The 55,681-nt window shown below is 72.3% G+C and carries 61 protein-coding genes and 1 pseudogene (1 of these 62 cut by a window edge); 36 read left to right on the top strand and 26 right to left on the bottom strand.

The window, feature by feature from the left end:
* The 6 genes from B0I31_RS27625 to B0I31_RS27600 all read right to left on the bottom strand — a co-directional run.
* A protein-coding gene (locus B0I31_RS27625; RefSeq protein ID WP_106618315.1) for a sodium/solute symporter crosses the window boundary here: on the bottom strand, positions 1 to 90 show its 5' portion. 1,632 nt of this gene lie to the left of the window's left edge; only the first 90 of its 1,722 coding nucleotides appear in the window; its start codon is at positions 88 to 90; its stop codon lies beyond the left edge, outside the window.
* Positions 87 to 473 (bottom strand): DUF485 domain-containing protein, encoded by a 387-nt coding sequence (locus tag B0I31_RS27620; RefSeq protein WP_106618314.1) that lies wholly within the window; start codon positions 471 to 473, stop codon positions 87 to 89. The genes B0I31_RS27625 and B0I31_RS27620 overlap by 4 nt, the downstream gene beginning before the upstream one ends.
* On the bottom strand, positions 470 to 1,309 hold the full coding sequence (locus B0I31_RS27615; RefSeq protein WP_181320439.1) for a LytR/AlgR family response regulator transcription factor: 840 nt from the start codon (positions 1,307 to 1,309) through the stop codon (positions 470 to 472). The genes B0I31_RS27620 and B0I31_RS27615 overlap by 4 nt, the downstream gene beginning before the upstream one ends.
* Before the next feature lie 36 nt (positions 1,310 to 1,345).
* A complete protein-coding gene (locus tag B0I31_RS27610; protein WP_106618313.1) occupies positions 1,346 to 1,654 on the bottom strand; it encodes a hypothetical protein in 309 nt (102 codons plus the stop codon).
* A 158-nt stretch (positions 1,655 to 1,812) separates the two neighbouring features.
* Positions 1,813 to 4,734, bottom strand: coding sequence for an AfsR/SARP family transcriptional regulator (locus B0I31_RS27605; protein WP_245950481.1), 2,922 nt, complete (start codon positions 4,732 to 4,734; stop codon positions 1,813 to 1,815).
* A gap of 100 nt (positions 4,735 to 4,834) precedes the next feature.
* On the bottom strand, positions 4,835 to 7,318 hold the full coding sequence (locus B0I31_RS27600) for a DEAD/DEAH box helicase (protein WP_106618521.1): 2,484 nt from the start codon (positions 7,316 to 7,318) through the stop codon (positions 4,835 to 4,837).
* 15 nt (positions 7,319 to 7,333) lie between these two features.
* On the opposite strand from B0I31_RS27600, the gene B0I31_RS40110 reads away from it, so the two are divergent.
* The 5 genes and pseudogenes from B0I31_RS40110 to B0I31_RS41275 all read left to right on the top strand — a co-directional run bounded on the left by B0I31_RS40110 (position 7,334) and on the right by B0I31_RS41275 (position 10,136).
* Complete coding sequence (locus tag B0I31_RS40110) at positions 7,334 to 7,642, top strand: hypothetical protein (RefSeq protein ID WP_146173967.1); 309 nt, start codon at positions 7,334 to 7,336, stop codon at positions 7,640 to 7,642.
* Positions 7,643 to 7,702: 60 nt separating this feature from the next.
* Positions 7,703 to 8,392 carry an energy-coupling factor ABC transporter permease gene (locus B0I31_RS27595; protein ID WP_106618520.1) on the top strand — a complete coding sequence of 230 codons (690 nt, stop codon included), beginning with the start codon at positions 7,703 to 7,705 and terminating at the stop codon, positions 8,390 to 8,392.
* Complete coding sequence (locus tag B0I31_RS27590) at positions 8,389 to 8,709, top strand: PDGLE domain-containing protein (protein ID WP_106618311.1); 321 nt, start codon at positions 8,389 to 8,391, stop codon at positions 8,707 to 8,709. Before B0I31_RS27595 ends, B0I31_RS27590 begins: the two co-directional genes overlap by 4 nt.
* A pseudogene (locus B0I31_RS41280) lies at positions 8,706 to 9,296 on the top strand (energy-coupling factor transporter transmembrane component T family protein); the annotation flags it as partial. The gene B0I31_RS27590 and the pseudogene B0I31_RS41280, both read left to right, overlap by 4 nt.
* Before the next feature lie 63 nt (positions 9,297 to 9,359).
* A complete protein-coding gene (locus tag B0I31_RS41275; RefSeq protein ID WP_219910839.1) occupies positions 9,360 to 10,136 on the top strand; it encodes an energy-coupling factor ABC transporter ATP-binding protein in 777 nt (258 codons plus the stop codon).
* Between the two features lie 23 nt (positions 10,137 to 10,159).
* Here the strand turns inward: B0I31_RS41275 and B0I31_RS27580 are convergent, their stop codons facing one another.
* From B0I31_RS27580 to B0I31_RS27565, 4 genes are all read right to left on the bottom strand, one after another.
* Positions 10,160 to 11,293, bottom strand: a complete 1,134-nt coding sequence (locus B0I31_RS27580) for a lytic polysaccharide monooxygenase (protein ID WP_245950480.1) — start codon at positions 11,291 to 11,293, stop codon at positions 10,160 to 10,162.
* A gap of 141 nt (positions 11,294 to 11,434) precedes the next feature.
* Entirely contained in the window at positions 11,435 to 12,727 is a 1,293-nt protein-coding gene (locus B0I31_RS27575; RefSeq protein WP_106618309.1) for an MFS transporter, read from the bottom strand.
* Positions 12,728 to 12,840: 113 nt separating this feature from the next.
* Positions 12,841 to 13,260, bottom strand: coding sequence for an SRPBCC family protein (locus B0I31_RS27570; RefSeq protein ID WP_073893400.1), 420 nt, complete (start codon positions 13,258 to 13,260; stop codon positions 12,841 to 12,843).
* A gap of 30 nt (positions 13,261 to 13,290) precedes the next feature.
* Positions 13,291 to 13,866 (bottom strand): nucleoside/nucleotide kinase family protein, encoded by a 576-nt coding sequence (locus B0I31_RS27565; protein WP_245950479.1) that lies wholly within the window; start codon positions 13,864 to 13,866, stop codon positions 13,291 to 13,293.
* A 156-nt stretch (positions 13,867 to 14,022) separates the two neighbouring features.
* Here B0I31_RS27565 and B0I31_RS27560 point away from each other — a divergent pair, with 156 nt between their 5' ends.
* The 5 genes from B0I31_RS27560 to B0I31_RS27540 are packed head-to-tail and all read left to right on the top strand — an operon-like array spanning position 14,023 to position 17,149.
* On the top strand, positions 14,023 to 14,487 hold the full coding sequence (locus B0I31_RS27560; RefSeq protein ID WP_106618307.1) for a hypothetical protein: 465 nt from the start codon (positions 14,023 to 14,025) through the stop codon (positions 14,485 to 14,487).
* Positions 14,484 to 15,689: a PPE domain-containing protein gene (locus B0I31_RS42685; protein ID WP_106618306.1), complete on the top strand. Its 1,206-nt coding sequence runs from the start codon at positions 14,484 to 14,486 to the stop codon at positions 15,687 to 15,689. The genes B0I31_RS27560 and B0I31_RS42685 overlap by 4 nt, the downstream gene beginning before the upstream one ends.
* A complete protein-coding gene (locus B0I31_RS27550; RefSeq protein WP_106618305.1) occupies positions 15,686 to 15,952 on the top strand; it encodes a hypothetical protein in 267 nt (88 codons plus the stop codon). The genes B0I31_RS42685 and B0I31_RS27550 overlap by 4 nt, the downstream gene beginning before the upstream one ends.
* Positions 15,945 to 16,583 carry a hypothetical protein gene (locus B0I31_RS27545; protein WP_106618304.1) on the top strand — a complete coding sequence of 213 codons (639 nt, stop codon included), beginning with the start codon at positions 15,945 to 15,947 and terminating at the stop codon, positions 16,581 to 16,583. Before B0I31_RS27550 ends, B0I31_RS27545 begins: the two co-directional genes overlap by 8 nt.
* Before the next feature lie 11 nt (positions 16,584 to 16,594).
* Positions 16,595 to 17,149, top strand: a complete 555-nt coding sequence (locus B0I31_RS27540) for a hypothetical protein (RefSeq protein WP_106618303.1) — start codon at positions 16,595 to 16,597, stop codon at positions 17,147 to 17,149.
* Here the strand turns inward: B0I31_RS27540 and B0I31_RS27535 are convergent.
* The gene (locus tag B0I31_RS27535; protein WP_106618302.1) at positions 17,076 to 17,852 is read right to left on the bottom strand and encodes a helix-turn-helix transcriptional regulator; all 777 of its coding nucleotides are present in this window, start codon (positions 17,850 to 17,852) and stop codon (positions 17,076 to 17,078) included. The genes B0I31_RS27540 and B0I31_RS27535 overlap by 74 nt on opposite strands.
* Positions 17,853 to 17,906: 54 nt before the next feature.
* Here B0I31_RS27535 and B0I31_RS27530 point away from each other — a divergent pair, with 54 nt between their 5' ends.
* Entirely contained in the window at positions 17,907 to 18,674 is a 768-nt protein-coding gene (locus tag B0I31_RS27530) for an ESX secretion-associated protein EspG (RefSeq protein WP_106618301.1), read from the top strand.
* A gap of 110 nt (positions 18,675 to 18,784) precedes the next feature.
* Here the strand turns inward: B0I31_RS27530 and B0I31_RS27525 are convergent, their stop codons facing one another.
* From B0I31_RS27525 to B0I31_RS27510, 4 genes are read right to left on the bottom strand one after another with little or no spacing between them, the layout of a single operon-like run.
* The gene (locus tag B0I31_RS27525) at positions 18,785 to 19,039 is read right to left on the bottom strand and encodes a hypothetical protein (protein WP_106618300.1); all 255 of its coding nucleotides are present in this window, start codon (positions 19,037 to 19,039) and stop codon (positions 18,785 to 18,787) included.
* Positions 19,027 to 19,302: a YbaB/EbfC family DNA-binding protein gene (locus tag B0I31_RS27520; protein ID WP_245950478.1), complete on the bottom strand. Its 276-nt coding sequence runs from the start codon at positions 19,300 to 19,302 to the stop codon at positions 19,027 to 19,029. Before B0I31_RS27520 ends, B0I31_RS27525 begins: the two co-directional genes overlap by 13 nt.
* A complete protein-coding gene (locus B0I31_RS27515) occupies positions 19,299 to 20,318 on the bottom strand; it encodes a CHAP domain-containing protein (RefSeq protein WP_106618299.1) in 1,020 nt (339 codons plus the stop codon). The genes B0I31_RS27520 and B0I31_RS27515 overlap by 4 nt, the downstream gene beginning before the upstream one ends.
* Complete coding sequence (locus tag B0I31_RS27510) at positions 20,318 to 21,085, bottom strand: transglycosylase SLT domain-containing protein (protein ID WP_106618298.1); 768 nt, start codon at positions 21,083 to 21,085, stop codon at positions 20,318 to 20,320. The genes B0I31_RS27515 and B0I31_RS27510 overlap by 1 nt, the downstream gene beginning before the upstream one ends.
* Before the next feature lie 168 nt (positions 21,086 to 21,253).
* On the opposite strand from B0I31_RS27510, the gene B0I31_RS27505 reads away from it, so the two are divergent.
* Both B0I31_RS27505 and B0I31_RS27500 read left to right on the top strand, forming a co-directional pair.
* A complete protein-coding gene (locus tag B0I31_RS27505; protein ID WP_106618297.1) occupies positions 21,254 to 22,600 on the top strand; it encodes a replication-associated recombination protein A in 1,347 nt (448 codons plus the stop codon).
* 40 nt (positions 22,601 to 22,640) lie between these two features.
* Positions 22,641 to 23,369: an SAM-dependent methyltransferase gene (locus B0I31_RS27500; protein WP_106618296.1), complete on the top strand. Its 729-nt coding sequence runs from the start codon at positions 22,641 to 22,643 to the stop codon at positions 23,367 to 23,369.
* A gap of 51 nt (positions 23,370 to 23,420) precedes the next feature.
* Here the strand turns inward: B0I31_RS27500 and B0I31_RS27495 are convergent, their stop codons facing one another.
* From B0I31_RS27495 to B0I31_RS27475, 5 genes are read right to left on the bottom strand one after another with little or no spacing between them, the layout of a single operon-like run.
* Positions 23,421 to 25,166 carry an IucA/IucC family protein gene (locus tag B0I31_RS27495; protein ID WP_245950477.1) on the bottom strand — a complete coding sequence of 582 codons (1,746 nt, stop codon included), beginning with the start codon at positions 25,164 to 25,166 and terminating at the stop codon, positions 23,421 to 23,423.
* Positions 25,159 to 26,475, bottom strand: coding sequence for a lysine N(6)-hydroxylase/L-ornithine N(5)-oxygenase family protein (locus tag B0I31_RS27490; protein WP_106618294.1), 1,317 nt, complete (start codon positions 26,473 to 26,475; stop codon positions 25,159 to 25,161). Before B0I31_RS27490 ends, B0I31_RS27495 begins: the two co-directional genes overlap by 8 nt.
* Positions 26,472 to 27,050, bottom strand: a complete 579-nt coding sequence (locus B0I31_RS27485) for a GNAT family N-acetyltransferase (RefSeq protein WP_106618517.1) — start codon at positions 27,048 to 27,050, stop codon at positions 26,472 to 26,474. The genes B0I31_RS27490 and B0I31_RS27485 overlap by 4 nt, the downstream gene beginning before the upstream one ends.
* A complete protein-coding gene (locus B0I31_RS27480; RefSeq protein ID WP_106618293.1) occupies positions 27,047 to 28,720 on the bottom strand; it encodes an IucA/IucC family protein in 1,674 nt (557 codons plus the stop codon). Before B0I31_RS27480 ends, B0I31_RS27485 begins: the two co-directional genes overlap by 4 nt.
* Positions 28,717 to 30,117, bottom strand: a complete 1,401-nt coding sequence (locus tag B0I31_RS27475) for a pyridoxal phosphate-dependent decarboxylase family protein (protein WP_245950476.1) — start codon at positions 30,115 to 30,117, stop codon at positions 28,717 to 28,719. Before B0I31_RS27475 ends, B0I31_RS27480 begins: the two co-directional genes overlap by 4 nt.
* Positions 30,118 to 30,386: 269 nt before the next feature.
* Here B0I31_RS27475 and B0I31_RS27470 point away from each other — a divergent pair, with 269 nt between their 5' ends.
* From B0I31_RS27470 to B0I31_RS27445, 6 genes are read left to right on the top strand one after another with little or no spacing between them, the layout of a single operon-like run.
* Complete coding sequence (locus B0I31_RS27470) at positions 30,387 to 30,782, top strand: DUF948 domain-containing protein (protein WP_106618291.1); 396 nt, start codon at positions 30,387 to 30,389, stop codon at positions 30,780 to 30,782.
* Positions 30,779 to 31,048 carry a hypothetical protein gene (locus B0I31_RS27465; protein WP_106618290.1) on the top strand — a complete coding sequence of 90 codons (270 nt, stop codon included), beginning with the start codon at positions 30,779 to 30,781 and terminating at the stop codon, positions 31,046 to 31,048. Before B0I31_RS27470 ends, B0I31_RS27465 begins: the two co-directional genes overlap by 4 nt.
* Before the next feature lie 56 nt (positions 31,049 to 31,104).
* Complete coding sequence (alaS, locus tag B0I31_RS27460; RefSeq protein ID WP_106618289.1) at positions 31,105 to 33,777, top strand: alanine--tRNA ligase; 2,673 nt, start codon at positions 31,105 to 31,107, stop codon at positions 33,775 to 33,777.
* Positions 33,764 to 34,276: a Holliday junction resolvase RuvX gene (ruvX, locus tag B0I31_RS27455; protein ID WP_073893433.1), complete on the top strand. Its 513-nt coding sequence runs from the start codon at positions 33,764 to 33,766 to the stop codon at positions 34,274 to 34,276. Before alaS ends, ruvX begins: the two co-directional genes overlap by 14 nt.
* Positions 34,273 to 35,493: an endolytic transglycosylase MltG gene (gene mltG / locus B0I31_RS27450; RefSeq protein ID WP_106618288.1), complete on the top strand. Its 1,221-nt coding sequence runs from the start codon at positions 34,273 to 34,275 to the stop codon at positions 35,491 to 35,493. Before ruvX ends, mltG begins: the two co-directional genes overlap by 4 nt.
* Before the next feature lie 2 nt (positions 35,494 to 35,495).
* A complete protein-coding gene (locus tag B0I31_RS27445; RefSeq protein ID WP_245950475.1) occupies positions 35,496 to 36,335 on the top strand; it encodes a shikimate dehydrogenase in 840 nt (279 codons plus the stop codon).
* 128 nt (positions 36,336 to 36,463) lie between these two features.
* On the opposite strand, the gene B0I31_RS27440 is transcribed toward B0I31_RS27445, so the two are convergent.
* The 3 genes from B0I31_RS27440 to B0I31_RS27430 are packed head-to-tail and all read right to left on the bottom strand — an operon-like array spanning position 36,464 to position 38,847.
* Positions 36,464 to 36,733, bottom strand: a complete 270-nt coding sequence (locus B0I31_RS27440) for an HPr family phosphocarrier protein (RefSeq protein ID WP_106618286.1) — start codon at positions 36,731 to 36,733, stop codon at positions 36,464 to 36,466.
* A 30-nt stretch (positions 36,734 to 36,763) separates the two neighbouring features.
* Positions 36,764 to 38,080 (bottom strand): PTS transporter subunit EIIC, encoded by a 1,317-nt coding sequence (locus B0I31_RS27435; RefSeq protein WP_106618285.1) that lies wholly within the window; start codon positions 38,078 to 38,080, stop codon positions 36,764 to 36,766.
* Positions 38,077 to 38,847 carry a GntR family transcriptional regulator gene (locus B0I31_RS27430; protein ID WP_106618284.1) on the bottom strand — a complete coding sequence of 257 codons (771 nt, stop codon included), beginning with the start codon at positions 38,845 to 38,847 and terminating at the stop codon, positions 38,077 to 38,079. The genes B0I31_RS27435 and B0I31_RS27430 overlap by 4 nt, the downstream gene beginning before the upstream one ends.
* Before the next feature lie 165 nt (positions 38,848 to 39,012).
* Between B0I31_RS27430 and B0I31_RS27425 the strand changes: the two genes are divergently transcribed.
* From B0I31_RS27425 to B0I31_RS27415, 3 genes are all read left to right on the top strand, one after another.
* Positions 39,013 to 39,249 carry a PTS sugar transporter subunit IIB gene (locus B0I31_RS27425; RefSeq protein ID WP_073893440.1) on the top strand — a complete coding sequence of 79 codons (237 nt, stop codon included), beginning with the start codon at positions 39,013 to 39,015 and terminating at the stop codon, positions 39,247 to 39,249.
* Positions 39,246 to 39,698, top strand: coding sequence for a PTS sugar transporter subunit IIA (locus B0I31_RS27420; protein WP_073893442.1), 453 nt, complete (start codon positions 39,246 to 39,248; stop codon positions 39,696 to 39,698). The genes B0I31_RS27425 and B0I31_RS27420 overlap by 4 nt, the downstream gene beginning before the upstream one ends.
* A gap of 125 nt (positions 39,699 to 39,823) precedes the next feature.
* Positions 39,824 to 40,381: a prepilin peptidase gene (locus tag B0I31_RS27415; RefSeq protein WP_106618283.1), complete on the top strand. Its 558-nt coding sequence runs from the start codon at positions 39,824 to 39,826 to the stop codon at positions 40,379 to 40,381.
* An 18-nt stretch (positions 40,382 to 40,399) separates the two neighbouring features.
* On the opposite strand, the gene B0I31_RS41270 is transcribed toward B0I31_RS27415, so the two are convergent.
* On the bottom strand, positions 40,400 to 40,996 hold the full coding sequence (locus tag B0I31_RS41270; protein WP_219910826.1) for a TetR/AcrR family transcriptional regulator: 597 nt from the start codon (positions 40,994 to 40,996) through the stop codon (positions 40,400 to 40,402).
* 200 nt (positions 40,997 to 41,196) lie between these two features.
* Here B0I31_RS41270 and aroC point away from each other — a divergent pair, with 200 nt between their 5' ends.
* From aroC to B0I31_RS27385, 5 genes are read left to right on the top strand one after another with little or no spacing between them, the layout of a single operon-like run.
* A complete protein-coding gene (gene aroC / locus B0I31_RS27405) occupies positions 41,197 to 42,396 on the top strand; it encodes a chorismate synthase (protein WP_106618282.1) in 1,200 nt (399 codons plus the stop codon).
* Positions 42,393 to 42,911, top strand: a complete 519-nt coding sequence (locus B0I31_RS27400; protein ID WP_106618281.1) for a shikimate kinase — start codon at positions 42,393 to 42,395, stop codon at positions 42,909 to 42,911. The genes aroC and B0I31_RS27400 overlap by 4 nt, the downstream gene beginning before the upstream one ends.
* Before the next feature lie 5 nt (positions 42,912 to 42,916).
* On the top strand, positions 42,917 to 43,948 hold the full coding sequence (locus B0I31_RS27395; protein ID WP_181320433.1) for a DNA glycosylase AlkZ-like family protein: 1,032 nt from the start codon (positions 42,917 to 42,919) through the stop codon (positions 43,946 to 43,948).
* Positions 43,949 to 43,967: 19 nt separating this feature from the next.
* Positions 43,968 to 45,074, top strand: a complete 1,107-nt coding sequence (aroB, locus tag B0I31_RS27390) for a 3-dehydroquinate synthase (RefSeq protein WP_106618515.1) — start codon at positions 43,968 to 43,970, stop codon at positions 45,072 to 45,074.
* On the top strand, positions 45,071 to 45,469 hold the full coding sequence (locus tag B0I31_RS27385) for a VOC family protein (RefSeq protein ID WP_106618280.1): 399 nt from the start codon (positions 45,071 to 45,073) through the stop codon (positions 45,467 to 45,469). Before aroB ends, B0I31_RS27385 begins: the two co-directional genes overlap by 4 nt.
* On the opposite strand, the gene B0I31_RS27380 is transcribed toward B0I31_RS27385, so the two are convergent.
* Positions 45,466 to 45,867, bottom strand: a complete 402-nt coding sequence (locus B0I31_RS27380; RefSeq protein ID WP_106618279.1) for a hypothetical protein — start codon at positions 45,865 to 45,867, stop codon at positions 45,466 to 45,468. The genes B0I31_RS27385 and B0I31_RS27380 overlap by 4 nt on opposite strands.
* 137 nt (positions 45,868 to 46,004) lie before the next feature.
* Here B0I31_RS27380 and B0I31_RS27375 point away from each other — a divergent pair, with 137 nt between their 5' ends.
* From B0I31_RS27375 to nusB, 3 genes are all read left to right on the top strand, one after another.
* Entirely contained in the window at positions 46,005 to 47,090 is a 1,086-nt protein-coding gene (locus tag B0I31_RS27375) for a M24 family metallopeptidase (protein ID WP_106618278.1), read from the top strand.
* A 61-nt stretch (positions 47,091 to 47,151) separates the two neighbouring features.
* Complete coding sequence (gene efp, locus B0I31_RS27370) at positions 47,152 to 47,715, top strand: elongation factor P (protein ID WP_106618277.1); 564 nt, start codon at positions 47,152 to 47,154, stop codon at positions 47,713 to 47,715.
* Between the two features lies 1 nt (position 47,716).
* Positions 47,717 to 48,136, top strand: a complete 420-nt coding sequence (gene nusB, locus B0I31_RS27365) for a transcription antitermination factor NusB (RefSeq protein WP_073893458.1) — start codon at positions 47,717 to 47,719, stop codon at positions 48,134 to 48,136.
* Positions 48,137 to 48,791: 655 nt separating this feature from the next.
* Here the strand turns inward: nusB and bldD are convergent.
* Positions 48,792 to 49,280 carry a transcriptional regulator BldD gene (gene bldD / locus B0I31_RS27360; protein WP_015103676.1) on the bottom strand — a complete coding sequence of 163 codons (489 nt, stop codon included), beginning with the start codon at positions 49,278 to 49,280 and terminating at the stop codon, positions 48,792 to 48,794.
* A 258-nt stretch (positions 49,281 to 49,538) separates the two neighbouring features.
* Here bldD and pyrR point away from each other — a divergent pair, with 258 nt between their 5' ends.
* From pyrR to carB, 6 genes are all read left to right on the top strand, one after another.
* Complete coding sequence (pyrR, locus tag B0I31_RS27355; protein ID WP_106618276.1) at positions 49,539 to 50,111, top strand: bifunctional pyr operon transcriptional regulator/uracil phosphoribosyltransferase PyrR; 573 nt, start codon at positions 49,539 to 49,541, stop codon at positions 50,109 to 50,111.
* Complete coding sequence (locus tag B0I31_RS27350) at positions 50,108 to 51,040, top strand: aspartate carbamoyltransferase catalytic subunit (protein ID WP_106618275.1); 933 nt, start codon at positions 50,108 to 50,110, stop codon at positions 51,038 to 51,040. The genes pyrR and B0I31_RS27350 overlap by 4 nt, the downstream gene beginning before the upstream one ends.
* The gene (locus tag B0I31_RS27345) at positions 51,037 to 52,320 is read left to right on the top strand and encodes a dihydroorotase (RefSeq protein WP_106618274.1); all 1,284 of its coding nucleotides are present in this window, start codon (positions 51,037 to 51,039) and stop codon (positions 52,318 to 52,320) included. Before B0I31_RS27350 ends, B0I31_RS27345 begins: the two co-directional genes overlap by 4 nt.
* Positions 52,317 to 52,802, top strand: a complete 486-nt coding sequence (locus tag B0I31_RS27340) for a PH-like domain-containing protein (protein ID WP_106618273.1) — start codon at positions 52,317 to 52,319, stop codon at positions 52,800 to 52,802. The genes B0I31_RS27345 and B0I31_RS27340 overlap by 4 nt, the downstream gene beginning before the upstream one ends.
* On the top strand, positions 52,799 to 53,911 hold the full coding sequence (gene carA, locus B0I31_RS27335; RefSeq protein WP_106618272.1) for a glutamine-hydrolyzing carbamoyl-phosphate synthase small subunit: 1,113 nt from the start codon (positions 52,799 to 52,801) through the stop codon (positions 53,909 to 53,911). Before B0I31_RS27340 ends, carA begins: the two co-directional genes overlap by 4 nt.
* Positions 53,911 to 55,681: carbamoyl-phosphate synthase large subunit (carB, locus tag B0I31_RS27330; protein ID WP_146173966.1), on the top strand; the 1,771-nt coding region annotated here is incomplete at its 3' end. The genes carA and carB, both read left to right, overlap by 1 nt.

The raw sequence follows: 55,681 nt of genomic DNA, 5'->3' as shown, positions 1-55,681 counted from the left end.
CGTCCGCGAGATCCGCAGCCCGTACGTGCCGACCAACATGGTCCCGACCGCGACCACCAACACCGCGACGATGCCGTACCCACTGCTCACGAGCGCTCTACCAGTTCGGCGAACTCGCGCTCGCTGCGCTCGGCCTGGCGCACGTAGAACCAGCCCGCGAGCACGAACACCGGGAACACCAGGATGCCCAGCAGCAGCCACGGCAGCGGCAGGCCCAGCAGCCGTTGCGCGCCGACCTGGGGCGCGAACGTGAAGACCAGGGGCAGCGCCGCCACGCTCCCGCACACGACCGCGCACAGCAGCAGCCCGAGCCGCCGCTGGGTGCGGATCAGCGACCGCATGTAGACGGCGCCCAGCTCGCTCTGCTCGTCGATCTCCCGTGACGCGGGGTACGGGCGGGGAGCGCGCGGCGCGCGGGTGCGCGGGCTCGTCACCACGACCCGCTGGGTGGGCGGTCGCTGCGGCGAGGTCACGACGGCTGCCGGTTGCGGCGCACCAGCAGTTGCCGGAGGTGGCGGGCGTGCCGCCGGCTGACCGGCAGCACCGCGCCGCCGATGTTGACGCTCAGGTGGCCGTCCTCCAGCCGCAGCTCGTCGATGTGGCCGAGCGAGACGAGGTGGCTGCGGTGGATGCGCACGAACCCGGCCGAGCGCCACCGCTCCTCCAGGCCGTTGAGCGCGGCGCGGACCAGGCCGCTCCCGGTGGCGGTGTGCAGCCGGGCGTAGTCGCCGTGCGCCTCGACGTACCGGATGTCCGCCAATCGGATGAACCGGGTGATGCCGCCCAGTTCCACCGGAATGACTTCGTCACCCACATCGGGTGTTTTCTCGGCCGGCGCGGCGGCGGCCGGTTCCGGCGTCTTGGAATCGAGCACTTCGTGCACGATCCGGTGCACGGACTCGGCCAACCGTTCCGCCCGGACCGGCTTGAGCAGGTAATCGAGCGCTTTCAGCTCGAATGCCTCGACCGCGGGTTCCTGGTGCGCGGTGACGAAAACAATGCGCGGCGGCTGGGCGAACCGGGACAGCACGCGGGCCAGGTCCAGCCCGTCCAGGCCGGGCATCCGGATGTCCAGGAAGACGGCGTCGACCGGCTGGCCCGCGTCCATCGCGCGGTGCAGCGTCCGCAGCGCCTTGGTCGCGTCCGTGACGGCTTCGACGTGGGCGACGCGCGGGTCCGAGCGCAGCAGGTAGACGAGGTCCTCCAGGGCGGGTGCCTCGTCGTCCACGGCGAGCACCCTGAGTGTTCGTTCAAGCGCCCCACGGCGCTCCGGGCCCTCGCAGAGAGGGCAGGGAAGTCCTGAGGTCATGGAGTTCCAATGCGGTGTGGTCGGCAGCGTCGGCGATTAGACCACCGGACGCCTATCCTCACCCTTCGGGGTGGCCAAGGGCAATGACCGGCGTGCGGCCTGGGCGTCACCGAGCGTCATCTCCAGCTCGAGGAACGCCTCCTCGGCCCGGCGTGCGGCCAGCGAAACCGAGGCCGCCGCCGCGCTGCCGACCAGCCGGCGGGTCGGCTCGTGCAGCCCGCGCACCAAGTCCGACCACTCGTTGGCCAGCCGCGCCAACTCCGTCAGCGCGCAGACCAATTCGGCGGAAGTGCGTGGCGTCGGCTCCACGATCCGCGACAGTTCGACGTGCGGACCGGATTCCATGACATCCCCCACCAGATGAGCCGCCGAAGTATCGAAACCCGATGCTCTCGTTCACCGACCACGCGGTCAACGACCCGGAGGAGTGGTCTCAATTGGCCCCCAAAACCCGCGAGTCGAACGCTCAGGTCCCGCGTGACCTGAAGGTTCGACTCGCGGGGTCAGGTCAGGGTGGTGAGGGCGGTGGTGGCGGCGGCTGCGCATTCGCCGAAGCCGCTGCGGGTGGCCAGGTCGTGGCCGACGCGGGCGTGGCGGAGGGCTTCGGCGCGGCGGCCGTCCGCGGCCAGGGCGTGGATCAGGTGGACGTGCGAGCGGGCGACGCCGTAGCGGTAGTCCGACGACGTGGCCAGTTCCAGCGCGCGCAGGTGGGCGGCCACGGCGCGGGCCGGTTTGCCCAGGTGGCGCAGGACCAGGCCGAGCGCGTTGTGCACCTCCGACTCGATGCGCGGGCTGCCGCCCAGGTCCTGCACCAGCGCCAACGAGCGCTGAGCCGTCCGCAACGCCTCCGCGTGCTCACCGCCCAGGCACAGCGCCGTCGCCAGGTGCGCCATCCCCTCCGCCCGAGCGTGCCGCGCCCCCGTCCGGTGCCACGCCGCCAACGCCTCCCGCAGCAGCTCCACGGCCCGACCGTGGTCACCGGCACCCGTCAGGCACCGCCCGAGCAGCGCCGCGCACGCCGCCTCCAGGTTCACCCCGTCTGCCGCACGCGCCAGCTCCAACCCCTCGGCCAGCAGCGACCGGGCCGGTTCCAGCTCACCCCGCATCATCCGCAACGCGCCGAGCCCCGCCAACGCCCCGATCCGCACGTGCGGGCCGGCCCACTCCTCCCGGCTCAACGCCATCAGCCGCTCGAACGAGGCGAACGCCGCCGGGAACTCGCCCAGCTCCAGGTGCACCACCCCGTCCAGCCCCGCGTGCAGCCACACCGTCCGCCCGGACGGCCGCGCCGTCCGCAGGTACCGCTGCGCCGCACGCAGGTTGCCCAGGTTGCGGTGCTCGGCCGCGAGCCACACCAGCATCAACGTCTCCGCGTCGTGGTCGCCCGCCGCCCGCGCCGCGCCCAGGGCCGCGTCGATGGCGTGCACGAACTCCACGTGGTGCCCGTGCGAGCCGAAGTACCCGCCGACCGCGTCGATCAGCTGCCACGCCAGCGGCAGCGGACCGTGCGCGGCGCAGTGCTCGGTCGCCGCCAGCACGCTGGGCCGTTCCGCCTCCAGCCACGCCCTGGCCGCGTCCGGGGCCAGCCGCGGCGGCCCGGACGCGCCCAGCTCCGGGTACAGCACGTCGCCGACCTCGACCGACGTGCGCAGGTACCAGTCGAACAGCCGCCGCCGCGCCGCGTCGAGGTCCTCGCCCGCCGCCGACGCGCGGTCGGCCGCGTAGTCGTGCAGCAGGTCGTGCAGCGCGAACCGGTCCGCACCCACCCGCTGCACGAGGTGCGCCGACGCCAGGTCCTCCAGCAGCCCGCGCGCCACGTCCTCCGGCGCGTCCAGCAGCGCCGCCGCACCGGCCACGCTGAAGTCCGGCCCCGGCAGCAGCCCGGCCAGCCGGAACAGCCTCGCCGCCTCCGGCGTCAACGCCGCGTACGACAGGTCGAACGCCCGCCGCACCGCCGCCGTGTCGTCGTTGTCCACCGCGAGCACGGCCAACCGGTCACCGCCGCGCAGCTCCTCCACGTACGACGCGACGTCCACGTGCGACGAGCCGACCAGGTTCCCCAACGCGATCCGCAACGCCAGCGGCAGGTACCCGCACAGCCGGGCCAGCTCGCCGAGCGCGTCGAACTGCGTCACGGCCGCCTCCGACCCCAGCGACCGGGCCAGCAGCTTCCACGCCTCGTCGCCGCGCAGCACGTCCAGCCGCACCGTCGCGGCCCGCAGCCGCAGCTCGTTGCGGCTGGTGACGAGCACCGAGCAGCCGGCGTCGCCGGGCAGCAGCGGCAGCACCTGTTCCACCGAGGCGGCGTTGTCCAGCGTGATCAGCACCCGCCGGCCGCGCAGCCTGGCCTGGTAGCCGCGGACCAGTTCGCCGGTGTCCACCGGGATGTGGTCGGCCCGCACGCCCATCGCCCGCAGGAACCGCGCCAGCACGGCGGACGTCGGCAGCGGCGGCGACGTGGAGTGGCCGCGCAGGTTCACGTACAGCTGGCCGTCGGGGTAGCGGTCGCGCACCGCGTGCGCCACCGAGATGGCGAACGCCGTCTTGCCCACCCCCGGCGGCCCGCACACCGCCACGGTCGCCGATCCCCGCGTCAACAGGTCCGTCACCCGGCCCAGCTCCGCGCCGCGGCCCACGAAGTTGCCCACCGGCGCGGGCAGCTGCGACACCGGCGCCCACGTGTTCGCGGCCGGCTGGTGCAGCGCCGGGTCGCCGGTGAGGATCGCGTGGTGCACCGCGCGCAGCGAGTCGCTCGGGTCGACGCCCAGCTCCCGCGCCAACGCCGTGGACGCCTGCCGGTACGCGTCCAGCGCGTCGGCCTGCCGGTCCACCCGGTACAGCGCCACCATCAGCTGCGACCAGAACCGCTCCCGCAGCGGGTGCTGCGCGGTGAGCCGGCGCAGGTCCGCGATCACCTCGTCGCACCGGTCCAGCCGCAGCTTCACGTCGGTCAGCTCGGAGATCACCCGCAGCCGCTGCTCGGCGAGGTTCGGCACCTCCGTCTCGTGCAGCGACTCGGACGGCACGTCGGCCAGCGGCGGACCGTGCCAGCACGCCAGCGCCCGCTCGTAGGACTCGGCGGCGGCGGTGAAGTCCTCGGCGGCGGCCAGCTTCGCGCCCTCCTCGGCCGCCGCCTCGAACCGGTGCAGGTCCAGCGCCCCGGGCGGCAGGTCGATCCGGTAGCCGGTCGGGGTGGTGTGGATCAGCGGCGGTTCGCCGAGCGCTCGCCGCAGCCGCATCACGTACACCGGCAGCGTCTGCGCGGCGCGGTCCGGCGGCGTGTCGCCCCACACCCGCCGGATCAGGTCGCTCGCGGGCACCGAGCGGTTCGCGTCCAGCAGCAGGGTCGCCAGGACGATCCGGTGCTTGGCGGCGGTGACGGGGACCGAGCGGCCGTTCCGGCGGACCACGAGGGACCCCAGCACGCCGAACTCGTCCTGCGACAGGGTGAACCGCCTCCGCTCTGTCCCGACGTTGACGTGCTCGTACCCCGGTCAGGACCGGAGTACTACCGGATGGGCCGCGCTACAGCCTGCCGACTTCGGTGATCCGCACGGCGGCCGTGCCGACCTCGTCGGACTCGGCCAGGTCGACCTCGGCGGTGAAGCCCCAGTCGTGGTCCTTCGCCGGGTCGTCCAGGATCTGGCGGACCCGCCACAGCCCCGGTTCCTCGGTGATCACCAGCAGCGCCGGGCCGCGCGCGTCCGGGCCCATGCCGATCTCGTCGTGCTCCTCGAAGTACGGCTCCAGCGCGTCCTGCCAGTCCTCGGCGGACCAGCCCGCGTCGCCGTCCAACTGGCCGAGTTCGTAGTAGTTGCGCCGCGCCGCCAGCTCCACCCGGCGGAACAGCGCGTTGCGCACCAGCACCCGGAACGCGCGCACGTTGCCCGTGACGGCCGGAGGCGTGTCGTCGATCGAGGCTTCCACCCCCTCTTCGGAGGGGTTGCGCAGCTTCTCCCACTCGTCGAGCAGGCTGGAGTCGACCTGGCGGACCAGCTCGCCCAGCCACTCCTGCAGGTCGCTGAGCTCCTCGGTCTTGGCGTCCTCCGGCACGGTCTGCCGCAGCGCCTTGTACGCGTCGGCCAGGTACCGCAGCACCAGGCCCTCCGAGCGGGCCAGCTGGTAGTGGGAGACGTACTCGGCGAACGTCATCGCCCGCTCGAACATGTCCCGCACCACGGACTTCGGCGACAGGTGGTGGTCGGCGACCCACGGGTGCCCGCGCCGGTAGGTGGTGAACGCGGCCTCCAGCAGCTCGGCGAGCGGCTTCGGGTACGTCACCTCCTCCAGCAGCTCCATCCGCTGGTCGTACTCGATGCCCTCGGACTTCATCGCGCCGATGGCCTCGCCGCGCGCCTTGTGCTCCTGCGCGGACAGCACCTGGCGCGGATCGTCCAGAGTGGACTCGACCACCGACAGCACGTCCAGCGCGTACGACGGCGACTCGCGGTCCAGCAGCTCGATCGCGGCCAGCGCGAACGGCGACAGCGGCTGGTTGAGCGCGAAGTTCACCTGCAGGTCGACGGTGAGCCGGATCTCGCCGCCCTGCCGCTCCACCACACCCGCCGCGAGCAGGCCCCGGTACATCTGGATCGCCCGCAGGATGTGCCTGCGCTGCGCGGGCCGGTCCTCGTGGTTGTCCTCCAGCAGGTGCCGCATCGCGCCGAACGCGTCACCGGGCCTGCCGATGACGTTGAGCAGCATGGCGTGGCTGACCTGGAAGCTCGACGTCAGCGGCTCCGGCTCGGCGTTCTTGAGCCGTTCGAAGGTCTGGTCGCTCCACGACACGAAACCCTCGGGTGCCTTCTTGCGCACCACCTTGCGCCGCTTCTTCGGGTCGTCGCCCGCCTTGGCCAGCGCCTTCTCGTTCTCCACCACGTGGTCGGGTGCCTGCACCACGACCGTGCCGACGGTGTCGTAGCCCGCGCGACCCGCCCGTCCCGCGATCTGGTGGAACTCGCGCGCCTTGAGGTGGCGGGTGCGCTGGCCGTCGTACTTCGACAGGGCGGTGAACACGACCGTGCGGATGGGCACGTTGATGCCGACACCCAGGGTGTCCGTGCCGCAGATGACCTTGAGCAGACCGGCCTGGGCCAGCTGCTCAACCAAGCGCCGGTACTTCGGCAACATGCCCGCGTGATGCACACCGATACCGTGCCGGACCAGGCGGGACAGTGTCTTGCCAAATCCGGACGTGAATCGGAACCGGCCGATCATGGCCGCGATGGCGTCCTTCTCGGCGCGGGTGGCGACGTTGACGCTCATCAGCGACTGGGCGCGTTCCAGGGCGGAGGCCTGGGTGAAGTGCACGACGTAGATCGGTGCCTCGCGGCCGTGCAGGAGCTCTTCGATCGTCTCGTGCAGCGGGGTGGTGACGTACTGGAAGTTCAGCGGCACGGGGCGTTCGGCGGAACGCACCACGCTCGTCGTGCGGCCGGTGCGCCGGGTCAGGTCCTTCTCGAAGAACGTGACGTCGCCCAGGGTCGCCGACATGAGCAGGAACTGGGCCTGCGGCAGCTCGATCAGCGGCACCTGCCACGCCCAGCCCCGGTCGGGCTCGGAGTAGAAGTGGAACTCGTCCATGACGACCTGGCCGACGTCGGCCCGCGTGCCGTCGCGCAGCGCGATGTTGGCCAGGATCTCGGCCGTGCAGCAGATGATCGGGGCGGTCTCGTTGACGCTGGCGTCGCCGGTCATCATGCCGACGTTCTCCGCGCCGAACGTCTCGATCAGCGCGAAGAACTTCTCCGACACCAGGGCCTTGATGGGCGCGGTGTAGAAGGTGCGCTTGCCCTCGGCCATGGCGGCGAAGTGCGCGCCGATGGCGACCAGCGACTTGCCCGAGCCGGTGGGCGTGCTGAGGATGACGTTCGAGCCGGAGACGATCTCGATCAACGCCTCCTGCTGCGCCGGGTACAGCGACAGCCCCCGGTCCTGCGCCCACTCGGCGAAGGTGTCGTAGAGGGCGTCGGGGTCGGGGGTGGCCGGCAGGCGGTCGGTGAGAGTCATCGCGGGCTGAGCATAGTGGCAACGCACCGCGACCAGCGCGTGCCCGATCGCCCTGGTCAGGCGGGCCACCGCGGCGACCGGCCCGGGTGGTCGGGCCCGCGTGGCCACCGGGTTCCGACCACGATCCACCTGCGTGCGGCGGCGCCCGGTCCGAACCCGGATCCCGAGGGCGGGGTGGGGTTCACCGACCTGTGGGTGGCCGAGTCCTCCTACCTGCCGCCGCGGGTCGACGACCTCGACTTCGCCTGGCTCCCGCCGACCCCGGACAACCTCGGCCTGCTCACGCCCCCGGTCCCGGCCGGCGAGGTTCACCCCGTGGTCTGATCGGAATCGTTGTTGCAGTGCGCTGGCCATTGCGGACTACTTGCAACTAGCGTGGTGCGCGTGTCCGAACCGGTGGCAATGCACATGAGCGACGGCCTGCTGAACGCCCCGACCTCGCTGCTGTTCGTCGCGGTGGCCGTGGCGGGCGTCGGCGTGGCGCTGGCCAAGGCGCGCGGCGACCTCGACGACCGGACCGCGCCGATGGCCGGCCTGGTGGCGGCGTTCGTGTTCGCCGCCCAGATGCTGAACTTCCCGGTGCTGCCCGGCGTGAGCGGGCACCTGCTCGGCGGCGCCCTCGCCGCCATCCTGGTCGGGCCGTGGGTCGGCGCGCTGTGCGTGACGATCGTGCTGGTCGTCCAGTCCCTGTTCTTCGCCGATGGCGGCGTCACCGCGCTCGGCGCGAACGTCACCAACATGGCGCTGGTCGGCACGGCGGTCGGCTACCTGACCGCGGTGGCGCTGCGCAGGCTCGCCGCGCGCAACAAGGGCGGCCTGGCCGTGGTGGCGTTCGTGTCCGCGCTGGTCAACACGGTGCTCGCGTCGTTCGGCTTCGTGCTGGAGTACGCCATCGGCGGCCAGGGCGGTGTCGCGTTCGGCACGGTCGCCGCCGCGGTGCTCGGCGTGCACGTGCTGATCGGCATCGGCGAGGGCCTGATCACCGCGGTCACCGTGACGGCGGTCGCGGCGGCCCGGCCCGACCTGGTGTACCTGCTGCGCGGCGTGCCGCAGAAGCTGGAGTTGAGGGCGTGAAGCGCTTCTTCCTGGGGTTCGCGGTGGTCAGCCTGCTGCTGGCCGGTGTGGTGTCCTACTTCGCCGACTCGAACCCGGACGGGCTGGACCACGTCACCGAGGAGCACGGCATCGCCGAGCACGCGCGGGAGCACCCGCTGGGCGAGTGGCCGCTGGCCGACTACGCGCTGGGCGGCGACGACCGGTTCACCGGGCTCGCGGGCGTCCTGGGCGTGGTGCTCACGCTGGCCGTCGCGGGCGGGCTGTTCTGGCTGCTGCGCAAGCGCCCCGACACGCGGGCCGACGTGAAGTCCGACGTGAAGTCCGAAGTGGGGTGAGCGCGGGCCACGGTTTCCTGCACCGGCCGGGCGACTCGCCGGTGCACCGCCTCGCACCGCAGACGAAGATCGTCGCCACGGTGGTGGGGGTGCTGTGCGTGGTGGCCACGCCGCGCGAGGCGTTCTGGGCGTTCGGCGCGTACCTGCTCGCGCTGACCGCGGTCTGGGCGGTGGCCCGCGTCCCGGTGCGCTGGTTCGCCGCGCGGTCGGTGATCGAGCTGCCGTTCGTGCTGCTGGCCGTGCTGCTGCCGTTCACCGGCGGTGGCGACCGGGTGGACGTGCTGGGCGTGTCCGTCTCGGAGGAGGGCGCGCTGGCCGGGTGGAACATCCTGGCCAAGGGCACGCTCGGCCTGCTGACGTCGTTGACGCTGGCCGCCACCACCGCGCCGCAGGACCTGCTGCTCGGGCTGCAGCGGCTGCGGATGCCATCGGTGCTGGTCACCATCGCGACGCTGATGCTGCGCTACGCCGAGGTGATCGTCGGCGAGGCCAGGCGGATGCGGGTGGCCCGGATCTCCCGCGGTGACGACCCCCGGCTGTTCTGGCAGCTCGGCGCCACCGCGCGCGGTATCGGCAGCCTGTTCATCCGGTCCTATGAACGCGGCGAGAGGGTGCACCTGGCGATGGTGTCGCGAGGCTGGACGGGCCGGATGCCGGACGGCGCCGGTGGCGACGCGGCGGTCGAGCCCCGGCGGTCCGCGCCCGCGTTGGTGGTGGAGCGGCTGGCGTACGCCTACCCGGACGGCCACCAGGCCCTCTACGGGGTGAACCTGCGGGTCGAACGCGGTGAGCGCGTCGCCGTGCTGGGACCGAACGGCGCGGGCAAGACGACGTTCGCGCTGCACCTCAACGGCGTGCTCGGTGGTGGTTCCGGCCGGGTCGAGGTGGCCGGGCTGCCGGTGGAGAAGGCGAACCTCAAGGAGATCCGGCGCCGGGTCGGCGTGGTCTTCCAGGACCCCGACGACCAGCTGTTCCTGCCCACCGCGCGGCAGGACGTGGCGTTCGGCCCGGCGAACTTCGGGCTGCGCGGCGCGGAGCTGGACGAGCGGGTGGACCGGGCGCTGGCCGCGGTCGGCATGGCGGAGTTCGCGGACCGGTCGCCGCTGCACCTGTCCGGTGGTCAGCGCCGCCGCGTCGCGCTGGCCACCGTGCTGGCGTGCGACCCGGAGATCCTGGTGCTCGACGAGCCCTCGGCGAACCTGGAACCGGTGGCCCGCCGAGAGCTGGCCGAGGTGTTGCTCGGGTTGGACCGGACCATGCTGATGGTCACCCACGACCTGCCGTACGCGTTGCAGTTGTGCCCCCGCAGCGTCCTGATCGACGGCGGTGTCGTGGTGGCGGACGGACCGACGCGGGAGCTCCTGGCCGACACCGGGCTGCTCGCCCGGCACCGGCTGGAGCTCCCGTTCGGGTTCCGCCTCGACTAGCTACCAGCCGCTACCAGCTCGGATCAGGGGCTGGTGCAGGTCACGGTGGGCAGGGAGTTGGTGCCGGAGAAGTTGGCCGTGAAGCCGAACTTCACCGAGGTCTCCGGTGCCACCGAGCCGTTCCACGCGGCGTTCTTCACGGTCACCTGCTGGCCGGAGCCGGACTTGACGCCGCTCCACAAGCTGGTGATCGACTGGTTGCCGCCCCACGTCCAGGTGGCGGTCCAGCCGTTGTACGCGCTCTTGCTGTGGTTCATGATCTCGACCTCCGCCTGGAAGCCACCCGACCACGCGCTGCTGATCTTGTAGATCGCCATGCAGTTCGCGTCGCCCGGGTTGTTCGGCGTCGTGGTGGTGGTGCTGGTCGGGGTCGTGGTGGTCGTCGAGGTGCTGGTCGACGTGCTGGTGGTGGTGGTCGTCGTCGTGGTGGTGGTCGTCCCACCGCCGTTGCCGACGCCGGTCTCCTGGCCGTTGCCGCCGTCGAACACGACGTCGGAGCAGTTGTAGAACGTCTCGGTGCTGTCCGAGCGGGTCCACACCGAGTAGATGATGTGGCGACCGGACTTGCCGGTGGGCAGGTTCGCGTTCCAGTAGTACTTGCCCTCGACCGAGCCGACCGCACCGCTGTTCGGCGGGTTGGTCACGCTGTGGAACGGCGTGCTCTCCAGGTCGCTCCACGCCAGCGGCCGGGTCGGGCTCCAGCTGTCCTTGGTGATGAACAGGTGGAACGTGCCGGGGTGCGCGGCCCACTTGTTGTAGGTGAAGTTGAAGTTCGCGCCCGCGGTGAGGTGGGTCACCGGGTAGTCGTTGCGCGCGATGTCGAACCCGGAGAACGTCGGGTTGCCGCCGCTGCACAGCTTGCCGTCCGGGATGAAGCCGCTGGTGCGGCCTGCGCCGTCGGAACGCAGCACGCCGAACCAGTTGTAGAGCGCGTTGGTGCCGCCCGCGGCGACCGCGGCCGAGCAGGCCGGGTTCTGCGGTTGGATGTTGCCCTGCGGGCTCATCCCGTCCTTCCAGCACAGGAAGGTCCGGCTGCCGGGGGTCATCATGGCGCCGTGTGCGGACGCCGCGGTCGGGCTGATCACGTTCACGAGCGTCGCGATGAGCAGGGCTGCCACACCGGCTGAGCCCAGTGCGATCCATCGTCGGGCCGTCACGTCGTTCACCTCCTCGTTGAGGTTCTGGGAGCGCTCCCAGGAACACGAGTGACTCTAACGGTGCGTCCGGCGATCTGTGAATGGGCGATTACGCAGTGCATCTGACCGGCGCAGTGCGTGCCGCCCTACGGACGCGTCCGGCTACACCCGGACGCGCGTACGCCGCCTGGCGCGTTTCGCGGGACGCACTGGTCCGTGCGGGTGACCGGCGGGCGGTGCGACCGGGTGCGGCCTGCGCAGCACGCGGTGCGCCAGCGCGGTCCGGCGGTGCGGCGGCGTGGCCAGCACCGAGGCGGCGAACACGGTCATGATCAGCGTCAACGCGCCCGCGAGCACCAGCGTCTCCGGGGCACCGACGTGCTCGCACAGCCAGCCGAGCAGCGGTGCGCCCACCGCGCCCGCCGCGGCGCCGACGGCCGAGTTGACCGCCAGCAGGCGTCCGCGCATGCCGTCCGCGGTGTCGAGCTGGATCCGCGTGCTCATCGTGGTGTCGATGACGACCGCGCCCGCCGCGATCGGCAGCAGCACGACGGCAAACCCGAGCATGCCCGGCACCAGCCCGCTGGTCACCTGGAGCAGGCTGGTCGCGCAGGCGACCACGAGCAGCAGCCGCACGGTCAGCACCTTGCGCGCCGCCGCGGCCAGGCCGCCCAGCACGGTGCCGATCGCGAACACCGTCGACAGCACGCCGTACACGGTCGCGTCCGGACTCATCGCGGCCATCGTGACCTGGTAGTTGCGGCCCAGGCTGGACAGCGTGAAGCCGAGCGCGAACAGCAGGACCAGCCGCCCGCTGGCCGCGACGTACCGCAGACCGGCGGCCACGCCGACCCGGTCGACCGGGCTGCGCTCCAACGGGTGCAGCTCGTCGCGGCGGATCAGGAGCACCGCGGCCATGACCGCCAGGAAGCTCACCGAGTTGATCAGGAACAGGGCGGGCGAGCCGAGCGCGGCGGCGAGCACCGCGGCGCTGCTCATGCCCAGGATGCGGCCGGTGGAGCTGAGCACCGAGCCGAGCGCGACCGCGTTGCCCAGGTCTTCCCGGGACACCACCTGCCCGCCGAACCGGCCCAGCGCGGGACCGTCGAACACGGTCACCAGGCCGGAGGCGAACGTCAGCGCGAACACCACCGTGATCGGCGCTCCCCGCCACACCACGAGCGCCAGCAACGCGGCCAGCACGGCGTGCAGCGCCTGGCAGGCCAGGATGATCCGGTGCACCGGCAGCCGGTCGGCGAGCGAGCCCGCCCACGGACCCAGCAGCACGGACGGCAGCGTGCCCAGCAGCACGGAGAGGCCGACCGAGGTGGCGGAGCCGGTGCTCTCCAGCACGACCCAGTTGAGACCGATCAACTGCATCCACGAACCGGTCACCGAGATCAGGTCGGCGAAGGCCCAGCGACGGTAGTTGCGGCCGCGCAGAGCGCGGAACATCGAAGCTCCCTTGAAGACGATCCGGGGCCTCGACTTGCGGACGTGCCCAGGTGAACGGCGTTCACACTAGGTGTCGCTTTTTCGCGTTCAAACCTGGTGATCAGTGAAAACAGTCACGTAACGCTCTGCGTCGCCAGCGCCGCGAGCCGGTCGAGTGCCTGCACGAGGTGCTCGTCGGTGATCTCGTGCGCCTCGCCGCCGAGCGCCGCCTGGTGCTCGCCGCCGACGTCCAGGTGCAGCACCACGCGGCTGCGGCCGGGGCCTTCGTCGTCCACCTGGAGCCACCCCGAGTAGCCGCCGCCCTCCAGGTCGCCCCACTCCAGCCTGCGCTGCTCGGCGTCCGCGGCCAGGTAGCCCTCGGCCTCGTCGATCTCGTCGCCCATCGAGACCCGCCCGGTGACGCGCTCCGGGCCGCTCGGCTCGACCTGCAGCCCGTCCGGCAGCCACGCCTCCATCGCGGACACGTCCCGGGCCAGGTCGAACACCACCCGCGCGTCGACCGGGATCCTCTGCTCGTGCTCGTACTCAGCCATGCCGGCAGCAGTACCCCCGGCACGTCCGGGCTACACCGCCGCGGGCTCCATGCCCCCGATCGTGGCCGGCTCGACGCGGTGTGGTCGGACCGGGCGCATGCCCGCGTCCACGCAGCGGCGCACCACGCCGGGGTGCTCGCGCAGCAACCGCAGGCCGCGGCGGGCCAGCAGCGGCACCGGTTTGCGCGCCTCGGCGACGTCCCGGGCGAACCGGCGGGCGAACGTGACCACGGCGTTCGGGGCGAGCACGATCGCGTCCGCCAGCACGCCCGCCTCGCGGCAGCCCGCCACCAGCCGGTCCGCGAACAGGCCCTCGGCGATGAACAGGCCCGGCGCGGTCACCGTGCGGCAGCCGACCCGCCGGTCCTCGCCGAGCGCGTAGACGGGCGCCTCGACCGTGCCGGTGGTGGCGAGCTCGACCACGGCGGCGAGGGCGTCGGCGGTGTTCCAGGAGCCTTCGGCGTCCCAGTCCGGTCGACCGGACTCGTCCCGGGGCAGCAGCGGGTCGTGGCCCTCGCGGTAGAAGTCGTCCAGGCGCAGCACGGGCAGGCCGAGGTGGGCGGCGAGGGTGGACTTGCCCGAGCCGGAGGGGCCGGCGAGCAACACGGCGCGCGCGTGAACGGCAGGTGACGGCACGGGTGATGATTTTCGCACAGGTCCCGCCCGGAACCGGCACCCCGGCCTTGTCCGATCGTGCACCGACGCTGCTCCCGCTGTGCACCCGGTCTGGTCACCCGCGCGCGGGCACACCACCATGTGTCCATGGTCGTCAGGGTGCGTGGCGTCGAGCACGCCAAGCAGATGCGCGAAGAGCTGCGGGAGGACGAGCGCGGATCGCGCGCCGTCGCGGTGCCGGAGGTGTCCGCGCCGACCGGAGCGGGCGCGGCGGGCGTGGTCGCCGAGGGCGGTGACCGCATCGAGCTGGACCTGTCCTCCTTCGGCACGGCGGTCGCGGACCTGGACCGGCTGCACGGGGTGCTGACCGAGTTGCTGACCCGCGCCGAGCGGGAGATGGACCAGCCCCTCGGTGACGGCAAGGGCCCCGTCGCGCGCAACATGCGCCACGCGTTCGGGCTGCGCGGCAGCGACCTCGGCGGCGGCGTGCGCGCGGCGCTGCGGTCCTACCTGTCCGAGCTGACCGAGCTGCGCGAGGCGTTGCAGCAGGTGGGCGCGACCCAGCAGGCGCAGGACCACCACATCGCCGAGGCACTGGGGCGGCTGCGGTGAACGAGCGCGAGCGCAAGGGCGGGTACTGGTCGGACTTCCACGACTACTCGCCGGCCACCCGCCGGCGCAACGAGAAGCGCCTCAAGCAGCGCCGGGAGAACCGGAAGCCGGAGAACTTCGGCAAGATCAACTGGCGGGCGTACACGCACCGGCAGCTCTGGGACATGGTCAAGTCGGCGGACGCCGCGCAGATGGCCACCCGCACCTACGAGTGGAAGCGGCTGGCCGAGGACATCGACCAGGCCACCTCGGAGGTGCGCAAGATCGTGCAGAACCTCGCGCTGTCGTGGCGCGGTCCGTCCGCGGTGGCCGCGTCCGAGTCGGTCACGCGGCTCACCCGGTGGGGCGCGGACGCGTCGCAGCGCGCGTTCCAGGTGGGCGGCGGCCTCGACGGCTACACCGCGGCGGTGGCCGAAGCCGCCCAGGCGATCCCCGAGCCGGTGCACCCGGACGCCGAGAAGTGGTTCCGCCAGGGCTACGACGTGACCGCGCTCGACGGGCCCCAGGGCTCCTACATGCTCGACCAGCTCCTCGACGACCACCGGCCGTCCAAGGAGGAGCAGCGGGAGGCGATGGACCGGGCCGTGCGGGTGATGGAGCAGTACGAGGCCGCCGCCCACAGCATCGGCCGTGAGCTGCCGGTGTTCGAGCAGGCCCCGGTGGTGACGAACCGGGACGCGGAGCAGTGGACGCCCGGCGTGCCGTTGCCGTGGCACGGCCCGACGCCCACGCCGCCGCCGGTCTGGGAGCGCCCCGCTCCGACCGGGCCCGTGGACCGGCCGCCGCTCGAGGTCGGCACGCGCCCGGAAGGCACCACGACCGCGGCCTCGGTCGGTGGACCGGCGGTCGGCGGACCCGGTTACCCGGGCGCGGGCGGTCCCGGCGGGTTCGGCGGTGCGAACCCCGGCTTCGGCTCGTTCGGCCCGCACGCGGGCGGCACCGGCGGCGGCGGTCAGGGCGGGTTCGGTCCCATGGGCCCGGGCGGCTCGTCCGGCGTGCTCGGCGCGGTGCCGGGCGGTGCGGCGGCCCGCGGCGGTGTCGGACCGGTCGTCGGCGCGGGCGGACCGCAGGGCTTCGGCATGTACCCGCCGATGGCGCCCGGCAACCGCGAGGAGGACGCCGAGCACCGCAACCGCTACGACCTGGGCCTCGACCTGCTCGACGACCTGCCGCCCGCGTTCCCGCCGGTGCTCGGCGAATGAGCGACGGCTACCTGGTCGACCCGGGGGCGCTGACCGCGTTCGCCGGTCGGTTGGACGAGGCGGCCGACGAGGTGCGCGCCGCCGCGTCCACCCTGGCGGAGCCGCCGGGCGACCTGGGCCCGGAGGGCGTGACCGAGGCGGTCGAGCAGCTGGCCGCCGAGTGGGCCGGGGTGCTGCACGGCGTGGACCTGGCCGCGATGGCGGACTCGATGCGCGCGGCGGGTGAGACCTATCGGCAGGCCGACGAGCTGCGCCATGACTGACTACCGGGGTCTCGGCTTCGATCCCGCGCCGGGTCACGCGGGCGCGGTGGCGGCGGCGAGCGAGCGGTTCTCGGTCGCCTTCACGGTCACCGGCGCGCCACCGGAGCAGTGGGCGGGTGCGGCGGCGGACGGGTTCAGGACGCGGTTGGAGGCGGTGGTGTCGGAGCTGACGGCGGTGCGGCGCGCGATGCGGGCGGCGGCCGAGGTGCTCGACGGCTGGGCCACCACGCTGCTGGGCAACCAGCGGCGGGCGGAGGAGCTGGACCGGCGTGCGCTGGCGTTGCGGCGCGCGCTCGCCGAGGCGTCCGACGAGGTCGACCGGACCGGCGCGATGGCCGCGTTCACCGCCGCGGACGGCGAGGCGCACGACCGTGCCGTGGCGCGGCACGACGCGCTGCGGCGGCAACTGGACGACGTGCTGGAGGAAGCCCGGCTGCTGGAGCGCGACCACCGCGCGGAGGCCAGGCGGGTCGCCGAACGGCTGCGCGCCGAGGAGCCGTCGACAGCCATCGCGGACACGCTGACCGGCTTCTCGTCGATCACCGCCGAGCTGGCGTCCGTGCTGCTCGGCCCACCTCGACCGGCGTCCACCAGGGGCGCGGCGGCGGCGTTCCGGGCGGGCCTGGGGTGAGACTCGCTCCCGTGCCGGGGGTGACCCCGGTCGCATTAAGCACTCCCGAACGCACCGCGGCGGACCTGCTGGCCGTGCTGCGCCGGCTCAAGGGCACCCGCGACCCGGGTCTGGAGGTGTCCGCCACGCAGGCCGCCGAACTCGCGCACCAGCACGGCGCGGGCCTGCTGGCTGTGGTCGAGCACCGGGACGCGGACCCGGCGCTGCTGGTGGCGGGCGTGGTGGCCGTCGACCGGCCGACCGACCCCGGCGAACTGGGCTTCCACCTCGACGGGCCGGCGATCCGCGAGGTCACCCGCGGTGAGACGGCGACCGGCTACCCGGTGGTGATCGTGGAACGCATCCCGGTGACCGGGCCGGGCGCCCAGCTGCAGGTCGTGGTGACCGACCCGGACCACCCGCGGATCGCCGTGTTCACGCTGCACTCGCCGTCCGGGCGCGGCTGGCTGGAGGTGGCGGGCATCGCGGGCCGGTTCGTCTCGGGCGTCGAGTTCAGCGGTTACGGAACTCGCTCGGTGTCTGCCCGACCACCTGGCGGAACGTCCGGGAGAAGTGCGCGGCGCTGACGAAACCGCAGTCCTTGGCGATCTCGCCGATCCCGCGCGCCGCCTTCGCCGGGTCGGCCAGCAACGCCTTGGCCCGGTCGATGCGCAGGCCGCGGATGCGCTCGGACACGCCCTGTCCGTCGTCGAAGAGCTGGTAGAGGCGGCGGCGGGAGATGAACAGCGCTTCGGCGACCCGGTCCGCGCTCAGCGTCGGGTCCGCCAGGTGCTCGCGCATGTAGTCCAACGCCTCGCGTCGCCGTGCGACCAGGGAGTCCACGCGTTCCAGCTCGGCCCGCAGCGCGCTGCGCAGCACCAGTTCGGCCAGGCCGAGCAGATGGTGGGACAGGCCGTGCGGGTCGAGGGCGTGCGCGGCGGCGAGTACGTGCGCGACCGCGGCGGAGAACACGGCGTGCAGCGCGGCGTCGACCGGGACCGGTTGGAACATCAGCGGTTTCAGCTCGCCGAAGCCCACGGTGAGCCGTGCCTCGGCGACGGTCAGCATCACCACGTCCGGCAGGACGTGCAGCGCGCAATCGGGAAACCGAAGCGCGGTGCCGTTGCCGGGCACGCCGCCCGCGACCGCGCAGCCGACGAGCAACTGGATGTGCTCGGGGGTGGTCGTGCCGGTCGCACCACCGCTGAGCGCGGCTTTGGCCGCCGCCGCGCCGGAAGCCCGCACAGTCAGGAACCCGCCGGCGACGTCCACGTCGAGCAGCGTAGCCACCGGTGTTGCCCAACCGGCCGCGCGAGACGCCGCCGGCCGCTACCTTCTGGACCCATGGCGCGACGTTCGGCGACCGCGGTCGTCCTGTCCCACCTGGAATTCGACCTGCTGTGGGAGGACCTGGGCGCGGGTGAGCCGCCCTACCCGCTCGAAGTGCCGTCGCACGGCGAGACGATGGACGACCGGGACGCCTTGGGCTCGGAGGTCCTGCGCACGTTGACCGAGGCGGGACTGGCTGACGGCGAGGAAGTCTCACCGGCGCTGGAAGACATGTTCACCCTGCTCGCGCACGGCGAGGTGTCGGTGGACGCGCTCGTCTTCCGGCCGCACCCGTGGCGGGTGCTGGCCACCTCCCGCGGCAGGCAGGGCGTGCTGGCCGTGCTGAACGACCGCGAGGTGGCGCTGGAGCCCGTCACCGACCTGGCGGCCGCGATCACGCGGGTCATCGGCGACGCGCCCGCGGGCCCCGGCGAGCAGGTGCGGATGCCCAGGCCCGTGTTCTCCGCCGCGATGGACGCCTACGCCCAAGCCGGCTACGCCGCGCTGGAGCGAACCCTGGCCCAGGCGGGCATCACCGGCCGCGCCACCCGGTCGATCACCACGCTGGTCGACTCGCCGCGCCAGTCGACCGGTCAACTGGCCGCGACCGGCCCGGGTGGCCGCTCCCGCGTGCTGAGCTGGACCGAGACCGCCGCCGGCCGCTACGCGCTGACCACCGAGCAGTCCCCGGACACCGAGTGGGTCCACCTCTCGCCGGCCGACACCCCGTGGCTGACCCGCCACCTGGCCACCCTGCTCACCCAAGCCCGCACCCGACCGTAGAACTCGGGGCACCCGAACGTTCGACTCGCGGGACCTGAACGTTCGACACGCGCGTTCCGAACGTAGGACACGCGCGCGAGTCCTACGTTCAGGACCCCCGAGTTCAACGCTCAGGACGTCAGCAGGTGCGGCGGGACGACGTCGGCGAGGATCGCCATGCCCTCGGCCACGGCCGCCGCGGCGGCTTCGTCGGCCAACCGCCGGACCACGTCGGCCAGCTCGGCGGGCCGCAAGGTCAGCGCCTCCCGCGTGAACGACAGGTCCACGGGCTTGCCGTGCAGGTCGACCACCACCGTCACGCCGGAGCCCGAAGCCTCACACCGCACGGCGTCCAACCGCTCACCGAGCCCCATCACACCCGCCACGTCTCGGGAGTCGTGTCCTCCACGGACTCCTCCAGCCGACTCTCCACCGCCAGCCCGAGCGCGCTGACGTCACCCACCGCACGCTGCACGCGCGCGTTCGCCCGAGCCGTCGCCGTGTCGACCAGCGCCAGGATCGCGCGGGCCAACCCGGACTGCCCCAGCCGCAACGACCGCGAGTCCAGCACCAGGTCCCGCAACCCGCCGCCGGGACCCACCTCCACCGCGATCCCCGTGTCCGGGTCGTGCGCGTTGCCCGTGATCACGGGTGCACCCCTCCGTAGAACGTCGCCGAGCTGAGCCGGTGCGTGTTGCGCCGCACGCTGTCACCCGAGTTGCCCTCGATCAGCGTCACGGTCCCGCCGGACACCTTCTCCACGATCCCGATGTGCGTGCTGGTTGCCGGGCTGCTCGGCCCGCTCCCGAACAGCAGCACGTCACCCGGCTTCACCGCGCTGAGCGACGTGTACGCCTTCCCGTGCCGCTGCCCCCACCGGAACACGTCGCCGGTGAACGGCAGGACCGGGATGTCCACCCCGGCCTTGCGCCACATCGCCGTGGCGAACGACGAGCACCACGCCGCCGTGGGCCCGTACGGGTTGCGGTTGCTGCCCGGCGGGTTCTCCCGGGTGCCCAGCTCACGCCGTGCCGCGGAGATGATCGTCCGCGAACGGCCGCGGGCACGGGCGCGGGACGGCTTGGTGCGGCCGCGGGTGCGTTCGGCGCGGCCGTCCGCGACGCCGTCGTGCTCGACCTCCTTCTCCAACGCCCGCAGCTTGCGCGCGGCGTCCTCCAACTCGCCCCGCACGTGCCGGACGGTCGCGGTGGTCTCCTTGGTGTACTTGGGCTCCAGGTCCGCCGCCTGCGCCACGGCCTTGAGCAGCGCGGCCTGCGTGCCGACGGCCTTGCCCGCGTCCAGGAGCCGGGCCGCCTGGTCGAGGTACTCGTCGACGGCCTGCCGCGCCCGCGTGTGCCCGGTCGTCAACGCGCTGGTGACGCCGGCGACGATCTTCTCCGCGTCACGGGCGGCGTCGGCGGTGACCCGCAGCTGCCTGCCCAGCCGGCTCGAACGCTTCTCGAAGCCCTCGGAGTTGCCGCCCTTCCAGTGCTCCAGCACCGTCTTGGCGGCCTTGCGCTGGTCCTCGTGCCCATCGGTGAGGCCGGTCGCGGTCTGGTGCAGCGCGTACTGCACCTTCACCGCGTCCTCGGCCTTGCCCGCCAACGAGTTCCGGTGGCCGATCATGCTCTCGGCGAAGTGCCGGGCCATCTCACGGCTGTCCACTAGCCTTCCCCTCCACCGCTGATGACCCTGCCGCCGCGCAGCGAGCCGGCGATGTCGTCGTCCTGCTCCTTGTACGCGCGGACGGAGCGGCTCGCGGACGTGGCCAGCGCGTCGGTGTTGTGCGCGACCGCCTTGACCTGCTTGCGCAGCGCCGCGCCGAAGTTGTCCAACGCCTCGGCGAACCCGGACTGCTTGCCGATGCGCCCGAAGCTGTCGTCGGCGATCTCCCGCACCTCGCGTACGTGCCGCCGGCCGAGGGTGGTGAGGTCGTCGGCCGAGGTCCGGGTCCGCCGTGCGTAGTCGCGCAGCACGCTGATGTCCACGGAGAACCCGCCGCCTCCGGAGCCACCACGCGACCCACCGCCCGAGCCGCCACCGCCGCCTGAACCGCCACCACGCTTCATCGCCTCGACGCCCCGCCGCGCCTCGTCCAGGTGACGCTTGTACGCGCCGCTCGTGTACGTCGTCCACGGCGTCCAGGACCGGCCGTCCCCGGAGATCTTGTTCGCCGCACGGGCGTTCTCCGCCGGGTCGAACAGCTCCCGGTTGGACTCCAGCCCGAACTCGCGCCGCCGCGCCGGACCCATCGAACCCAGCATGTTGATCTGCCACAACCCGTAGGAGTTGTCCGGCGGAGTGGCGTTGTGCGCCCGCGGGTCGCCGCCGGACTCGGCCAGCGCGACCGCCACCGCGATCGTCAGGTCCTGCCCGCGGAACCCCGCGTCGTGCGCGTGCCGGGCGATCTGCTCCGGACTCAGCTTGCTCATGCACACGCCTCGCTAGCGCTCGGCGTGGCATGAGCAAGGTGCGCTGTGTTGAATGATTCGCTCGCAAGCTCGCTCATGCCGCACACCCTGCACCCCAGGTGACCTGCGACGGAACCACCGTTGCACGCTCGGACAGCGGCTGTGCACGGGGAAGCTACAGTCGAACACGTGAACGAAGGGCTGTTCGACGACGGCTTGTTCGGCGTCGACCCGGAGGAGAAGGCGGCGCGCATCGCCGCCAACGCGCCGCTGGCCGTGCGGATGCGCCCGCGCACCCTGGACGAGGTGGTCGGGCAGGACCACCTGCTCGGGCCGGGCGCGCCGCTGCGCAGGCTGGTGGAGGGCTCGTCGCCCGCCTCGATCATGCTCTACGGCCCGCCGGGGACGGGCAAGACGACGCTGGCCACGCTCGTCTCCCAGGCCACCGGACGGCGGTTCGCCGCGCTGTCGGCGCTGTCGGCGGGGGTGAAGGAGGTGCGTGCGGTCATCGAGGAGGCACGTCGCCGCCTGGTCCGCTCCGGCGAGTCGACCGTGCTGTTCATCGACGAGGTGCACCGGTTCTCCAAGACCCAGCAGGACGCGCTGCTCGGCGCGGTGGAGGACCGGATCGTGCTGCTGGTGGCGGCGACCACGGAGAACCCGTTCTTCTCGGTCGTCTCGCCGTTGCTCTCGCGGTCGCTGGTGCTGCAACTGCGCCCGTTGACCGACGACGCGGTGCGCGTGCTGGTCAGGCGGGCGATCGAGGACGAACGCGGCCTCGGCGGCACGGTCACCGTCGAGCAGGACGCCGAGGACCACCTGGTCCGGCTGGCCGGCGGTGACGCCCGGCGCGCGTTGACCGCGCTCGAAGCCGCCGCGGACTCGGTCGGTGCAGGCGGTGTCCTGGACCTGGCCACGCTGGAGGCGACGGTCGACAAGGCGGCCGTGCGCTACGACCGGCAGGGCGACCAGCACTACGACGTGACCAGCGCGTTCATCAAGTCGATCCGCGGTTCGGACGTGGACGCGGCGCTGCACTACCTGGCCCGGATGATCGAGGCGGGGGAGGACCCGAGGTTCATCGCCCGGCGGCTGGTGATCCACGCCAGCGAGGACGTCGGCATGGCCGACCCGACCGCGTTGCAGACGTGCGTGGCCGCGGCGCAGGCCGTGCAGCTCATCGGGCTGCCGGAATGCGCGCTGAACCTCGCCCAGGCCACCGTCCACCTGGCCACCGCGCCCAAGTCGAACGCCGTCACGACCGCGATCAGCGAGGCCATGTCGGACGTGCGCAAAGGCGCGATCGGCTCGGTGCCCGCGCACCTGCGCGACGGCCACTACGCGGGCGCGGCGAAGCTGGGCAACGCCCAGGGCTACCGCTACCCGCACGACGTGCCGGAAGGCGTGCTGACCCAGCAGTACCCGCCGGACGACCTGGTCGGCCGTGACTACTACCAGCCGACCGGCCGGGGCGTCGAACGAGTGATCGCCGAACGCCTGCCGAAGCTGCGCAAGGTCGTCCGCGGCGAGGAGTAAATCCATTTCCGATCCGTTCGCGTTCTGACACGGTGTGCCCGTGACAGACACACCCCTGAACGGCCACGCCCTGCTCGACTTCAACACCCCGCTCTCGGACGCGAAGGCGTTCGACCTGATCACCAGCCTGCGGCTGGCACCGGGGGAGCGGGTGGTCGACTACGGCTGCGGCTGGGCGGAGTTGCTGCTGCGCGCGGTCGAGCACCAGCCGGGCGTGACCGGGTTCGGGGTGGACAGCGACGACCACGCCATCACCCGCGGCCGGGCGAACGTCGAGGCCAGGGGCCTGACCTCCCGCGTCACGCTGGACCTGGCCGACGTCACCGGCTGGTCCGCCGAACCCGCGGACGTGACCATCTCGATCGGCGCGTCCCACGCGTGGGGCGGCACGAAGGCCACCCTGGAGGCCCTGCACGCCCGCACCCGCCCCGGCGGCAGGCTCCTGCTCGGCGACGGCTTCTGGGAACAGCCACCCAACGCGAAGTCCCTCGAGATCTTCGGCGAGGAGGAGTTCGGCACTCTCCCCGAACTCGTAGACCTGGCGATGACCTGCGGTTACCGCCTGCTGAACCTCGCCACCGCCTCCCCGGACGAGTGGGACAGCTTCGAATCCCGCTGGTGCGCCGCCCGGGAACGCTGGCTGCTCGAGAACCCGAACGACCCGAAGGCCGCCGAGGTCCGCGCGATCGTCGACGACCACCGCGACGGCTGGCTGAAGGGCTACCGAGGCTACTTCGGCCTCGCCTACCTCACCCTGGGCCGCCTCTGATCCTCCGGCCGCCTCGTCCGGCCGGGGATACCGGATGAGGCGGCCAGAGCCTCACCAGCCGTCCGCCGGTGGTATCGGTGCGACGTCGTGCAGCGGGTTCGGCAGGGTGCCCGTCTTCGGGACCGGCGGGCGTGCGGTCAGGTCCTGGTAGCCCAACGTGATCCGGTAGCTGTTGAGCGGGTAGCGGAGGAACTCCGGGACGGTCAGGGAGCCGGAGTCCATTCGGGGCGCCAGGGTGGGGAAGTGGTCGCGGTAGGCGTCGATCTCGCCGCGGACCATGCCCCAGAACCGGTCGTGGCCCAGCGGGATCAGGGTGGACAGCGGGCGGAAGACGCCGACCAGCAGGGCGTCCACGATGTACTGGCGCAGGATCGGCCACGGCTTGCGCGGCAGCACGGGGTCGTGGGCGTCCGGTTCCAGGCCGCGGGCGGGTACCCGGTCCACGGACACGTTCACGTCGTCCACCAGGTCCAACAGCGCCACCCGGACCGGCACGTGGTCGTTGTCCGTGATCACGACGACGTTCTCGCCGTGCGGGTTGAACGTGATGCCGTACGTGTAGAGCACGTGCAGCAGCGGCCGGAGCAGGGCGCGGAGCAGGGCGGCGAACCACACCGCCGGGTCGGTCCCGCCGAGGTACTCCAGCAGCAACGGCCGACCGGCGCGGTCCACGTGCAGCAGGGCCGCCAACGACCACGAGCGCTCACCGGGCCGCAACGCCACCGGCTCGCGCCAGATGCACCCGAGGGTCTCCAGCCACTGGTACGGCACGTCACCCGCCCGCGACAGGTGCGGGTGCCGGACGGTCACCGAAGCCACCTCGCCCAGCAGCTGCGTGCCCCACTCGCCGATCAGCTTGTCCGCCTGCCACAGCCCGGCGAGCCACTGCGTGACCACCGGCGCGGCGAGCGTGCAGTGCGGCGGGATGCCCCGGTACACCGACGTGTTCAGCACCTTCAACGGCAGCTTGACCTGGTACCGCCCCGGCGAGTCCACATCGGACATGGTGCGGATCGCCTGGGTCGGCAGGTACCAGTCCGGCGCCTCGCCCAGCTCCACGATTCGGCCGGTGGCCAGCTCCGCCGCCCACAGCGTCCGCACGACGTGGTCGAGCTGCCACGGGTGCACGGGCAGCCACACGTACGCCGCCGGGTCGGCACCCGCCTCCTGCAACGCCTCGGTGAACCGCTCCACCGTCATCGGGTCCAGCTCGTGCTCCCGCACCGACGACTCCGACAGCGACGACGTGCCGCGGAACTCCGCCAGCCCCCGGTGCACGGCCAACCACGGCAGCCGCACGGGCGTGCGCGCCTCGGGGCTGTGCCGCGCCAGGTCCTCCGCGGAGAACCCGACCCGCCCCTTGTTCGCGATCAGCCACGGGTGCCCGGTCAGGTGACCGTCCAGCTCGGCCCGCGGCAACGACACCAGCTCCGCCACCGGCCACGCGGTCGACGCCAGCGCCACGTCGGCGGCCACGGTCGCGGTCACCTCGGCCAGGAAACCGGCGGTCGTGGCCGGGTCGACCCGCAGGAACCGGAACGCGTCCACCACGAACCGCCGCACGTCGTCGCACGGCTCCACCACGTCGTCGCCGAGGATCCCGGACGCCGCCCGGCGCACCGACCCCGGCTCCACCGCCCACCCGCCGAACGCCGTCCGCGTCGCCGAGAACGTGTAGACCGCGTCGTCGAACCGCAGCTCGTAGCCCTCGGACGGGGTCAGCAGCCCTTCGAAGCACAGCTCGCCGATCGCCTTGGCCAGCAACGCCGCCGAGCACTCGCGCCACAGGTCAGTCAACGTCGTCTCCCGGATGCCCAGCGTCCCTCGGTTGCCCCTCGTCCTCAGGAGCGCTGAAGCTGGTGTAGGCGGTGTGCTTGGGCAGCGGGTAGACCTCGCGCCCGGTCACCGCGTTGACGATGGTGGCGTTGCGCACCGCCCCGATGCCCAGGTCGGGCGCGGCCACGCCGTGGCTGTGCAGGTCGGCGTTCGCCACGAACACCCGCCCGGTGATCGACGGGTCCAGCGAAATCGAGTGGTCCAGCGCGACGACGTACCGGCCCTGTGCGTCCCGGTGGATGAACGGCTCCAACGGCTCCAGGAACGGCGTCGGCGCCTGCACGTACCCGGTGGCCGCCACCACGAGGTCGGTGTGATGTTGGAACGTCCGCCCGGTGTCCCGGTGCGCGCACTCCAGCACCACCTCGGAACCGGAGACCGACGACGACACCACCGTCACGCCCGGTCGCAGCTCGACCGGCGCGAGCCCGTGCTCCCACTCCCGCCGGTACAGCAGGTCGTGCAGCTCCTCCAGCGTCTCGGACGAGATCGCCCGGTAGTGCCGCCAGTGCTCGGCGCGCAACGCGTCCCGCCGGTCCTGCGGCAACGAGTGGAAGTGCCGCACGTACGACGGCGTGGTCATCTCCAGCACCAGCTTGGTGTAGTCCAGCGGCGCGAACACCGGCGTCCGGGTCAGCCACGTCACCGCCGGCCCGCCGTCCAGGTTGCGCCGCAGCAGGTCGAGCACGATCTCCGCGCCCGACTGCCCCGACCCCACCACGGTCACCCGTTCGGCGGACGTCGAGCGGTGCAGGTAGTCCGAGCTGTGCACCAGCCGGTCACCGAGCCCGGCCAGCGCGGGCGGCACGGACGGCGTGGTGCCCACCCCGAGCACCAGGTGCCGCGCGTCCACCGAGAACCCCGGCCCCGACACGGCGAACCGGTCGCCCTCCCACCGCACCGACGTGACGTCGTGCGAGAACCGCACCGGCAGCCGGGACGCCGCCCACCGCAGGTAGTCCTCGTACTCGCGCCGGGTCGGGTGGAACCTCTCCCGCACGTAGAACGGGTACAGCCGGTCCGCGTCACGCAGGTAGGCCAGGAACGACAGCGGGTGCGTCGGGTCGACCAACGTCACCAGGTCGGCCAGGAAGCTGACCTGCAGCAGCGCGTCGCCGAACATCATCCCGCTGTGCCACCGCAGCTCCGGCCGCGCCTCCAGCACCACCACGCCCAGGTCGTCCACAGTGGACGCCAACGCGGCCAGGCCCAGGTTGAACGGCCCGCACCCGATCGCCACGACGTCGGTGACCGGCCCCTGGGCGCTCATCGCGTGCGCACCATCAGCAGCGCCACCTTGTCCGGCAGCAGCACCTCGCCGACCGGCGCGAACCCGCCCGCGGTGAACGACGCGATCGCCCGCCGGTTGCGCACGTCCGGCTCCAGCAGCACCCGCGTGCACCGCGGGTCGGCGTCGAACAGCGCCGCCGTCACCACCGGCAGCAGCTTGCGCACCAGCCCCTGGTCGGTCATCGACAGCTCGCCCACGGCGACGTGCAGCCCGAGGTCGTGCGGCCGGGCCGGGTAGACCTGCGCGACCACGTCCCGTGCCGCCCGGTACACCTCCAGGTAGATCACCGGGTCCTCGCCGCGGCTCACCAGCACCGGCAACGAGTGCAGCCCGGACAGCTGCCGCCTCAGCTCCTCCTCCCACTGCCCGCGCGGCCACGCCTGGTGCCAGAACGCGACCACGTGCGGCGCCTGCATCCAGCGGTGCACCAGGTCCAGGTCACGGGTGTCCGGGTCGACCACGCGGGCGTGCCAGCCGTCGGTGAGCACCGGCAGCGGTGGACCGGGCACGGCGGACAGGTCGTCGGTCGGCCGGTAGGCGTCGAGGTGGGTCACCGGGCGCACCTGCCCTCCCGCAACGGGTTCGGCGCGTCGAAGTACACCGACTGCGCGTCCAGCGGTGCGAGCACCTCGTCGATGCCCTCCAGCCTGGTCAGCAGGTTCGCCTTGCACGGCAGCACGTCCGCCTCCAACCACCTCCGGGCCAGTCGGTCGCCGTCCGGGCCCGCCTCGGCCAACGCCGGCAGCGCCGCTTCCAGCCGTGCCGCCATCACTCCCAGCAGGTCGCGCTCGTCGGCCAGACCTTCCACGCCGATGCAGCCGATCACCGCCAGCGCCTGGTTGCGCAGCAGGTAGTAGGTGAGCCGGTCGTCCACGACTGCGTCGTCCACCACGGCCAGCGTCGACTTCTCGACGCCCAGCCGCTCCAGCACCCTCGGCAGGTGCGAGGCGGCCAGGTAGTAGCCCTGGTTGTCCCGGTACCGCCCGCCGACCACCCGCCCCGCCGGGTCCAGCCGCACCAGCGTGTTCTGCTGGTGCGCCTCCAACCCGATGCCGGTCTCCGCGTACAGGCGCAGCATCGGCACCAGCACCCGGTCGGTGTAGTCGGCGACCCACTCGGCCGCGTTGAGCCGCAGCACGAGTTCACCCAGCAGGGAACGACCGATACCCGGTCGTGGCGCGACCATGCCCGCCAGGCACCGCGAGTCGCCGATGTCCTCCGGCACCTCGCGCACGGCCACGTCCAGCCCGGTGACCTCGCCGCCCTCGTCCACCGCGATCCACGACGGGTCGCGCACGACGCCGAACTCGGGGTGCGCCTTCTCCGTGCCGGCCGCGTAGCCGGACTCCAGCAGCAGGTGGATCTCCGAGCCGCGGCGCAGCTCGGTCGACGTCGACTCGCGCCGCGAGTTCGTGATCCGCAGGCCCAGCGACAGCTTCAGCATCACCGGCGCACCCGTCCGGTACACCGTGCGCAGGCTCGACGTCGGCGACCACGGCGGGCCGAACTCGCCCAGCGGCTCCAGCAGCCCGCGCGAGACCAGTGACGCGATCCGCGGCCTGCTCAGCAGGTCGTGCGCCTGCCAGGGGTGCGCGGGCACCAGCACCCGGCCCGGTTCGGGGCTGCGCCCGGCCAACGTCGACATCAACGTCACCGCGTCCGGCCCGGCCACCGACCCGTGCGACACGACCTCCTCGGCCGCCGAGAACCAGAACAGCGGGAACGAACCGCGCAGCTCGGGCGCGAACCGGGCGTTGTCGGCGTCGGACAGGCCGTCCCGGCTCTTGGGCGCGGGGTGGTGCAGGTGCCCGAGCATCAGCCGCTGCTCGCTGTCCAGGAACCGGTCCGCCGGCCCCACCGGCTCACGCCGCCGGTACGCCACGAACTCCGCGACCCGGCGCACCGACTCGGCGGTCCGCTCGACCAGGTCCGCGACCAGGCCGTCCCCACCTCCGGTCCGCCCGGACACCAGCTCCGCCGCCACCAGTGCCACCGCCACCACCGGATCGGCCGGTCTGCCCGCCAACGTCACCGCCCCGAACCGGTGCCGCCCGGTCGCCGACCAGTACCGCACCTCCGCCTCCAACGGCACCCCGAGCACGTCGACCCGCACCCGGCCGGTCACCGACACGTTCCGTTCCCGCACCCAACAGCGCAGCAACGCCTCCAGATGCGCGTGCTCCGAGGTCGACCGCGGGTCGCCCTCAAGCGGATCGGGTGTCATGCGGCTCCTTCCAGGAGTCTCTCGGCGGCGGATCCGGCTTCGCGGACCAGTGCCAGCAGGGCGGCCAGGTCCGCCTCGCGGGCGTTCGGGTTGAGCAGGGTCAGCTTCAGGCACGTCACCTTGTCCACCTCGGTGCGGCCGATCAGCGCCGCACCCGCGCGCAGCAACGCCCGGCGCAGGCGGGCGTTCACCTCGTCGGCGAGTGACTCGTCGGCGGGTCGGTAGCGGAACACCACCGTGGTCAGCGTCGCGCCGCCCACCAGTTCGAACGACGGGTCGGCGGCGATCAGCGCGGCGGCGTGCCCGGCCAGCTCGTGGCACCGGTCCACCAGCGCACCCAGCCCGGCCCGGCCCAGCGCGAGCAGCGTCGCGGCCACCTTCACCGCGTCCGGCCGGCGCGTGGTCTGCAACGACCGGCCCAGCGTGCCGTCGTAGCCCTCGGCCCGGTCATCCTCCGGGTTCAGGTAGGCGACCGACCGCTCCAGCGGCCCGAACAGCGCCGCCGAGCGCACCAGCAGCACGCTCGCCGCGGCGGGCTGCCAGCCGATCTTGTGCAGGTCCGCGGTCACCGAGTCGGCCAGCGCCAGCCCGTCCACCAGCGCGGCGAGTTTCGCCGAGAACACCGCGCCGAACCCGTAGGCGGCGTCCACGTGCAGCCACACGCGGTGCTCGCGGGCGATCTCGGCCAGTTCCGGCAACGGGTCCACCGAGCCGAAGTCCGTGGTGCCCGCGGTCGCCACGACGGCCACCGGCGTGCCGCCCGCCCGCAGTGTCGCCGCCAGGGCGTCCGGCCGCATCCGCCGCCGTGAGTCCACCGACACCGTGCGCACCGCGTGCTCGCCGATGCCCAGCGCCGCGCACGCCCGCGCCACCGAGAAGTGCGCCAGTTCCGAGCAGAGCACCACCGGGTCGGGCAGCGCCGCCACCCCATCGGACCGCACGTCCAGGCCCAGCCGGGCCGCCGCCGCGTCCCGGGCCAGCAGCAGCGCGGTCAGGTTCGACAGCGTGCCGCCAGGGGTGAACACGCCGTCTGCGTCGGCACCGAACCCGGCCAGCCGGGCGAGCGCCGCGACCACCCACCGCTCCACGGCCAGCGCCGCCGGCCCGGAGTCGTAGGTGTCCAGGGAGGCGTTGCCCGCGCTGGCCAGCGAATCCGCCGTGACGGCCACGGCCAGCGGCGGCGGTTGCAGGTGCGCGGCGGCGAACGGGCTGGTCAGGTCGACACCGCCCTCGGTGAGCACGGTCGTGACGAGGGCCAGCGCGGCGTCCGCGCCGATGCCGTGCTCGGGCACGTCGCCGAGCATCCCGCCGTCGGTGAGCACGGCCGTGACGCGGGCCAGCACGTCGGCCGGCCGGCCCGGGGGGATCGGTCGTCCGGAGGGACTGTCGGCGAACACGGCACCTCCGACGATCGATTAAGGTTAGGCTTACCTCATCTACTCGGTGTGGTGTGTGTCAAGCCCTCCGTGACCATCCGTGGTGTGACGATCACTCGCGTGCCCCACGCTAGCCGCCGCGACGACGATCCAATCGACGCCAAATGGGGGGTCTTGCGCCGCCGTCCCACCACGTGGCACAGCCCAGCCCCGATCTCGTTCGGAGGGCCGAACGCGGTCGCGGTAACCTTGGCCACCACCGTGAGCCAGGCAATCCACCAGGAGGATCCGTGTCGCCAGGGCAGATCGCCGCGCTGGTCGCCGCCGGCGCGTTCGTGCTGCTTGTGCTCCTGCTGGCGATCCCGTTGATCAAGCTGGGCCGGACGCTGGACGAGGCCACGATCGCCATCCGCAAGGCGCACCAGAACAGCGACCCGATCTTCACCGGCGCGAACACGACGATCACGCACGTGAACACGCAGCTGGAGCGGGTGGACGGGATCACCGCCAACGCCCGCGCGGTCACCGGCAACGTCTCCGCGCTCGCCTCGCTGTTCACCGCCACCCTGGGCGGGCCGCTGGTCAAGGCCGCCGCGCTGTCCTACGGCGTGAGCAAGGCCATCCGCGCCCGGCGCGCGGCCAAGGAGCTCCCCAGCAAGCACACCCGGCGCAGGGGCAAGCGATGAGGCGGCTGTTCTGGTTCGGGCTCGGCATCGCCGCGGGCGTGTTCGCCACCCGCAAGGCGGGCCAGGCCGCGCACGCCGCCACGCCCGCGGGCATCGGCGAGAACGTCGGCCAGGGCCTGCGCGAACTGGCGGGCGCCATCGGCTCGTTCGGCGCCGAGGTGCGCGCCGGAATGTCGGAGCGCGAACAGGAGTTGCAAGACACCGTGGAACGTCAGACGGGCTTCACGCCGGGTCGGCGAGCGCGCGGGGCGAACGACGCCAGGTAGGTCGTTCGTTCGCCTAGCCGCGCCCTGACTTCCACACTCCCGAAGGACGAAGACCCGTGCAGACCCACGAGATCATCAAGCGCTTCCGCGAGCACTTCGAGAACGCCGGCCACAAGTACGTGCCCAGCGCCTCGCTCCTGCTCGACGACCCGAACCTGCTGTTCGTCAACGCCGGCATGGTGCCGTTCAAGCCGTACTTCCTCGGCGAGGCCCCACCGCCCGCCCCGCGGATGACCAGCATCCAGAAGTGCGTGCGCACGCCGGACATCGACGAGGTAGGCAAGACCACCCGGCACAACACGTTCTTCCAGATGGCCGGCAACTTCTCGTTCGGCGACTACTTCAAGGAAGACGCCATCCGGCTGGCCTGGGAACTGGTCACCAAGCCGCAGTCCGACGGCGGCTACGGCCTGGACCCGGAGCGCATCTGGGTGACCGTCTACCTGGACGACGACGAGGCCGCCGACCTGTGGCAGAAGGTCGCCGGGCTGCCGCCGGAGCGCATCCAGCGCCGCGACATCGAGGACAACTACTGGTCGATGGGCGTGCCCGGTCCGTGCGGCCCGTGCTCGGAGATCTACTACGACCGCGGCCCGGCCTTCGGCGAGGAGGGCGGCCCGGTCGTCGACGAGGACCGGTACCTGGAGATCTGGAACCTGGTCTTCATGCAGAACGTCCGCGGCGAGGGCGGTGCCAAGAGGGACTACCCGATCCTGGGCGAGCTGCCGGACAAGAACATCGACACCGGCATGGGCGTCGAGCGCGTCGCCATGCTGCTGCAGGACGTCGACAACGTCTACGAGACCGACCTCGTCCGCACCGTCATCACCAAGGCCGAGCAGCTGTCCGGCCGCGAGTACGGCGCCAACGAGACCGACGACGTGCGGTTCCGCGTCATCGCCGACCACGCCCGTTCCGGCGTGCTGCTGGTCGGTGACGGCGTCACGCCCGGCAACGAGGCCCGCGGCTACGTGCTGCGCCGCCTGCTGCGCCGCATCGTCCGCTCGGCCCGCCTGCTGGGCGTGACCGAGCCGGTGCTGACCCGGTTCGCCGAGGTCGTGCGCGACGCCATGGGCCCGTCCTACCCCGAGCTGGTGTCCGGCTTCGCCCGGATCGAGCAGGTGCTCAAGGCCGAGGAGGACACGTTCCTGCGGACGCTGGACGCCGGGTCGCGGATCTTCGAGACCGCCGCCGCCGAGGTCAAGTCCGATGGCCGCGCCACGCTGCCCGGTGACAAGGCCTTCCAGCTGCACGACACCTACGGCTTCCCGCTGGACCTCACCCTGGAGATGGCCGCCGAAGCCGGTCTCACCGTGGACGAGGACGGCTTCCGCAAGCTGATGGCCGAGCAGCGGGCCCGCGCCAAGGCCGACGCCGCCGGCAAGAAGACCGGCCACGGCGACCAGACCGTGTACCGGGAGCTGCTGGAGCTGGGCGGTACCGAGTTCACCGGCTACACCGAGCTGGCCAGCGAGGCCACCCTGCGCGGCATCGTCAGCGGCGGCAAGCGGGTGAAGTCGGCCCGAGAGGGCGACATCGTCGAGGTCGTGCTCGACCGCACGCCGCTGTACGCCGAGTCCGGTGGCCAGGAGAGCGACGCCGGCACCATCGTCACGGCCAACGCCGAGCTGGAAGTCGTGGACGTGCAGAAGGTGGCCCGCAAGCTGTGGGTGCACCAGGTGCGCGTGCTCAGCGGCGAGATCGCCGAGGGCGAGCACGTCGAGGCCCGCGTCGACCCGGAGTGGCGCGTCGGCGCCCGCCAGGGCCACTCGGGCACGCACGTCGTGCACGCCGCCCTGCGCCAGGTGCTCGGCCCGTCCGCCCTGCAGAGCGGCTCGTACAACAAGCCGGGCTACCTGCGGCTGGACTTCGCCTGGACGGGTGGTCTTTCCGAGGAGGCCCGCAGCGAGATCGAAGAGGTCTCGAACCTGGCCGTGCGCAAGGACCTGCCGGTGAAGGTCGTCTACACCGACATGGGTGGCGCCCAGGAGATGGGTGCCGTGGCCCTGTTCGGCGAGACCTACGACGAGACCGTGCGCGTGGTCGAGATCGGCGGGCCGTGGTCGCGCGAGCTGTGCGGTGGCACGCACGTCGAGCACTCGTCCCAGATCGGCCCGATCACGGTGATCGGCGAGTCGTCCGTTGGCTCCGGCGTGCGCCGCCTGGAGGCCTACGTCGGCATCGAGGCCTTCAAGTACCTGGCCCAGGAGCGGGCTCTGGTGCAGAACGTCGCCGCCCTGCTCAAGGTGCCCGACGCCGAGGTGCCCGCCCGGGTCGAGGCCCTGGTGGAGCGGTTGCGGGTGGCCGAGAAGGAGCTGGAGAAGGTCAAGGCCGCCCAGCTCGTGGCCAACGCCGGTTCGCTGGCCGAGCAGGCCCTGGACGTGCGCGGGGTGGCCCTGGTGGCCCTCCAGCTGCCCGAGGGCACGTCGGGCGCCGACGTGCGGACCATCGCCGGCGAGGTGCGCAACCGGCTCGGCGACAAGCCCGGCGTGGTCGGCCTGTTCGCCCCGGACGGCGACAAGGTCAGCTTCGTGGTCGCCACCACGTCCGCCGCCCGTGACCTGGGCCTGGCCGCCGGCAAGCTGGTGCCGGCCTTCGCCCCGGCCGTGGGCGGTCGCGGCGGCGGCAAGCCGGACCTCGCCCAGGGTGGCGGCACGAACCCCGGCGGTATCGGTGACGCCGTCACCGCCCTGCGCACCGAGGTGGACCGCGCCCTTGAGCAGCGCTGACCGCCCCGGCGTCGACGACCCGGGCCTCGGCCGCAGGCTCGGCGTCGACGTCGGCGCGGTCCGCGTCGGGGTGGCGTTGAGCGATCCCGGTGCGTTCCTGGCGACGCCACTGGTTACCCTGGCGCGTGACGTGAAGACCGGTCGGGACCTGCGCGACCTGGCCGGCCTGGTCACCGAGCACGACGTGGTGGAAGTCGTGGTCGGCCTGCCCCGGACGCTGGCCGGCAAGCACGGGCCGGCGGCGGAGACCGCCACGGCGTACGCTGCGGCACTGGCCGAGCGCGTCGCACCGGTTCCGGTGCGGCTCACCGACGAGCGGCTGACCACCGTCACGGCGAGCCGGGTGCTCGCCGAGCGCGGGGTGCGCGGCAAGAAGCAACGCGCCGTGGTCGACCAGGCTGCCGCGGTCGAGATCCTGCAGTCCTGGCTGGACGCACGGGCGCGACAAGTGGCTCGCTCCGCCGCGGAGCGGGCCCCCGGAGCTAAGGACGGCTCGTGAACGACGACCTCGGGTTGTTCACCGATCCCGACACGCGCCACGACGAGCGGGTGGCGCGTGGCAAGAGCGACGCCGCGGCCCGGCGTGCCAAGCGCAGGCGCAAGCGGACGATCCTGTGGGTCGTCGTGGCGCTGGTGCTGACCGGCGGCGGCGTCGGCGCGTACTACGGGTACCGCACGTTGAGCGGCATCGGCTCCTACGACGACTTCGCCGGTGCGGGCGAGGCCGACGTGGTGGTCGAGGTCAAGGACGGCGACCTGGTCACCACCATCGCGACCACGCTCAAGGAGCAGGGCGTGGTGGCCAGCGCCCGCGCGTTCACCGAGGCGGGTGCGGACGACTCGCGGGTGACCGCGATCCAGCCCGGGTTCTACCTGATGAAGACCAAGATGTCCGGCGAGGCCGCGGTGGCGCGGATGGTGGACGAGGCGTCCAAGATCGTGCCGCTGGAGGTCAAGGGCGGCAACGTGCTGCACGACCTCACCGCGCTGGACGGCAGCATCACCAAGGGCATCATCTCCAGGCTGTCCGAGGCCTCGTGCGTGGAACTCGACGGCGTCAAGCAGTGCGTCGCGCCGGAGCAGCTGCGCGACGCGGCGGACAACGCCGACCCGGCCGCGCTCGGCATCCCCGAGTGGGCGCTGCCCGACGTCGCCGCCGCGCCGAAGGAGAACCGGCTCGAAGGGCTCATCGCGCCGGGCCTGTACCACGTCAAGCCGGGCGCGAACGCCACCGAGCTGCTCAAGGGCGTGCTCTCCACGTCCCTGACGAGGCTGCAGGGCTACGGCATCCCCAACGGGGCGGGCAAGACGGGTTTCCGCCCGTACGAGGTGCTGGTCATCGCTTCCCTGATCGAGAAGGAAGGCGTGACCAAGGACTTCGGCAAGATCTCCCGGGTCATCTACAGCCGGCTCGCGCTGCCGCAGAGGCTGGAGCTGGACTCCACGGTCAACTACAAGCTGGACCGGCCGCACATCACCACCAGCGACGAGGACCGCGACCGGTCCGGGCCGTTCAACACCTACAAGGTGCTGGGGTTGCCGCCGACGCCGATCGGCTCGCCCGGCCGTGAGGCGATCACCGCTGCGATCACGCCCGAGGACGGGCCGTGGCTCTACTTCGTGAAGTGCCAGAAGGACGGCACGTCGTGCTTCACGAACACCCACGACGAGCACGAGATCGCGGCGGCCAAGGCACGCGCGGAAGGCGTCTTCTGACCGTGGCCCGCCGTGCGGCGGTCATCGGCTCGCCGGTGGCCCACTCGTTGTCACCGGTGCTGCACAACGCCGCGTTCGCGGCACTGGGCTTGACGGACTGGGAGTACACGCGGGTCGAGTGCGTGGCCGACGAGGTGCCGTCCCTGGTGGCCGGGCTGGACCCGGCGTGGGCGGGCTTGTCGGTGACGATGCCGAACAAGCGCGCGGCGCTGGTGGTGGCCACCTCCGCGACGTCCCGGGCCGTGCGGGTGGGTGCCGCGAACACGCTCGTTCCGGTCGACGGCGGGTGGCGCGCGGACAACACCGACGTGGACGGCGTCCTGGGTGCGCTGCGGGCGTCGTGCGGCTTCACGTCCGGTTCGCGCGCGGTGCTGCTGGGTGCGGGCGGCACGGCCACGGCGGCGCTGGTGGCGTTGGCTTCCGTGGGTGTGCGCTCGGTGTCGTTGGTGGTGCGTTCGGTGAGCCGTGCGGCGGAGGCGGAGTCGTGCGCGTCCCGCCTCGGCCTGGCGTTGGACGTCGTCACCTGGGACGCCGCGGACTTCGCCGGTCTGGCGTCGTCGTCGGACGTCCTGGTCAGCACCGTGCCGCCGGACGCGACCGAGCCGATCGCCGGTGCGCTGGCCGAGGCGCCGTGCGTGCTGGACGTGATCTACCACCCGTGGCCGACCCCGCTGGCCCACGCCGTGGAGAAGCGGGGCCGCACCCTGGCCACCGGCCTGGACATGCTGCTGCACCAGGCGTTCGGCCAGTCGGAGCAGTTCACCGGCCTCCCGGCCCCCCGCGAGGCGATGCGCACCGCCCTCCGCGCCGCCACCGACAACCTCCTGCCACTCCCGATCTAACCCTCGAGAGTCCAACCTCCAGCCCGCGCGTGTCCTACGTTCAGGACCCCTGAATTCAACGCTCGGAACGCGTCCGGGCCCTGCTCGCGCGAGGGTGCGAGCAGGGCCCGGACGTCGTGCTGAGGGGATCAGCCCTCGTCGAGGTCGGTGGCGATGATCTCCGCGATCGCCTCCAGCGCGGCGTCCGCGCCGTCGCCTTCCGCGGCCAGGACGACCTCGTCACCGTGCATAGCGCCGAGCGTCATCAGGTTCAGCACGCTCGCCGCCTCGACCGGTTGGCCGTCGTCCTTGCGGATGGTGACCTTCACCGGCTGCCCGGCCGCGGCCTTCGCCAGCAGTGCGGCAGGGCGCGCGTGCAGTCCGACCTTGCTCGCCACGGTGACCCGTCGCTCAGGCATGACCCGTCCTCTCGTTCCTTCGACTCGCCGTCAGGACGCGCTCGCGTCCGACCGGCCTTCCGTGTCGACCTTGTCGCCCTTGCCCGCCCGGTCGCCGCGGTCGGTGCCCTCGACCACGCTCGGGTCGGCTTCCGGATCCTCGTCCTCGCTGCGACCCGGCGTCCTCAGGTTCCACTTCGTGATGACGAAGCGGAACAGGAAGTAGTAGATGGCCGCGTAGATCACGCCCAGCACGAGGATCAGCAGGGGCTTGGTGGAGATGTTGAAGTTGAGGGCGTAGTCGATGGCGCCCGCGGAGAACCCGAACCCGCTGTGGATGTCCAACGCGTTGCTGATGGCCAGCGACGTGCCGGTGAGCACCGCGTGGATCACGTACAGCGGCCACGCCACGAACATGAACGCGAACTCGAGCGGTTCGGTCACACCCGTGATGAACGAGGTCAGCGCCGCCGAGCCCATGATGCCCGCGATGACCTTCTTCTGCGCCGGCCGCGCGGTGTGCACGATGGCCAGCGCCGCCGCCGGCAGCGCGAACATGAAGATCGGGAAGAAGCCGGTCATGAACGTGCCCGCGGACGGGTCGCCCGCGAAGAACCGCTGGATGTCGCCGGTCTTGCCCTCGTACTCGCCGAAGACCTGCCACATGAACGTGTTCGGGATGTGGTGCAGGCCCAGCGGGAGCAGCAGGCGGTTGATCGTGCCGTAGATGCCCGCGCCGATGATCGTGCTGTTGGAGATCGCCTCGCCGACCGCGGTCAGACCCTGGTCGAACCACGGGTAGATCAGGCCCATGACCACCGCGACCGGGATCATCACGCCCGCGACCATGATCGGCACGAACCGCCGGCCGCCGAAGAACGCCAGGTAGGCGGGCAGCTTGATGCGGTGGTACTTCTGCCACAGCACCGCGGTGATCAGACCGACCACGATGCCGGTCAGCACCGAGTAGTTGATCAGCTCCTGCTTGGCGTCCGCCGCGGCGTCCTCCGGGAGCGGCAGCACGAGCGGCGACATGGCCTTGAACACCGCCTCGGTCACCACGAAGCCGACCACGGCGGCCAGCGCGGTGGAACCGTCACCGCGCCGGGCGAAGCCGATGGCCACACCGACGGCGAACAGCAGCGGCAGGTTGGCGAACAGGGCGTTGCCCGCGCCGCCGATGACGCCGGCCACCGCGTTCCATCCCAGCCAGTCCTTGCCGAGGATGTCGTCCTGGCCGAGTCGCAGCAGGAGCGCGGCTACGGGCAGCGCGGCGATCGGCAGCATGAGGCTGCGGCCGAAGCGCTGGAGCCCGGCCAGGCCCTTGATCTCACGACCGCCGGTCGCCTGTGGGGCGCTGGCGCTCATGGGGTACCTCCCTTGGCGGAGTGGTGCGGGCCGGATTCCGGGTCGGTCCGGTCCAATTGCATGGTCACCTGGTAGAGATCGCCCCGGTACCAGGACGTCATGTCCTCGACGGGCCTGCCTCGTGAGCTGGAGACCCGGCGGAAGACGAGCAGCGCGCCGCCGGGCCTGATGCCCAGCAGCTTCGCGGTCTCGGGGTCGGCGCCCTCGGCCCACACCGTCTGCGCGGCGTGGTCGAGCTGGACCCCGTAGGTGTCGGCGATGAGGGTGTAGAGCGAGGTGGTGAGGTCGTGCCGGTCGAGGTCGGGCACGACCCGCGGGCTGTACCAGCCCCGTTCGACGGCCAGTGGCACGCCGTCCGCGAGTCGCACGCGGACCAGTCGGCACGCCGGTTCGTGCGGCAGCAGGCCGAGCGCGGTGGTCGCCTCGGGCGGCGGCACCTCCTCGGCGCACGCCACCAGCTCGGTCGCGGGGGTCAGCCCGCGCCGGCGCATGTCGTCGGTGAACGACTCCAGGTAGAGCTGGACGTCCATGCGTCGCCGGGCGGTGAACGTGCCCCGACCCTTCGCCCTGCTCAGCAGGCCCTCGGCGACGAGCTGGCCGACCGCGGCGCGTACTGTGATGCGGGACACACCGTACTGCTGGGCGAGGTCGCGTTCGGACGGGATCGGCGAGCCCGGTGGCAGCTCCTGCTCGGCCATGCGCCGCAGGATGTCCCGGAGCTGGGCGTGCTTGGGCTTCGGCCCGTCGACGATCTCGTTGCGGCTCATGACACCTCCCCGGTGCTCGCGCGTCCACACCGGGATTGGTACTTTCCGGTCTAGACCAGTTGGTGCGGGGAGGATGCTCCGCGCGTCAACCGGGTGTCAACCGCCGTTACGGGACCGTGCCCGAGCGGTGGCACCCTCAGGCCAGGTGTCGAGAGAGGACTTCAAGTGGCGGACGACAAGGCGGAGCGGATCCTCGCCGCGCTCGGCGGTGCGGACAACATCGTGGAGATCGAGCCGTGCATCACGCGCCTGCGCTGTGAGCTGGAAGACGGTTCCCTGGTGGACGAGAAGGCTTTGAAGGGCCTGGGCGCGCACGGCGTGATGCGTTCGGGCAACGTCGTCCAGGTGGTCGTGGGGCCGGAGGCCGACACGATCGCCAGCGAGATCGAGGACCTCCTGTGACGCTGCGCGTGGCCAGCCCGGTCAGCGGTCGCGTGGTGCCGCTGACCGAGGTGCCGGACCCGGTGTTCGCGCAGGCCATGGTGGGTCCGGGGGTGGCGGTCGAGCCGGACCGCGGCCGGGCGGACGTGGTGTCCCCGGTGGACGGGACCGTGGTGACGCTGCACCCGCACGCGTTCGTCGTGGCCACTTCGGAGGGCGCGGCGGTGTTGGTGCACCTCGGGATCGACACGGTGAAGCGCAAGGGCGAGGGCTTCACGTTGCACGTGGTCAAGGGTGAGGCGGTGCGCGCGGGGCAGCCCGTGGTGACGTGGGACCCGGCCGAGGTGGAGGCGGCGGGGTTCGCGCCGATCTGCCCGGTGATCGCGTTGGACGCGGCGCCGGAGGTGGTGCTGGACCAGGCCGGTGGTCCGGTGGCGGCGGGTGACGCGCTGTTCTCCTGGCAGCGCTGAATCCGCGGTCGGTTTTCCGGGCTGTTCCGCGGACGTGCGCCGCTGACGGGGTGAGTGCGGGTGAATGGACCATTCACCCGCACTTCTCGTTGCGCCACCGGTGATCCCGGGTCGACGCTGGTTCCATGGTCATCTCGGGATTCCTGGCCGGTGCCGTGGGCGCCGGGTTGTTGCGCCGCCTGCCTCGCGGGGCGGACGTGTGCTGGTTGTGGTGCGCCGTGCCGACGGCGGTGTTGTGGTTCGTGGCCTGGGCCTTGGCCTCGCCGCCGTGGCTGCCCGTGCCGTTGTTGTTGGCGTGGCTGGGCGTGCTGCTGACCGCGACCGACCTGCGCCACCGCCGCCTGCCGGACGCGTTGACGTTGCCCGCGTACCCGGTGATCGGCGTGGCGCTGTGGTGGTGCGGCGCCGACCTGTGGCGTGCGTTGGCCGGTTGCCTGCTGTTCGGCGGGTTCCACCTGCTGGTGCGCCTGCTCGCGCCGGCTGCGATGGGCGGGGGAGACGTGAAGCTGGCCGGACCGCTGGGCGCGGTGCTGGCGTCCGCGTCGTGGTTCGCGCTACCCGTGGCGGCGGTGCTGGCGAGCCTGGTCACGCTCGTGCTGAGCCTGTGGTGGCCGGACCACACCGTCCCGCACGGACCGGGGCTGCTGGCGGGCACGTGGGCGCTGACCGTGTCCGGCGGGTGACCGGCAGCCCGGCCGGGCTCAGTGCCGGCCGGTCCCGTCGTCGGGGACGAGGGCGCGGCGGGCCAGTTCGACCCAGCGCAGTCGTGCCGGTTCGGGCACGTCCGCGCCGGGTGAGGCGGCCAGCAGCAGGGTGATGTCGTCCACCGTGACGTCCGGGTGCAGCCCGTGCTCCCGGTGCGCGGCGGCGACCAGCTCGGCCAGCGAGTCCACCGCGTGGTCCAGGACGGGGCGCAGCGACTCGCGGCCGACGTCCGCGACGGCGTCGCGGAGCAGGCGTTCCCGCCCCATCGTCACCACGACCCGGTGCAGCAGCGCGACGATCTCGTCCCGGGCGGTGGTCCGGCCCTCGCCGATACTGGCCAGCGCGGAGCCGAGCGTCTCGCCGATCATCACGCCCAGGTCGGCCACGATGGCGGCGACCAGGTCGTGCTTGGTGGGGAAGTGGCGGTAGAGGGTGCCGACGGCGACACCCGCCGTGGCTGCGATCCGGTCCATGCCGACGTCCGTGCCGTGCGCGGCGATGAGCGTCCGGGCGGCGTCGAGGATCGCGGCCCGGTTGCGGGTGGCGTCCGCGCGCCGCGGTCCCTGTCCGGTCATGCCGGTGCCGCCCTTCACGCTCCGCAGCGAAGATGAACTGGTGGTTCACCATACAACACGGACGCCCACCTGCCACGACGACTCCGGGAGGCCTCCTGCCGACTGACCGATGTCACCTTCCCGTCCGAAGCCGCGCTTGACGACCGGCCCGAAGTCTTGAACCCACCACCCGGGCAACCGACGCCGGTGGCGGTGCGTCACGGCACTATGATTCGCGCGTGCTGCGCTGGATCACCGCTGGGGAGTCCCACGGACCTGCCCTCGTCGCCGTGCTGGAAGGCATGGTCGCCGGGGTCGAGGTCACCACTGCCGACCTGACCGCTCAACTGGAGCGCCGCCGGCTCGGCTTCGGCCGCAGCCCGCGGATGGGCTTCGAAGCCGACGAGGTCGAGATCCTCGGCGGTGTCCGGCACGGGCTCACCCAGGGTGGCCCGATCGCGGTCCGGATCGGGAACACCGAGTGGCCCAAGTGGGAGAAGGTGATGTCCGCCGACCCCGTCGACCCGTCCGAGCTCAAGCCGACCGGCCGCAACGAGGCGCTGACCAGGCCGCGGCCCGGCCACGCCGACCTGCCCGGCATGCAGAAGTTCGGCTTCGACGAGGCACGCCCCGTGCTGGAACGCGCCAGCGCCCGGGAGACCGCGGCCCGCACCGCGCTCGGCACGGTCGCCCGCCACTTCCTCAAGCAGGTCTTCGACGTGGACGTGATCAGCCACGTCGTCTCGATCGGCAAGGCCAAGACGCCCGCCGACGCGCCCGTGCCCGGTCCGGACGACCTGGCCGCCGTGGACGCGAGCCCGGTCCGCGCGTTCGACGCGCGCGGCACGGAGGCGATGGTCGCCGAGGTCGAGGCGGTCAAGGAGGCCGGTGACACGGTCGGCGGCGTGATCGAGGTCATCGCCTACGGCCTGCCGCCGGGCATCGGCTCGCACGTGCACTGGGACCGGCGGCTCGACGCACGGCTGGCCGGCGCGCTGATGGGCGTGCAGGCGATGAAGGGCGTGGAGATCGGCGACGGCTTCACCACCGCCGAGCGGTGGGGCAGCCAGGCGCACGACGAGATCGACCGGGGCGCCGGACCGAAGGGCGTCACGCGGCGCTCCAACCGGGCGGGCGGCCTGGAGGGCGGCATCACCAACGGCGAGCCGCTGCGCGTCCGCGTCGCCATGAAGCCGATCTCGACCGTCCCCCGTGCTCTGTCCACTGTGGACGTCCGGACCGGTGAGCCCGCGGTGGCCATCCACCAGCGCTCGGACGTGTGCGCGGTGCCGCGCGCGGGCGTGGTGCTGGAGTCCGTGGTGGCGCTCGTGCTGGCCGAGACGGCGCTGGAGAAGTTCGGCGGCGACTCGATCGCCGAGACCAAGCGCAACGTCGCCTCCTACCTGGAGGCGCTGGAAGCCCGCTGGGAGGGCCTGTGACGCCGAAGTTCGTCGTCCTCGGGCCGCCCGGGGCGGGCAAGACGACGGTCGGCGTACTGCTCGCCGAACGCCTCGGCGTCCCCTTCCGCGACACCGACGACGACATCGTGGCGGCAGCGGGCAAGCCGATCTCCGACATCTTCACCGACGACGGCGAGCCCGCGTTCCGCGCGATGGAGGAGGAAGCCGTCGCCGAGGGCCTGAAGACCCACGACGGCGTGCTGGCGCTCGGCGGCGGCGCGGTGATGTCCGCGACCACCCGCGAGCGCCTCGCCGGCCACACCGTGGTCTTCCTCAACGTCGGCATGGCCGAAGGCGTGCGGCGGACCGGCATGTCCAGCGCGCGGCCGCTGCTGGCGGGCGTGAACCCGCGCGCGACGTTCAAGTCCCTGCTGGACGCGCGCCTGCCGCTGTACCGGGAAGTCGCCACGATCGAAGTGGTCACCGACGACCTCACGCCGGACCAGGTGGTCGACGCCGTGCTCGGCACGACGGGAACGGCGCAGGGGACCTGATCGGGGTGGACCTCACCGGGGCCCGCGTCCTCGCGCACCGCGCCGCGGTGCAAGGTCTGCACGGCGACGACCCCGACGCGGTGCTGCCGCTGGGCGTGGTGGACAGCCCGCCGAAGACGGGCGCGGCGGCGTTGGGCGTCCGAGGCCGCCGTGAGGGGACGGAGGACCTGGTGCGCGTGCTCAGCCTGCGCGGCGCGCCGCACCTGCACCGCCGCGAGGACCTGCCCGCGCTGCGCCGCCAGCTCCGACCACGCACGCCGCGGCAGCTGGCCGCGTGGTGCGGCGCGCACCCGACGCCCGAACCGGAGCACGTCGACCTGGTCGTCGACCTCCTGCACCGCGAGTTCCCCGGCGACACGGCCACCAAGGGCGAGCTGTCCGCCGCGATCAGCCCGCACCTGCCGGCCGTGGTGACCCCCTACTGCCCGGGGTGCGAGGCGAACCACGTCATCGAGAACGTGTTCCGCCTCGCCACCCTCCTCGCCGGCATCGAGCTGGAACACCTGGGCCCGAAGCTGGTCTTCCGTCGCCCCACCGCGAAACCCGACGTCGAAGAACCCGGCGAGCCGACCCTGCTGCGCGACTACGCGCGCCTCGTCGGCCCGTTCGCCAAGGCCGACGCGGAGAAGTGGCTCGGCACCGGACCGCCGGACCCGTGGCCCGACCTGCGCCCGGTCCGGGTCGACGGCAAGCGGCTGCTCGCCCTCGACGACCTCGACCTGATCGCCGCCGACCCGCCCGCCGGCCTGCTGCTGTTCCCCCGCGACCCCTACCTGCTCGGCCCACGCCACCTGGTCGCCGACCCGGACGTGGCCAAGCAGGTGTGGCGGCCGGTCGGCAGCCCCGGCGCGCTGGTCCTGCACGGCCGGGTCGCGGGCGCCTGGCGCCACGAGTTCCACGGCCGCACGGTGACGTTCCAGGTCACCGGCTGGTCGAAGGTCAGGGGCACGGCGCGGCGCGCGATCTCCGACCAGGCCGAGGTGCTGGCCGGGGTGTGGGGCGGCGCGGCGCTCGGAGCGGACGTGGTCGAATGGTGACCCGACGAGGGGAGTGGTGATGGGCGAGCCGGTGCGGATCCGCGTGGCCGCGGAACGACCGTACGACGTGGTGGTGGGCCGCGGCCTGCTCGGCGACCTGGTCGAGACCCTGAAGGGCACGGCCAAGGCGGCGATCGTCCACACGCCCACGCTGGCCGAGACCGCCGAAGCGGTCCGCGGCGAGCTGGAGGCCGCCGGGATCGAGGCGCACCGCGTCGAGGTCCCGGACGCCGAGGACGGCAAGGACCTGCGGGTCGCCGGGTACTGCTGGGACGTGTTCGGGCGCATCGGCCTCGGCCGCACGGACGCCGTGATCGGCCTCGGCGGCGGCGCGGTGACCGACCTGGCCGGGTTCGTCGCCTCCACCTGGATGCGCGGCGTGAAGCTGGTCCACGTGCCCACCACGCTGCTGGCCATGGTGGACGCCGCGGTCGGCGGCAAGACCGGCATCAACACCGACGCGGGCAAGAACCTGGTCGGCACGTTCTACGAGCCGAACGCCGTCCTGGTCGACCTGGCCACGCTGGAGACGCTGCCCCGCAACGAACTCGTCGCGGGCATGGCCGAGGTGGTCAAGGGCGGCTTCATCGCCGACCCGGTGATCCTCGACCTGATCGAGGCCGACCCGGAGGCCGCGCTCGACCCGACCGGCGACGTGATCGAGGAGCTGGTCCGGCGCAAGATCCAGGTCAAGGCCGACGTGGTGTCGACCGACCTGCGCGAATCGGACCTGCGGGAGATCCTGAACTACGGCCACACCCTGGCGCACGCCATCGAGCGCCGCGAGCGCTACCGCTGGCGCCACGGCGCGGCGGTCAGCGTCGGCCTGGTGTTCGCCGCCGAACTGGCCCGCCTCGCGGGCAGGCTGGACGACGCGACCGCCGACCGCCACCGCTCGATCCTGTCCGCGCTCGGCCTGCCGACCGGCTACGACCCGGACGCGCTCGGCCAGCTCCTGGAGGGAATGCGCTCGGACAAGAAGACCCGCTCGGGCGTGCTGCGGTTCGTGGTGCTCGACGGCCTGGCCAAGCCCGGCCGGCTGGAGGGCCCGGACCCGGCGCTCATCGCGGCGGCGTACTCCGCGGTCGCCGCCGAGCCGAAGTCGGGCGGCAGCGTCCTGCTGTGACGGCGGGCCACCTGCACCACGTCGAGCTGTGGGTGCCCGACCTGGCCCGCGCCGAGCGCAGCTTCGGCTGGCTGCTCGGCGAGCTGGGCTGGGTCGAGCACCAGCGCTGGCCGGCGGGGGTGAGCTGGCGGCTCGGCCCGACCTACCTGGTGGTCGAGCACTCGCCCGCGCTGGACGCGCACCACCGGCTCGGCACGGGCCTGAACCACCTGGCGTTCCACGTCGCCGACCGGCCGGAAGTCGACCGGCTGGCCGCCACCGCTCCAGAGCACGGCTGGTCGCCGTTGTTCGCGGAGAAGTACCCCCACGCGGGCGGACCGGACCACTACGCCGCCTACCTGGAGAACACGGACGGCTTCGAAGTCGAACTCGTGGCGGGCGAACCGGGCCGCTAACGCGTCCCTTGCGGCTGGGGCAGGAGGTTGCCGATGCCCATCCCGACCGCCGCCGTCGCCATGACCAGCAACGCGGTGAACGCGGCTCCGCCGGTCAGCGCCGGCCCGAGCGCCTCCAACCCCGTCTGGTCCACCAGCGACCGGCCGACCACGCCCGCGATCCCGGCCAGCGGCCCGGCCACCAGCCCGGCGGCGAACCACACCAGGCCGCGCCCTTCGAGCCCACGCCACGCGTCCAGCGCACCCCACAGCACGCCGATGACGACGACCAGCCCGATCGCGATGTACCGGGTGGACGAGGCCGCCTCGGGGCTGTGCACGCTCACCGCCGTGGTGCCGGTCTGCACCCCGCCGTGGAACAACCCCAGCCAGAACCCCCGGACCAACCACGCGCGCATGCGTCCCACCCTAGGCGGGGCTGAACACCCGTCCTAGTCCCGCACCGTCCGTGAAACGACCGGGCGCACGATTCAGCACACTTCACCCAAACGAGTGATACGCGTGAGACGTCCCGCCGGCCCTTAGTCTCCTTGATATGCCCCACTCCACTCGCCGCGCCGCCCTGCGCGCCACGCTCCAGGACCAGGAGCTGGACGCGCTGCTGGTGACCAACCTGCTCAACGTCCGCTACCTGACCGGGTTCACCGGGTCGAACGCGGCGCTGCTCGTGCACGCCGACTCCGACGACACCGCGGTGTTCTGCACCGATGGCCGCTACCTCACCCAGGCCGCCGCGCAGGTCCCCGACCTGGAACGGGTCATCGACCGGCCGTGCGACGTGGCGCTGGTGAAGCGCGCGGTGAAAGCGGGCGTGGGCCGGGTCGGCTTCGAGAGCAGACACGTGACCGTGGACGGCCTGGACGCGCTGGCGGACGCGGCGGACGGCGCGGAGCTGGTGCGCGCCGCCGACCTGGTCGAGCGGCTGCGGCTGGTCAAGGACGACGCCGAGGTCGAGGCGCTGCGGATGGCGTGCGCGGCGGCCGACCGGGCGCTGGCCGGCCTCATCGAGCACGGCGGCCTGCGGCCGGGCCGCAGCGAGAAGGAGGTCGCCCGCGAGCTGGAGAGCCGCATGCTCGACCACGGCGCGGCCGGACCGTCTTTCGAGTCGATCGTGGCGACGGGCGCGAACTCCGCCGTGCCGCACCACCGGCCGACCGACGTCCTGGTGCGCGACGGCGACTTCGTGAAGCTCGACTTCGGCGCCCTCGTCGACGGCTACCACTCCGACATGACCCGCACTCTGGTCGTCGGCAAGGCCGCGGACTGGCAGCGTGAGCTGTACCAGCTGGTCGCGGCCTCGCAAGCGGCGGGGCGGGCCGCGCTGGCGGTCGGCACGCCGTACGCGGACGTGGACGCGGCGGCGCGTGGCGTGATCGAGGAGGCCGGGTACGGCGACGAGTTCGTGCACGGCCTCGGTCACGGCGTCGGCCTGCAGATCCACGAGGCTCCGGCACTGTCGAAGGCGGGTGACGGTACACTTCTGCCCGGTATGGCGGTCACCGTCGAGCCCGGTGTGTACCTGGCCGGGAAGGGTGGTGTCCGCATCGAGGACACGCTCGTGGTGCGCGAAGGCGCCCCGGAGCTCCTCACCCTGACCACGAAGGAGCTCGTGGTCATCTGAAGTCGGATCGTCGGCCCCGCCGGCGTCGTCCTCCCATCACGCAACAGGAGAGCCCACCACCGTGGCCACCACCAACGACCTGAAGAACGGCCTGGTGCTGAACCTCGACGGCCAGCTGTGGACCGTCACCGCGTTCCAGCACGTGAAGCCGGGCAAGGGTGGCGCCTTCGTGCGCACCACGTTGAAGCACGTCCTGTCCGGCAAGGTCGTGGACAAGACCTTCAACGCGGGCACCAAGGTCGAGACGGCCACCGTCGACAAGCGCGGCATGACCTACTTGTACAAGGACGGTGCCGACTTCGTCTTCATGGACGGCGACACCTACGACCAGATCAGCATCCCGGCCGAGACGGTCGGCGACGCGGCGAACTACATGCTGGAGAACCAGGAAGCGATCGTCGCCATGCACGAGGGCGTCGCGCTCTACATCGAGCTCCCGACCTCGGTCGAGCTCGTGATCCAGCACACCGACCCGGGCCTGCAGGGCGACCGCTCCACCGGCGGCACCAAGCCCGCCACGCTGGAGACCGGCGCGGAGATCCAGGTCCCGCTGTTCGTCACCACGGGCGAGAAGATCAAGGTCGACACCCGCGACGGCCGCTACCTCGGCCGAGTGAACGGCTGAGATGGGCGCACGGAGCAAGGCCCGCAAACGCGCGGTCGACGTCCTCTACGAGGCCGACCTGCGGGGCGCCGACCCGGTGACGCTTCTCGCGGACCGGGTCGGCTCGACCGACGTGCCGCCGGTGAACGACTACACGATCGTCCTGGTAGAAGGCGTCACCGCCCACCGCGCCCGGATCGACGACCTGATCTCCGAGCACGCGGAGGGCTGGACGCTCCAACGCATGCCCGCCGTCGACCGCGCAGTCCTGCGGATCGGCCTCTACGAGCTGCTGTGGGCCTCGGACGTCCCGGACGCGGTCGCCATCGACGAAGCCGTCGAACTGGCCAAGGGCCTCTCCACTGACGACTCCCCCCGCTTCGTCAACGGCGTACTCGGCCGAATCGCCGTCATCGCCGACCAACTCCGCGCCGTCCTCTAACCACCAACCACCACCCCAGGCCACCCACCGGGCCACGCCCACTGCCCCACCCTGGGCCACAGCCACACTCCTGGCGACACAGCCCACCACGCGCCACGCCCCAACGCGGCCCGCCAGCCCGCCGCGGCCACCAATCCACGCGGCCACAACCCGACGCGGCTCGCGACGCCTGACGCCGCCACGACGGCCGCCCCGCGAGGTCCCACGGCCTCCACAGACGGTCCACCGGCCCGAACTGGCGCCACTGGGACTGTCCGCCGCCACTGCGCTGGGCTGACCACCGGGCGGGGCTGACGCTAGCGGCCTGTCCGACGCCACGTGTCAGCCCGACGCCCTCGGGCCGGGCTGACACCAGTGGGCTGGGCTGACGCCGCTGGCTGCTCGATGCCGTTGGCGGCGCTGGCGACAGAAGCTGCCGACGCCACTGGGCTGCTGGAGGCCGCTGGGCTGGGCTGGCTTCGCTGGCAGGGCTGGCGACAGTGGCCTGCCGACGCCACCGGGCTCCTGCCTGGAGTGCCCGTAAGGGGCCCATGTCAAATCGAGCCGGACTCAACCACCGAGCCGCTCCAGGGACCAGAGCCACCCGTCCGAACCGGGCGGCCCTGGTCTCTGGACCTTCAGAACCCTTCAGAACCCCTCTGGACCCTTCAGAACTTCAGTCCTCCTTGGCCGGACGGGCCTCGGGAGGCAGCACGCCCCAGTCGATCAGCTGCTCGGTCAGCTCGCCGGGCGTCATGTCGTAGATGATCGCCAACGAGCGCAGGTCCTCGGTCCGGATGGACAGGACCTTGCCGTTGTAGTCACCGCGCTGGCTCTGGATGGTCGCCGCGTACCGCGCGAGCGGCCCGACCTTCTCCGCCGGCAGCTGTTGCAGCCGTTCCAGGTTGATGACGATCTTCGTGGCGGGTTCCGCCCCGGACGGCACCCGACCCTCCGGCAGCAGCTCGGCCACCGGGACGCCGTAGAAGTCGGCCAGCTCGGCGAGCTTCTGCACGGTCACGGCGCGGTCGCCGCGCTCGTACGAGCCGACGACCACGGCCTTCCATCGACCGCCGGACTTCTGCTCGACGCCGTGCAAAGACAAGCCCTGCTGCTGGCGGATCGCGCGGAGCTTTGCCCCCAGCGCCTTGGCGTAGTCGCCCATGTGGCGGTTCTCCGTTCATTCGCCCCGTCAGCCGGTAGGGGACTGCCGCGGGGAGGCTTAGATCAATACGCAGAGTAATGATTGCTCTCCGTGGTCACCAGGTCAAGCTGATCTCGCTGGGACAGGTGGGCGAGACCACGCACACCACCCGGAAGATTGACCGCGCTCGCCTGATACCGTGCTGGTCAGCCCGGTCGCAGCCGGGTGTCCGACGTCCTTTAAGGACCCGTCCAGCGAGGCGGGGAAGGAGGTCCAACCGTGGCGCCACGTCAACGTGGCGCGACGGACCCGGCCGGGGAGCGCGAGCTCCTGTCGGCCGGCGACGTCGCGCGCACCGTCGCCCGAATGGCCCATCAGATCATCGAGAAGACCGCTCTTGATGCACCGAGCGCACCCGCAGTAGTCCTGATGGGGATTCCGACCCGGGGTGCGCCGCTGGCCCGCCGCCTGGCCGTCAAGATCGCCGAGTTCTCGGGTGTCGAGGTGCCGACCGGCACGCTGGACGTGACCCTCTACCGGGACGACCTGCGCCGGGGCCCCACCCGCCCGCTGGAGGCGACGAAGCTGCCCGAGGGCGGCGTCGACGACAAGCTCGTGGTCCTGGTGGACGACGTGCTGTTCTCCGGCCGCACGATCCGCGCCGCGCTCGACGCCCTGCGCGACCACGGCCGGCCCCGCGCCGTGCAGCTGGCCGTCCTGGTCGACCGGGGCCACCGCGAGCTGCCGATCCGTGCGGACTACGTGGGCAAGAACGTGCCCACGGCCCGCACCGAGGAGGTCCACGTGCTGCTGGACGAGTTCGACCAGCGCGACGGGGTGGTGCTGAGGTGAAGCACCTGCTCAGCACCGAGGGCATCGACCCGGCGCAGGCGACCGCCATCCTGGACACCGCGGCGAGCCTCAAGCAGGCCCTGGAAGGTCGTGAAGTGCGCAAACTGCCGACGTTGCGCGGCCGCACGGTCATCACGATGTTCTACGAGGCATCCACCCGCACCCGGGTCAGCTTCGAGATCGCGGGCAAGTGGATGAGCGCGGACGTGGTGAACGTCTCCTCGTCCGGCTCCAGCGTGGGCAAGGGCGAGTCGCTGCGCGACACCGCGCTGACCCTGGCCGCCGCCGGTGCGGACTGCGTCATCGTGCGGCACCCCGCGTCCGGCGCGGCGCACCGGCTGGCCGGCTGGCTGCGCGCCGCGGGCACGTCGGTCGTCAACGCGGGCGACGGCATGCACGAGCACCCCACCCAGGCCCTGCTCGACGCGGCCACCCTGCGGGAACGCCTCGGTGACCTGCGCGACCGCCGGATCGCGATCGTCGGCGACGTGCTGCACAGCCGGGTCGCCCGTTCCAACGTGCACCTGCTCACCGCGTTGGGCGCGGACGTGACGCTGGTCGCGCCGCCCACCCTGCTGCCGACCGGCGTGGAGAGCTGGCCGGTCACCATCTCGCACGAGCTGGACGCCGAGCTGCCCAGCCTCGACGCGGTGATGCTGCTCAGGGTCCAGGCCGAGCGCATGCACGGGGGCTTCTTCCCGTCGGCCCGCGAGTACTCGATCTCCTACGGCCTGAGCGAGCGGCGGCTGAAGCTGCTGCCCGAGCACGCGGTCGTGCTGCACCCCGGTCCGATGCTGCGCGGCATGGAGATCGCCTCGGCGGTCGCCGACTCGCCCCGCGCCGCCATCACCGACCAGGTGCGCAACGGCGTGCACGTGCGCATGGCCGTCCTCTACCACCTGCTTGCCCACGAGGAGGAAAACGCGTGAAACCCTTGATCCTCAAGGGCGTAAGGCCGTACGGCGAAGGTGAACCGGTCGACGTGCTGATCCGCGACGGCGTGATCGCCGCGATCGGTGACGTCACCGAGGAGGACGCGGAGACGGTCGACGGCAACGGCGCGGTGCTGCTGCCCGGCTTCGTCGACCTGCACACCCACCTGCGCGAACCCGGCCGCGAGGACACCGAGACCATCGCCACCGGCTCGGCCGCCGCCGCGCTGGGCGGCTACACGGCGGTGTTCGCCATGGCCAACACCAACCCGGTCGCGGACAACGAGGTGGTCGTCCAGCACGTCGCCCGCCGCGGCCGCGAGGTCGGCCTGGTCGACGTGCACCCGGTCGGCGCGGTCACCGTGGGCTTGGAGGGCGTGAAGCTCGCCGAGCTGGGCACCATGGCCAAGGCGGGCGTGCGGGTGTTCTCCGACGACGGCCACTGCGTGCACGACCCGCTGATCATGCGGCGCGCGCTGGAGTACAGCAAGGCGTTGGACGTGGTCGTCGCGCAGCACGCGGAGGAGCCCCGGCTGACCGTGGGCGCGCAGGCGCACGAGGGCGAGCAGGCGTCCCGGCTGGGCCTTCAGGGCTGGCCCGCCGCCGCCGAGGAGTCGATCGTGGCGCGGGACTGCCTGCTGGCGCTGCACGCGGGCGCCCGGCTGCACGTCTGCCACGTCTCCACCACCGGCACCGCCGACGTGCTGAAGTGGGCCAAGGCCCGCGGCACGCAGGTCTCCGCCGAGGTCACCCCGCACCACCTGCTGCTGACCGACGAGCGGCTGGCCACCTACGACCCGGTAAACAAGGTCAACCCGCCGCTGCGCACCGCCGGCGACGCCGCCGAGCTGCGCGAGGCGCTGGCCGAGGGCGTCATCGACTGCGTGGCCACCGACCACGCGCCGCACGCCGTGCAGGACAAGGACACCGAGTGGTCCGCCGCCCGGCCCGGCATGCTCGGCCTGCAGACCGCGCTGTCGATCGTGGTGGAGACCATGGTGCGCACGGGCCTGCTGGACTGGCGCGGCGTGGCGCGGGTGATGAGCGAACGGCCCGCCGAGATCGCGGGCCTGCCCGACCAGGGTCGGCCGATCGAGGTCGGCGAGCCCGCCAACCTCACCCTGGTCGACCCGGACACCACCTGGACCGTGCGCGGCGCGGAGTTCGCCAGCATCGCGGCCAACACGCCGTTCGAGGGCATGGAGCTGCCCGGCACGGTGGTGGCGACGCTGCTGCGCGGGCGCGTGACGGCGGTCGGCGGAAGGATCCGGTCATGACCCGGGTACTGCTGTCCCTCGCCGTGCTGGCGATCTTCCTGCTGTGCCTGTACGGCATGTGGCGCGGCTGGCAGCGCCGCGCCCGCAGGCAGGCCGAGGTGCTGCCGGAGTTCCCCCAGCCGCCCGCCGAGACCGGCGCGACGATGCTGGAGACGACCGGCGTGTACGTCGGCACCACGATCGGCGACGACTGGCAGGACCGGGTCGCGGTCGGCGACATCGGCCACCGCGCCGAGGCGACCCTCAAGCTCACCGAGAACGGCGTGCTCGTGGAACGCACGGGTGCGAGCGCGCTGTGGATTCCGACGGCGCAGGTCGACGGCGCCCGGACCGCCCGCGGCCTCGCGGGCAAGGTGATGACCGCGGACGGCCTGCTGGTCGTGCGCTGGCACCTCGGCGACCGGGTGTTCGACACCGGGTTCCGGGGCGACGACAAGGACGTGTACGAGCAGTGGGTGCAAGCGCTGGGAGGCGACTCATGACGAACGCGGCACTGGTATTGGAAGACGGTCGTGTGTTCCGTGGTGAGGCCTACGGCGCGGTGGGTGCGAGCCTGGGTGAGGCGGTGTTCTCCACCGGCATGACCGGCTACCAGGAGACCCTGACCGACCCGTCCTACCACCGCCAGATCGTGGTGCAGACCGCCCCGCAGATCGGCAACACCGGCTGGAACGACGAGGACGACGAGTCGGGCCGCATCTGGGTGGCGGGTTACGTGGTGCGCGACCCGGCTCGCGTGCCGTCGAACTGGCGCTCCAAGCGCAGCCTGGACGACGAGCTGGTCCGGCAGGGGATCGTCGGTGTCTCGGGTATCGACACGCGGATGTTGACGCGGCACCTGCGTGAGCAGGGTGCGATGCGAGCGGGTGTGTTCTCGGGGGACGAGCTGGGCAGCGCCGAGGAGATGCTCGAACGGGTCCGCAGCGCGCCGCAGATGAAGGGCGCGGACCTGGCGGGCGACGTCACCACGCCCGAGCCGTACGTGGTCGAGGCCGTCGGCGAGCGCCGCTTCACCGTGGCCGCGCTGGACCTGGGCATCAAGTCCAACACGCCGCGGATGATGGCCGCGCGCGGCATCGAGGTGCACGTGCTGCCGCTGACCTCGACCGTGGACGACCTGGTCGCGGTCAAGCCGGACGGCGTGTTCCTGTCCAACGGGCCGGGCGACCCGGCCACCCAGGCGCACGCGGTCGAGCTGACCCGCGGCGTGCTGGACCGGCGCATCCCGCTGTTCGGCATCTGCTTCGGCAACCAGATCCTGGGCCGCGCGCTGGGCCGTGACACCTACAAGATGCGCTACGGCCACCGCGGCATCAACATCCCGGTGATCGACTACTCCACCGGCAAGGTGGCCATCACCTCCCAGAACCACGGGTTCGCGCTGGAGGGCGAGCCGGGCGAGGAGTTCTCCTCCGACTTCGGCCGCGTGCTGCTGAGCCACTACTGCCCCAACGACGGCACGGTCGAGGGCGTGCGGGCCCTGGACGTGCCCGCGTTCAGCGTGCAGTACCACCCGGAAGCGGCGGCCGGTCCGCACGACGCCGCACCCCTGTTCGACGAGTTCGTGACCATGATGGGCGAGGGCCGCTGATGCCGAAGAGGACTGATCTCAAGCACGTGCTGGTCATCGGCTCCGGCCCGATCGTCATCGGCCAGGCCTGCGAGTTCGACTACTCCGGCACCCAGGCGTGCCGGGTGCTGCGCGAGGAGGGCCTGCGGGTCTCGTTGGTCAACTCCAACCCGGCGACGATCATGACCGACCCGGAGTTCGCCGACGCCACCTACGTCGAGCCGATCACCCCGGAGTTCGTGGAGAAGGTGATCGCGGCCGAGCGGCCGGACGCGATCCTGGCCACGCTGGGCGGGCAGACCGCGCTGAACACCGCCATCGCGCTGCACGAGCGCGGCGTGCTGGAGAAGTACGACGTTGAGCTGATCGGCGCGGACATCGACGCCATCCAGCGCGGCGAGGACCGGCAGATCTTCAAGGACCTGGTCCGCCGGATCGGCGCGGACGTGCCGCGCAGCGCGGTCTGCAAGAGCATGGAGGACGTCCGCGCGACCGTGGCCGAGCTCGGCCTGCCGGTCGTCATCCGGCCGTCGTTCACCATGGGCGGCCTCGGCTCGGGCATGGCGCACACCCCCGAGGAGCTGGAGCGGCTGGCCGCGAGCGGCCTGGCCGAGTCGCCGGTCACCGAGGTGCTGATCGAGGAGAGCGTGCTCGGCTGGAAGGAGTACGAGCTGGAGCTGATGCGCGACCGCAACGACAACGTGGTCGTCGTCTGCTCCATCGAGAACATCGACCCGATGGGCGTGCACACCGGCGACTCGGTGACCGTGGCGCCCGCGATGACGCTCACCGACCGCGAGTTCCAGCACATGCGCGACGTCGGCATCGCGGTCATCCGCGAGGTCGGGGTGGACACCGGCGGCTGCAACATCCAGTTCGCGATCAACCCGGAGAACGGCCGCATGGTCGTGATCGAGATGAACCCGCGGGTGTCCCGCTCGTCGGCCCTGGCGTCGAAGGCGACCGGTTTCCCGATCGCCAAGATCGCCGCGAAGCTGGCCATCGGCTACACGCTGGACGAGATCCGCAACGACATCACCGGCGAAACCCCCGCCAGCTTCGAACCCACCCTGGACTACGTGGTGGTGAAGGTGCCGCGGTTCGCGTTCGAGAAGTTCCCCGGCGCCGACAGCACCCTCACCACCACCATGAAGTCGGTCGGCGAGGCCATGTCCATCGGCCGCAGCTTCATCGAGGCGATGGGCAAGGCGCTGCGGTCCATGGAGACGAAGGCCGCCGGTTTCTGGACCACCCCCGACCCGGACGAGACGCTGGAGTCCACCCTGGACGCCCTGCGCGCCGGGCACGACGGCCGGCTGTACACGGTGGACCGCGCGCTGCGCCTGGGCGCGAGCATCGAGCAGGTGCACGAGGCGTCGCGGATCGACCCGTGGTTCCTCGAGCAGCTGGCCTGGCTGGTCGACCTGCGGAGCGAGATCGAGGACGCACCCGTGCTGGACGAGCGGCTGCTGCGCAAGGCCAAGCGGGCGGGCCTGTCCGACCGGCAGGTCGCCGCGCTGCGCCCGGAGCTGGCCGGCGAGGACGGCGTCCGCACCCTGCGCCACCGGCTGAAGGTGCGGCCGGTGTTCAAGACGGTCGACACGTGCGCCGCCGAGTTCGCCGCCAAGACGCCCTACCACTACTCGGCCTACGAGCTGGACCCCGACGCCGAGACCGAGGTCACCGAGCAGCGCGACAAGCCCAAGGTGCTGATCCTCGGCTCCGGCCCGAACCGGATCGGGCAGGGCATCGAGTTCGACTACTCCTGCGTGCACGCGGCCATGGCGCTGC

It is taken from the genome of Saccharothrix carnea (genome assembly GCF_003014735.1).
GTDB lineage: Bacteria > Actinomycetota > Actinomycetes > Mycobacteriales > Pseudonocardiaceae > Actinosynnema > Actinosynnema carneum.
Note: the sequence above shows the minus strand (reverse complement) of the source record. Positions and strands in the feature narration are given on the sequence as shown.

Coding starts and splice junctions, on each gene's coding strand:
- B0I31_RS27510 (WP_106618298.1), bottom strand. CDS start 21,085: ATGAGCAAGCTGAGTCCGGAGCAGATCGCCCGGCACGCGCACGACGCG.
- carA (WP_106618272.1), top strand. CDS start 52,799: ATGACGAACGCGGCACTGGTATTGGAAGACGGTCGTGTGTTCCGTGGT.
- nusB (WP_073893458.1), top strand. CDS start 47,717: ATGGGCGCACGGAGCAAGGCCCGCAAACGCGCGGTCGACGTCCTCTAC.
- B0I31_RS27415 (WP_106618283.1), top strand. CDS start 39,824: ATGGTCATCTCGGGATTCCTGGCCGGTGCCGTGGGCGCCGGGTTGTTG.
- B0I31_RS27430 (WP_106618284.1), bottom strand. CDS start 38,847: ATGAGCCGCAACGAGATCGTCGACGGGCCGAAGCCCAAGCACGCCCAG.
- B0I31_RS27545 (WP_106618304.1), top strand. CDS start 15,945: ATGACTGACTACCGGGGTCTCGGCTTCGATCCCGCGCCGGGTCACGCG.
- B0I31_RS27530 (WP_106618301.1), top strand. CDS start 17,907: ATGGCGCGACGTTCGGCGACCGCGGTCGTCCTGTCCCACCTGGAATTC.
- B0I31_RS27490 (WP_106618294.1), bottom strand. CDS start 26,475: ATGAGCGCCCAGGGGCCGGTCACCGACGTCGTGGCGATCGGGTGCGGG.
- B0I31_RS27550 (WP_106618305.1), top strand. CDS start 15,686: ATGAGCGACGGCTACCTGGTCGACCCGGGGGCGCTGACCGCGTTCGCC.
- B0I31_RS27600 (WP_106618521.1), bottom strand. CDS start 7,318: ATGACTCTCACCGACCGCCTGCCGGCCACCCCCGACCCCGACGCCCTC.
- bldD (WP_015103676.1), bottom strand. CDS start 49,280: ATGGGCGACTACGCCAAGGCGCTGGGGGCAAAGCTCCGCGCGATCCGC.
- B0I31_RS27480 (WP_106618293.1), bottom strand. CDS start 28,720: ATGACACCCGATCCGCTTGAGGGCGACCCGCGGTCGACCTCGGAGCAC.
- B0I31_RS27615 (WP_181320439.1), bottom strand. CDS start 1,309: ATGACCTCAGGACTTCCCTGCCCTCTCTGCGAGGGCCCGGAGCGCCGT.
- B0I31_RS27440 (WP_106618286.1), bottom strand. CDS start 36,733: ATGCCTGAGCGACGGGTCACCGTGGCGAGCAAGGTCGGACTGCACGCG.
- B0I31_RS41275 (WP_219910839.1), top strand. CDS start 9,360: ATGCCGGACGGCGCCGGTGGCGACGCGGCGGTCGAGCCCCGGCGGTCC.
- B0I31_RS27465 (WP_106618290.1), top strand. CDS start 30,779: ATGAGGCGGCTGTTCTGGTTCGGGCTCGGCATCGCCGCGGGCGTGTTC.
- B0I31_RS27380 (WP_106618279.1), bottom strand. CDS start 45,867: ATGCGCGCGTGGTTGGTCCGGGGGTTCTGGCTGGGGTTGTTCCACGGC.
- B0I31_RS27340 (WP_106618273.1), top strand. CDS start 52,317: ATGACCCGGGTACTGCTGTCCCTCGCCGTGCTGGCGATCTTCCTGCTG.
- B0I31_RS27435 (WP_106618285.1), bottom strand. CDS start 38,080: ATGAGCGCCAGCGCCCCACAGGCGACCGGCGGTCGTGAGATCAAGGGC.
- aroB (WP_106618515.1), top strand. CDS start 43,968: ATGGGCGAGCCGGTGCGGATCCGCGTGGCCGCGGAACGACCGTACGAC.
- B0I31_RS27375 (WP_106618278.1), top strand. CDS start 46,005: ATGCCCCACTCCACTCGCCGCGCCGCCCTGCGCGCCACGCTCCAGGAC.
- B0I31_RS27560 (WP_106618307.1), top strand. CDS start 14,023: ATGGTCGTCAGGGTGCGTGGCGTCGAGCACGCCAAGCAGATGCGCGAA.
- B0I31_RS27610 (WP_106618313.1), bottom strand. CDS start 1,654: ATGGAATCCGGTCCGCACGTCGAACTGTCGCGGATCGTGGAGCCGACG.
- B0I31_RS27575 (WP_106618309.1), bottom strand. CDS start 12,727: ATGTTCCGCGCTCTGCGCGGCCGCAACTACCGTCGCTGGGCCTTCGCC.
- B0I31_RS27570 (WP_073893400.1), bottom strand. CDS start 13,260: ATGGCTGAGTACGAGCACGAGCAGAGGATCCCGGTCGACGCGCGGGTG.